This window comes from Streptomyces sp. NPDC048462, from assembly GCF_043200175.1.
Taxonomy (GTDB): Bacteria; Actinomycetota; Actinomycetes; order Streptomycetales; family Streptomycetaceae; genus Streptomyces.
Map to the genome: position 1 here is coordinate 56536 of NZ_JBICXG010000014.1, position 55294 is coordinate 111829.

The window sequence follows — 55294 nt, forward strand, 5'->3', positions numbered from 1 at the left end:
ACGGCGGGCCTTCCGGTCCGCGGGCTGGACACGGACGCCGAGCGGGTCGACCGGGTGGCGCAGGGCAGTTCTTATCTGCCGGATGTGAGCGACGCCGAACTCGCTTCGGTCAGCCGCAAGTTGAGCGCCACCACCGAGCCGGGCGAGCTGGCCGGCTCGGACGTACTGATCGTCTGCGTCCCGACCCCGGTCACCGGCGACCAGCAGGCCAACCTGGATTACGTCAACTCCGCGATGGACTCGGTGGCGCCGCTGCTGCGCCGGGGGACGCTGCTGATCCTCCAGTCCACCGTCCCGCCGGGCACCACCGCCGCCGCCGCGGCCGCCCTCGCGGACGCCACCGGCCTGGAGCCGGGCACCGACTTCCACATGGCGATGGCCCCGGAGCGGGTCGACCCCGCCAACACCGGCGGCTGGAACCTGGCCAACACCCCGAAGGTGGTGGGCGGTCTCACCGAGGAGTGCACCCGCCGCGCCGCCGCCCTGTTCGGGCTGGTCTGCGAGACGGTGGTGCCGGTCTCGCGCACCGAGGTCGCGGAGCTGTCGAAGGTCTTCGAGAACACCTTCCGGCTGGTCAACATCAGCCTCACGCTGGAACTCTCCGACCTGTGCCGCCAACTCGACATACCGGTCCGTGAGGTGATCGACGCCGCCTCCACCAAGCCCTACGGATTCCTCCCGCACTACCCGGGACCCGGAGTGGGCGGCGAGTGCATCCCCGTCGACCCGCTGTTCCTGCGCGAGGCCGCCGACCGGCTCGGCACCGACATGAAGCTGGTGGCCGCCGCGTTCGAGCGGGTGGAGCAGCGCCCCGGCCAGGTCGTGGACCGGCTGGCCGAGCTGATCGGGGCCCGCGGCTCCGCGCTCAGCGGCGCCAAGGTCCTGGTGGTCGGCGTCAGTTACAAGTCCGGCGTCGCGGACCTGCGCAACGCCCCCGCCCTGGAGGTCATCCGGGGGCTGCGCGCCGCCGGGGCCACCGTCTCCTACCACGACCCGCTCGTCCCGGACCTCGTCGTGGACGGGCAGCCGGTCGCGGCGGCCGAGTGGGCGGTGACGGAGCTCGCGCAGCTGGACGCCGCGGTCCTGGTCACCGCCGTCCCCGGGCTCGAACAGGACCTCCTGTGGGGCATCCCGCCGATCGTCCTGGACACCCACAACAAGCTTGAGGCGGCCAGCAATGTGGCGGTGCTGTGATGGCGGCCACCCTGCTCGGCGGCCGTGCGCTCCCCGCCGTCACCCGGGACGCGGTCGCGGGCCGGACGGTGTCCTCCGAGGCGGCCCGGGAGGCGGTCGCCGAGCTGCTGGACGAGACGACGGGCGAGGTGGAGGCCGCGGCCTTCCTGACCGCGGTCGCGGTCGGCGGGGCCACCCCGGTCCTGGTGGCGGCGGCGGTGCGGGCGGTGCTCGCGGTGGCCAGGCCGGTCGACTGGACGGGCCCGGCGGTCGATGTGGTCGGCACCGGTGGTGACGGCAGCGGCTCGGTCAACATCTCCACCCTGGCCGCGCTGGTCGCCGCCTCGGCCGGGGCGACGGTGGCCAAGGCCGGCAACCGGGCGGCGACCTCGCCCTGCGGCAGCGCCGACCTGCTGGAGGCCCTGGGCATCGACCTCGACCCCGGGGAGCGCATCGGGGAGCTGCTGGCCGGCCACCGGTTCGCGTTCCTCTTCGCCCCCGCGCTCCACCCGGCGCTGCGCAGGCTGGCCCCGGTCCGCCGCCGGCTCGGCTTCCGCACCCTGTTCAACCTGTCGGGGCCGCTCGCCAACCCCGTACCCCTGACCGGCCGGCTCATCGGCACCGCGACCAGGCAGGACCAGGAGGTCCTGGCACAGGCCGCCGCCCTGCTCGGCTACCGGCGCACCTGGGTCATCCAGGGCTACGACGGGATGGACGAACTGACCACCTCGGGCCCCGCACGGGTGCTCCAGGTGGACGGCGGCGAACTCACCGAGTCCACCGTCGACCCGGCCGGGCTGCCCCTGCGCCCGGCGGGCCGCGCCGAGCTGGCCGGCGGTGACCCGGCACGCAACGCGGTCCTCGCCCGCCAGGTCCTGGCCGGCACGGCGCCCCGCCCGCTGCTCGACACGGTGCTGCTGAACGCGGCGGCCGTGCTCCAGCTCGCCGGGCAGGCACCGGACCTGCCGTCCGCGCTCACCCTCGCCCGCGGCGCCGTACAGCGGGGAGCGCCGGCCGAACTGGCCGCCCGGCTCGCCGCGCAGCAGCCGACGCCACCTGCCCGCCCCGCCCGCACCACGATCACCCGGGAGAGCCTCTGATGGCCACGCACCTCGATGAGATAGTCGCCGCCAAACGCGCCGCCTGGAGCGGCCCGGCGGCAGCCGACGCGGCCGCCCGAGGCCGCCGCGAGGCCGCCGTACCCGGCCGGTTCGCCGCCGCACTGGGCGGCCCCGAGATCTCGGTCATCGCCGAGATCAAGCCGAAGTCCCCGTCCAAAGGGCAGCTCCTGGACCCCGAGCAGGCCGTCCCCACCGCCAGGAAGTACATCGACGGAGGCGCCTCGGCCATCTCCGTACTCGGTGACACGCCCTTCTTCGGCGGCTCGCCGGAGCTGGTCCGTACCGTCGCCGAGCACCCGGACGTCACCGTCCCCGTCCTGTTCAAGGACTTCATGGTCGACATCCGGCAGATGCGGCTGGCCCACGACAGCGGCGCCGACGGCGTCCTGATCATCGCCCGCGCCGTCGGCGACGCCCTGCTGACCGACCTGGTGCAGACCGCGCACGGTCTCGGCCTCGACGCACTGGTGGAGACCTTCACCCAGGACGAGGTGGACCGGGCGCTGAGTTCCGGGGCCCGCATCATCGGCATCAACAACCGGGATCTGCAGACCTTCTCGGTCGACCTGGACAACTCGGCCAGGCTCCGCCGCGACATCCCGCGCGGCGTACTGACCGTCAGCGAGAGCGGCCTTCGCGGCCGGCCCGACATCGAACGCATCGCGGCGCACGGCTTCGACGCCGCGCTCATCGGTGAATCCCTGCTCAGCAGCCCCGACCCCGCCGCCCAGCTGCGGTCCTTCACCGGGGTCCCCATTCTGGAGGTGGCCTCGTGAACGGCCGATTCGGCGAGTACGGCGGACAGTTCGTCGCGGAGACCCTGGTGGGCCCGCTGCAGGAGCTGGAGGAGGAGTACCAGAAGGCCCTGGTCGACCCGGAGTTCAACGCGGAGCTCGACAAGCTGCTCAAGATGTTCGTCGGGCGGCCCACCCCGATCACCGAGCTGCACCGGCTCGGCGTCACCGAGAACGGCGTCAAGCTGTGGCTCAAGCGGGAGGACCTCACCCACACCGGCGCCCACAAGATCAACAACTCGGTCGGGCAGGCGCTGCTCGCCCGCCGCCTCGGCAAGAAGCAGATCATCGCGGAGACCGGCGCCGGCCAGCACGGCGTGGCCGTGGCCGCCGCCTGCGCCTACCTCGGTCTCGAGGCCACCATCTACATGGGCCGCGTCGACGCCGAGCGGCAGGCGCCCAACGTGCAGCGGATGGAACTGCTGGGCGCCCGCGTCGTGCTGGTCGACCTCGGCACGGCGACCCTGAAGGACGCCATCAACGCCGCGATCCGCGAGTGGATCGCCCGCCCCGACACCACGCACTACCTGCTCGGCTCGGTCGTCGGCCCGCACCCCTTCCCCACCATCGTGCGCAACTTCCAGTCCGTCATCGGCCGCGAGGCCCGCGCCCAGTTCCTGGAGGAGAACGACCGGCTCCCCGACGCGGTCGTGGCCTGCGTCGGCGGTGGCTCCAACGCGGCCGGGATGTTCAGCGCCTTCCTCGACGACCCGGTCCGCCTCGTCGGCGTACAGGCCGCGGGCGAGGGCAAGGGCGGCCAGGGCGGCCACGCGGCCCCGCTGCTCTACGGCGACCCGGGCGTCCTCCAGGGCACCCGCACCTACCTGCTCCAGGACGACGACGGGCAGATCCAGCTCACCCACTCCATCGCACCCGGCCTCGACTACGCGGGCGTCGGCCCCGAGCACTCGCACTACAAGGACACCGGGAAGGTCGAGTACATCTCCGCCTCCGACGACGAGGCCCTGGACGCGTTCGCCGCGCTCAGCTCGCAGGAGGGCATCCTCCCGGCCCTGGAGTCCGCCCACGCGGTGGCCGGCGCCCTGAAGGTGGCCCGCCAGTCCGCCCCCGGCAGCACCGTCCTCGTCAACCTCTCCGGCCGAGGTGACAAGGACCTCACGTCCGCCATGGCCGCCCTGAAGCAGCGTGAGGAGACCGCCCGATGAAACGCCTCGAACAGACCTTCACCGACAACCGGACCAAGGACGAGACCACCCTCGTCGCCTACCTCACCTCCGGCTACCCGCACCTCGGCGAGACCGTCGGCCTGATCTCCGCCGCGGTGGACGCCGGCGCCGACGTGATCGAGCTCGGGGTCCCCTTCTCCGACCCGCTCGGCGACGGCCCGGTCATCCAGGCCGCCGGACAGGCCGCCCTGGACACCGGCACCACCACGGCCGCCACCCTCGACGTGGTCGCCGAGGCGCGCGCCGCCGGAGTCGAGGCGCCGATCGTGCTGATGGGCTACTGCAACCCGTTCCTGCGCTACGGCCTGACCCAGCTTTACGACGACGCCAGGTCGGCCGGCGCCGACGGATTCGTCGTCCCCGACCTGCCGGTCGGCGAGGGCGCCGAATGGCTGGCCCAGGCCGAGGCCACCGAGCTCGGCCAGACCTTCTTCACCGCACCCGGCAGCTCGCCGGAGCGGATGGCCGCCTCCGCCGCCGCCTCCCGGGGCTTCCTCTACGTCCTCGCGGCGAACGGCGTCACCGGAGTCCGCTCCGAGCTCGACCCCGGCATCGACGCCTACCTGGAGCGGGTGCGCGCGGCCGGCGACACCCCGATGGCCGTCGGGTTCGGCATCTCCCGCCCGGACCACGTGGCCGCGCTGCACGGCAAGACGGACGGAGTGATCGTGGGCAGCGCGCTGCTCCAGGCGATCGGCGCCGCCCGGGACGCGGCCGGCCGCCGCCGGGCCGTCACGGGGCTGATCTCCTCCCTGAAGGCGGCCACCCGATGAGCGACGCCACCGCCATCCCCTTCTTCAGCGGCGCCGCCTCCGTCCGCCGCGACTGGCCCCGCCTGGAGGCCCGCATCCGCGAGGTCGCCGCCTCCGGCCGGTTCACCTCGGGCCCGGTCACCGCCGAACTGGAGACGGCGATCGCCGCCCGCACCGGCGCCCGGCACGCGGTGGCCGTCGCCAACGGGACCGACGCCCTGGTGATCCTGCTCCGGGCGGCGGGCATCGGCCCCGGCGACGAGGTGATCGTCCCCGCGTACACCTTCTTCGCGACCGCCTCGGCCGTCCTGCACGTGGGCGCCGAACCGGTGCTGGTTGACGTCCTGCCCGGCAGCTACGCGATGGACCCCCGGCGCGCCGAGGACGCGATCACCGAGCGGACCCGGGCGATCATGCCGGTGCACCTGTTCTCGCAGATGGCCGACATGGAGGTGCTGAAGGACCTGGCCGACCGGCACGGACTGATCCTGCTGGAGGACAGCGCCGAGGGCATCGACATGTGGGCCGGCGGGGTGCACGCGGGCCTGTGGGGCAGCGGTGGCGTCCTCTCCTTCTTCCCCACCAAGACGCTGGGCTCGCTCGGCGACGCGGGGATGCTGCTCACGGACGACGACGGCATCGCCGCCGCCGCCCGGCGGCTGCGCCTGCACGGCCAGGGCACGGACGGCGCGTACGACACGGACGGCGCCTACGTCTACCAGGAGCTCGGCTACAACAGCCGCTGCGACGAACTGCACGCCGCGTTCCTGCTGCACCGCCTGGAGCGGCTCAGCGAGGAGACGGAGCGGCGTGCCGGGCTGGCCGCCCGCTACGACCGGCTGCTGGCCCCGCTGGCCGGCACCGTCGACACCCCCTGGATGGCGCCCGCCAAGACCCCGAGCAACCAGGTCTACTACGTCTACCTCATCGAGTGCGACCGCCGGGACGAGCTTGCCGCGTACCTGGAGGCGAACGGTGTCGGCACCGAGGCGTACTACCCGCGCCCGCTCACCGACCAGCCGCTGCTGGCCCCGCTGCCGGGCTCCCGCCACCCCGTCCCGGTCGCCTCGGCCGCCGCGGGCCGGGCCCTGGGACTGCCGATGTACCCCGACCTCGCCGACGAGCAGGCCGACCGCGTCGCCACCCTGATCCACGCCTTCTACGGAGCCGCCTCGTGACCACCGCCATCCCCTACTTCGACTGGCCCGCCCGCTCGGCCGACTGGGCCGACGACATCGTGGAGGTCTTCCGAGAGGTCGCCGGGAGCGACGAGTTCATCCTCAAGTCCCGCGTCGAGCGCCTGGAGTCGGAGATCGCCGAACGCACCGGAGCGGCCCACGCCATCGCCGTGGCCAGCGGCACCGGAGCGCTGAGCGTGATCCTGGCCGCGCTCGGCCTCGGGGACGGCGACGAGGTGGTCACCCCCGCGTTCTCCTTCGTCTCCACCGCCTCCACCGTCGCACTGCGCGGCGCCCGCCCGGTCTTCGCGGACGTCGACTACGAGACCGGCCTGCTCGGCCCGGCCACCGCCGAGGCCGCCGTCACCGAACGCACCAGGGCGCTGCTGCCGGCCTACCTGTTCTCCGGCTCCCCGGAGATGGGCGCCTTCGCCGAACTCGCCGCCCGGCGCGGACTCCACCTGGTCGAGGACAGCGCGATCGCGCTCGGCGCCACCGTCGACGGCAGGCCCGCGGGCCGCCACGGACACGCCGGGGTGTACTCCTTCTTCCCGGCGAAGCCCGCCGGCGGCATCGGGGACGCCGGGATGATCGTCACCGACGACCCCGAACTCGCCCGCACCGCCCGCATGCTGCGCAACCACGGCCAGCCGGCCGGCAAGCGCTTCTACCACGAGCTGCTCGGCTTCAACTGCCGGATGGACGAGCTCACCGCAGGCTTCCTGCTGCGCAAACTGCCCCACCTGGACCGGCTGCTGGAGCGGCGCCGCGAGATCGCCGCGATCTACGAGGAGGGGCTGCGCCCGCTGGGCCCGGCGCTGCTCCCGCCGCCGGCCGGCTTCGAGGACCGCTCCGTCTACACCTACGTCGTACGCGCCCAGCAGCGCGACGAGCTGCGCGACCGGCTGGCGAAGGAGGGCATCGAGACCGCCGTCTACTACCCGCGCCCGCTGCACATGCAGCCCGCGTTCGCGTATCTCGGCCACGGACCCGGTGACTTCCCCGTCGCCGAGCAGCTGTCCCGCGAGTCGCTCGCGCTGCCGCTGCACCCGGACATGGCGCCGGGAGCGGCCGAGCGGGTCGTGGCAGCCATCAGCCGCTTCTGCGCCGCGGGGAGGTGAACGGGATGTCGGTAGCGAAGACCCCGGGCATCGCCGCGGACCGGCTGTGCGGCATCGGGGACGAGGCCGCCCCCGACCTGGCGGGCCAGCTGGCCATCCACCACGAACTGGGCATGGCAGCCGTCGAGTTGCGTACGGTCGACGGCCTCGGCCTGCACGAGCTGCCGGCGGGCGACGCGGCCGACCTGGCCCGGCGCACCATCGTCGCCGGTCTGCGGGTGCCCGTCGTCGACACCCCGGTGGGATCCTGGTCCACCACCGTCGCCACCCCCATGGACGACGAGCTGGCGGCCCTCGAACGCTCCGCCAAGGTGGCAGCCCTGCTCGGCTGCGACCGGCTGCGGGTCATGTCCTACCCCAACGACGGCCGCCCCGAGCGCGAATGGCGCTCCGAGGCGCTGCGCCGGATGAAGAAGCTGGCCCGCGAGGCCGAGCGGCTCGGGGTGACCCTGCTGCACGAGAACTGCCAGGGCTGGGCCGGCCGGAGCGCGGCGCACACCGTGCGGATGCTGGAGGAGGTCGCGAGCCCCCGGCTGCGGCTGCTGTTCGACACCGGCAACGGCCTCGCCTACGGCTACGACTCGCTCGACTTCCTGCGCGGGGTGCTGCCGTGGGTGGAGCACGTGCACATCAAGGACGGCGTCGGCTCCGGCGCCACGGCCGAGTTCACCATGCCCGGCGAGGGCACCGCCCACGTCGTGGACTGCGTGAACCTGCTGGAGCAGCACGGCTACCGGGGCTACTACAGCCTGGAACCCCACCTGGCCCGCATCCCGCACCTGGGCCTGGCGGGCGACCCCGCCGCACTGGCGGACGGCTACCGGGAGTACGCCCGGCGCTGCGCCGCACTGCTCGGCACCGCACAGAGCCGCGCCTTCATCGATTCCACGGACAGCCCCATGTACTGGGAGGGGAGCCACCATGGCTGAGACGGCCCGCACCACCCGCACCCGCGGCGGCCTCGACGCCGGCGACCTGGAGTGGCTGACCGACCTGATGGCCATCGACTCGGTCTCGCCGCTGGAGGGCGGCCCGCTGGACGGGGCCGCCCGCGCGCAGCGGGTCTTCCTGGCCGGCGCCGCCGAGCGCGGCTTCCGCACCGTGCTGCACCGGGCCCCCGCCCCCGAACTCCTCGACCGCCCCGAGGTGCCCGCCCCGGTCCGTGAGGAGGCCGCCCGCGACCTGCCCGCGTTCCTGGCCGGGCAGCCCTCGGTGGTCGTCGCCCACGGGGCACCGCAGCCGCAGGAGCGCCGCCTGGTCATCAACTTCCACGTGGACACGGTCGGCCCGCACGTGCCGCCGAGGCTGGACGGGCGGATCCTGCACGGCCGGGGCGCCGTCGACGACAAGGGCCCGGGGATCGCCGCCGCGGCCGGGGTCGCCGCGGCCTTCGCGCAGGACCCGGGCCTCGACGGCCGTATCGAGGTGCAGATCGCCTCCGTGCCCGGCGAGGAGGGCGGCGCGATGGGCACCTACGGCACCCGCGCGCTGGTCGACGCGGGGTTCACCGGGCGCCTGATGGTGTTCGCGGAGCCCACCGGCAACACCTTCATGGACGGCTGCACCGCCGCGATGACCCCCCGGATCACGGTCGACGGCCAGGACTCCACCGACGACCACCCCGCGGACGGCCACAACGCCACCGTGCTCCTGGGCTTCCTCGCGGACTTCCTCGCCCGCCGGCTCGGCCCGCTCGCCCACGGCATGGGAGCCAAGCTCTGCGTCTCGGGCCTGCACACCGGCAACGCGCACAACCGGGTCTACGGCGGAGGGCAGTTGCTGCTCAACATCGCCTACCCGGCGACCGAACAGGCCGAACTGCTCGCCGCCTCCCTCGAGGTGCTGATCGAGGAGGCCCGGACCGAGTTCGCCCATCTGCACGCCCACGACCCGTTCAGCCGCCGCACGGTGAAGGACTGGCGCCGGATCGTCCGCCTGGACTGGCTGAAGCAGGGCCTGCCCACCCTGAACAACCGCGACGCCGACGCCGAACTCGTTCTGAACGACGCCGGTTTCCTCCGGCACGACGGACTGGCCGACGGTTCCGCCTTCACCTGCGACGCGATCTGGGCACCCGGCCCCGGCCGCTACGTGGTGGCCTGCGGACCGGGACAGCTCGACGCCAACGGGGCCCACACCGCAGATGAGTTCGTGCACCTGGACGACCTGGACACCTACGCCCGGCGCATCAGGGAACTGGTCCACGCCTTCGCCGCCCGCACCGCCTGACGCGCTCCCCCTCCCGCTCCCTCCCGCACGACCTCACCCGGAAAAGGATTCGCCATGACCGTCCGTGTCCCCCTCACCGAGCTCACCACCTTCGTCCAGGACGTCCTCACGAACTGCGGCCTGGACACCGAATCGGCGCGCACCGCCGCCGACGTCATCACCTACGCCGACGCGAACGGCTTCACCACGCACGGCACCAACGGGCTCGTGAACATCTACGCCCCCCGGCTGCTCGACGGCCGGATAGACGCCGGCGCCACCCCGCGCGTCGTCCAGGAGACCGCCGGGGCCGCCCTGCTCGACGGGGAGCGCGGGCTCGGCCTCGTCACCATGGACCTGGCCATGGACATCGCCATGGCCAAGGCGCGGCAGACCGGGATCGGCATGGTCGCCGTGCGCAACAGCACCCACTTCGGCAGCGCCGGCTTCTACACGCAGAAGGCGGCGGCCGCCGGGCTGATCGGCCTGGCGATGACGAACTGCGGGGCCCAGGGCGTCGCCCCGCCGCTGGGCGGCACCGTGCGGATGCTCGGCACCAACCCGCTGAGCGCGGCCGTGCCGGTGACCGAGGGCGCGCCGTTCGTCCTCGACATGAGCACCACGGTGGTCGCGACCGGGAAGATCAAGGCCGCCCACCGGGAGGGCCAGCAGGTCCCCCAGGAATGGCTGGTGCGCCACGACGGCACCCCGACCTCGGATCCGGCCGACTTCATGGCGGAGGAGGCGGACGTCGCCTGGCTCGGCGGGCCCGCCTCGACCGGCGGCGCCAAGGGCTTCGGCCTCGCCCTGCTGGTGGACCTGCTGTGCGGCCCGCTCTCCGGCGCCGCCTACGGCCCCCGGCCCGGCGTGCTGAAGGGCGAGCCGGCCGGCGACGACAACGTGGGCCACACCGCGATCGTGATCGACCCCTCGGCGTTCGGCTCGGCACACGCGATCGCCGCCGAGAACCGCCGTCTGCTCGACACGGTCGTGAACTCCCCGGCCGCCGCGTACGCGACCCGGGGCGTCACCTACCCGGGAGCCCCCGAGGCCGAGCGGTACGCGCAGTCGCGGCGCGAGGGCGTCCTGCTGCCCGGACCGGTGGCCGACGGCCTGGTGGCCCTCGCCGGGCAGCTGGCCGTGCGGGCGCCGGACGCGCTGGCCGTCCGGACCCTCGCGCCCGCCGCCTGAGGCAGCCGGACACCGGCACCACCCCCCAAACGACCGAGGAAACGGAAAGGACCGAACCGTCATGCGTATCGGAGTGATCGGACTGGGCGTCATCGCCCCCTTCTTCCTGCGGGCCATCGAGGACGACCCGGAGCTCCGGCTGACCGCCGTCTGCGATCTGGACCGCCGGAAACTGGCCGGATTCGCGCCGGAGACCGCCGTGTTCACCGACCACCGCGAACTGCTCGCCTCGGGTCTCGTGGACGGTGTGGTGGTCACCCTGCCCAACCACGCGCACGCCCCGGTCGTGGCCGACGCCCTGCGGGCCGGTGCGCACGTCTGCTGCGAGAAGCCGCTGACCGTCCACGCCGAGGACGCGCACCACCTGATACGGCTGGCCGACGAGTACGGCACGACCCTGTTCACCGCCTTCCACCGCCGCTACAACACCCATGTCCAGCAGCTGGCGGACCAGTTGGCCGACCGGCAGGAGATCTCGCACGTCACCAGCCGCTACCAGGAGCGGATCGAGGAACACAGCGGCAGCGAGGCCTGGTACCAGGACCTCGACCGCTGCGGCGGCGGCTGCGTCATCGACAACGGCCCCAACGCGCTGGACGCCCTGGAGACCGTGCTCGGCCCGCTCACGCTGACGGACGCCACGATCGGCGACGTCCGGTCCGGCGTCGAGTTCTGCGCCGAACTGCACCTGGCCACCCCCGACGGCATCCCGGTCCTGGTGGACCTGGACTGGGCCCTGGAGACCGGTGAGCGCAAGGACATCACCGTCCACCTCAAGGACGGCCGGCAGCTGTACGCCGACATGCTCGACGGATTCCAGGAGTTCAAGTCCTCCCTCGACCACGAGTACGCCGGGATCATGGCGGACTTCCACCGCACGGTCCGCGACGGCCGCAGCGGACCGGACCGGGGCCCGCACATCGTCGACCTGGTCGAGGAGGCGTACGCCATCGGCCGGACCAGGGAGGAGCGGCTGCGGATGACCGGCAAGGAGCCCGTCCCGGCCCAGCTGGTGAAGCTGCTGTTCCACCGGCGCACCGACCGGGGCATGACCCTGTCGCCCTGGCAGTCGCGCTGCGTGCGCGCCGGCGACGTGCACGAACTGGTCACCACCACCGACCGGCCCACCGCCACCGGCGACCGGGTCGACCACGTCGGGTTCCTGGGCTTCGCGGAGTTCACGGCGGCCACGGTGATCGACCGGGGCGACGTGGTGACGGGCCCGGGCGGGCCGATCGGACGGGTGGCCGGTTTTGACGAGTGCCACGCGCCGAACCACTACAACATTCTCATCGACACCGAACGTGTCCTCACCGCTGAGGACTTGAACCTGAATACGCTGGACACCCTCACCTTCTCCGGAGGAACCCGATGACCACCACCACACAGGGCACCCCCACCTTCCGCAGGGTCACCGTGACGCCCGAGGCCCGTGAGCGGGTGCCCGGAGTGCACGTACTGACCCTGGAGGCGGACATCGGCGCCACCGGCCCCTCGGCGGCCGAGGCGGTCTGGACCGAGGCGCACGCCCAGTGGAACGGCAGGAGCCGCGCCGAGGTGCGCGCCGCCCCCAACGTCGCCGCCTACCGGGAGCTGAGCCGGCTGCTCGGCACCCACCCCGACAAGCGGCCGCCCTCCGTACAGGCCCTGATCGACCGGGGCCTGCGGACCAAGCCGCTCGGCGCCTGGCCGCAGATCAACCCGGCCGTCGACGCCGTCAACGCGGTCGCCGTACGCAGCCTGGTCGCGCTCGGCCTGTTCGACCGGGACACGCTCGTGGGCGAGGTGGGGCTGCGGCTGACCGACGGCACCGAGGAGTTCACCGCGCTCGGTGCGGACGGCCCGGTGACCCTGGAGGCCGGCGGGCTGGTGCTCGCCGACGAGGAGCGCGTGCTGTCGCAGTTCGCGCACCGCGACGGCGTGCACCAGGCGGTGACCGGCACCACCCGCCGGGTGCTGCTGCTGGCCTGCGCCGTCCCCGGCGTCAGCGAGGACACCTGCCGGGACGCGCTGCTGGAGGCGGCCGCACTGCTGCGCGGGACGGCGAACTAGCACCACCGGGCCCCCGGGCAGGCGGCGAGTGGTCCGCCGCCACCCCGGGTCAGTGGACTGCTCCGCAGGTACGCGCAGTTGATTGGCTGGTGCCAAGCCGCCGCCGCCCCCGCGTACCGAAAAGAGACCGCCCACGATGACCATCACCGCAGTCGAGCCCGCCGCAGCACCGCACCGGGCGCACCCCGCACCCGTGCGGGTGAGCGTGGCGCGGACCCCGCTGCCGCCGCACGCCCCGCTCGCCCTGGCCACCGAACTGCGCCGGCTGCTCGGTGCGGACCAGGTGTTCCTCTTCGAGAGCCTGGCGGGCCCCGACGAGGACTGCCGCTTCGCGGCCGTCGGCGCCGAGGCCCTCGCCCGGATCACGGTGCGGGACGGACAGGCCGCGCTGGACGGGGCTCCCGGCCTGGTGGACCGGCTGCGCCCCCTCGTGGACGGCGCCGCCGGTGACGTACAGCGGCTGCTGGAGACGCTGCGCGGGGCCTTCGCCGTGGACACCGACGTACCGCTCGACAGTTACGCCTTCGGGTTCCTCGCCGTGCTCGGCTACGAGGCCGCCTGGCACCTGGAGCAGCTGCCGCCGCTCGGACCGGGCCAGGACCCGGAGATCACCCTCACCCTCTTCCGGCACGTCGTCAGCTACCACCTCGGCAGCGGCGAGAGTCACGAACTCCGCGCCCATGCAGCCGAGTTCGGTGGCCCCGGGTTGCTGGGCGACCGGCTCGCCGGGCTGGTGCGGGCCCTGCCGGACACCGCCGAAACCCCGCCGCCGGCCGCGCCCCGGCCGCAGGAGGTACGCCGCACCGTGCAGCGCGAGGAGTTCACCGAGCGGGTGGAACGCTGCCTGGAACACATCAGGGCCGGCGACGTCTACCAGATCCAGATCGGCCACCGCATCGAGGTGACGACGCCCCTGGAGCCCCTGGACGCCTACCGCCGGCTGCGCCGGAGCAACCCCTCGCCGTACATGTACCTGGTGCCGTGGGCGGGCCGCACCCTGGTCGGGGCCAGCCCCGAACTGCTGCTGCGGATCGAGGGCCGCACCCTGGCCATGCGGCCCATCGCCGGCACCACCGCACGGGCCGCCGACCCCGCCGAGGACGCCCGCCGGGTGGCCGCGCTGCACGCCGACGAGAAGGAACGCGCCGAGCACATCATGCTCGTCGACCTGTGCCGCAACGACGTGGCGAGGGTCTCCGTACCGGGCACCCTCGCCGTCGAACAGATGATGGAGGTCGAGCACTTCGCCCAGGTGCACCACCTCGTCTCCACGGTGAGTGGCCAACTGGTCGCCGCGGCCGACGTGTTCTCCGCCCTGCGCGCCACCTTCCCGGCCGGCACCATGACCGGCGCCCCCAAGGTCCGCGCCATGGAGCTGATCCAGGAGATCGAGGGCCGGCCGCGCGGCGCCTACGCGGGCGCGCTGGGCCTGATCGACCTGCGCGGTCAGGCGGCGACGCTCGCCCTGTGCATCCGTACCGCCGTCCACGACCCCGCCACCGGCACCTACACGCTCCAGGCCTCCGCCGGGGTGGTCGCCGACTCCTCGGCCGACGGCGAATGGGGCGAGACACTGATCAAGATGAGCGCCGTGTACTCCGCGCTGACCGGCGAGGTGCTCACCGCATGAGAATCCTGCTCGTCGACGCACGCGACAGCTTCGTCCACATCATCGACCACTACCTGCGTCAGCAGGGCGCCCGCACCGACCTCGTCACCGCCCACGCGCACACCCCGGCCGAGCTGGCCGCCCGCCGCCCGGACGCCGTGGTCCTCGGCCCCGGACCGGGGCACCCCGCCGACTCCGGCCACCCGGAGCTGGTGCGCCACTTCGCCGGCCGGGTCCCGCTGCTCGGGATCTGCCTGGGCCACCAGGCCATCGGGCTCGCCTTCGGCGGCCGGATCGAGCGGGCCGCGCGCACCGTGCACGGCAAGACCAGCCGCCTCGACCACGACGGCACCGGCGTCTTCGCCGGACTCGCGGACGGCACCGAGGTCACCCGCTACCACTCACTGGCCGTCGCCGACCCGCCGCCCGACACGCTCACCGTGACCGCACGGGCCCGGGAGGACGGCTGCGTGATGGGACTGCGCCACCACCGGCTGCCCGTCCAGGGCGTGCAGTTCCACCCCGAGAGCATCACCACCCGCACCGGACAGGCCTTCATCACGAACTTCCTCGAAGGGATACAGCCATGGCCGACCACGGTCCCTGGGCGTCGATAGCCGCCCTGAACGGTTCCGAGCGCCCCGACGGGCTCACCGGGCGAGTACTGCGCATGATGGCCGCGCAGGCCGCCGAGCACGGCGTGCACCTCGACGTGATCCCGCTCGCCGAGTACGACATCACCCCGTGCGGCCCGTGCGGCGACTGCAACATACGGCCGCTGCCCTGCGCCCAGGACGACGACGTCCCGGCTCTGGTGGACCGGATGATCCGGGCCGACGGCGTGCTGTACGCGGCGCCCGTCCACGGCTTCGGCCTGGCCGGCGTGATGCAGAACTTCATCGAACGGGCCGGGGTCGGACACCTGCGCTTCGACCGCCCGCTCGCCAACAAGGTCGCCGGAGTCGTGGTCACCGGGCGCCGCTACAGCCACGACCGGGTCTACGGGCAGCTCATCGACAACGTCCTGCTCAACCGGATGATCGTGCCCGGCAGCGGCTTTCCCGCCTTCGTCCAGGACCAGTTCGCGCCGGGCGAGGACGAGGAGGGCCTGGCCGCCGCACGCGGACTGATGGACCGCATGATCGACCTGCTGCGCATCCTGCTGCTCCCGCACGCCGGCCGCGGCGACACCGCCCGGCTGTTGTCGCTGCCCCGCAACGAGAGGGCCGGGCTGCTCAGCCCCACGGGGTGAACAGCCCGGCCCTCTCCAGCGGCCCGGTTCAGCGCACCGGCGGCGCCGCCGGTCCCGCCACATGGGCTCCGCCGATCAGCACCGAGCGCAGCGCGCCCCTGTCCTGGAGCACCGTCAGGTCGGCCGCCGGGTCGCGGTCCCAGACCACCAGGTCCGCGAGGCGTCCCGGCGCCACCACCCCGGCGTCCGCGCCGCGCCCCGCCAGCTCGGCGCCGTTGGCGCAGGCCCACTTGATGACCGTCTCGGGCGCGATGCCGGCCCGCTCGACGTACATCACCAGCTCGTCCGCGTAGGTGCCGTGCGGGGTCCAGGCGAAGCCGAAGTCGTCACCCGGCACGATCTTCAGGCCGAGGCCCTCGGCCCGGGGCAGGAAGCGCAGGGTGTTCTCGATCTCGTCCTTGAAGTCGAGCGACTCCAGATAGTCCGGGGCCTTGCCGAACCGCTCGCCCAGGGCGAGCAGCCGGTCGGGCTGGAAGAGGCTGGGCACCACGAACACGCCCCGCTCGGCGATCTCGTCGAGCGCCCGGTCGTCCGCGTAGGTGGCGTGGTCGATGACGTCGACCCCGGCGGCCAGCGCGTTGCGGATGCCGCCCAGTCCCCGCGAGTGGGCCCGCACCCGGGCGCCGCGGCGGTGCGCGGTCTCCACGACCGTGGTCAGCTCCTCGCGGGTGAACAGGAGTTCGTCCGAGCGGGCGTTGGGGAAGGTGTCGTCGCCGGAGGAGAAGACCTTGATGATCTCGGCGCCCTCGTCGATCTCCTCCTCGGTGTACTTCACCAGGTCCCCGAGGACGTCCACCACCGGCATCAGGTCCCGGGGCATCCGCTCCTTCAGCTCGGGGGAGCGCCGTCCGGGCGGGCCCGACACCATCAGGTCGCGGCTGCACGGGGTGATGCGCGGGCCGCTGATGGCCCCGGCCGCGATGGCGTTCTTCAGCGCCATGTCGATCCCGGCGACCGAACCGGCTCCGACGAACGCGGTGTACCCGCAGGTCAGCAGGTCCGCCGCATGCCGGGCGGCGTGCATCGCGACCTCGGGCACCCGGTACTTGAACAGGGTCTCGCGGCCGGTGGTGACGTTCACGTACGCGATGTGGGTGTGCCCCAGCGTCATACCGGGCAGCACGGTGGCCCCGGCCAGGTCCCAGCGGACGAAGTCGCCCTCGGCGGGCGCGCCGGCGGCCGGCAGGACGGCCTCGATGCGCTCACCGTCCAGCAGCACCGACCGGGCGGGCAGCGAGGCGCGGCCCAGCCCCTCCTGGACGGTGACGTCGTGCAGCAGCAGCCGGCGGTCAGTGGTCACGATCAACTCCTGGGATAGCGGTGTTCACGGCGGCGTTCGGGGCGGGCGGGCGTCTCACGGGGTGGTGGCACCGGGCCGGGCGAGCACCGCGGGCCCGAACACCATCCAGACCATCGGGACGCCCGGCCGCGAGACCTGGAACTCCAGCCGGTGCGCGGCGCGTCCGGGTTCGTTGGTGACGGCGGCGTCCGCGCGTCCCTCGGTGACCAGCTGCGCGGCGTGCATGGTCGACTCGGCGGGCACCCAGGCGATCTCGTAGCCGCCCCGCCCGCCCTCGGCCCCGTCCAGGAGCTCCACCAGGCGGCGGGTCTCGTGCAGGGTCGCCAGGCGCAGGATGCCCTCGCGCAGTCCGGTGCGGTACGTGGCGATGCCGTACTCGGGGGTCGGGCTGGAGAAGCTGGCGTCGAGCCGCAGCCGGGGCGACCAGAAGAACCGGGTCGCGCACTCGGCGGCCCCCGGCACCAGGGCGTAGGAGGGGCCGCCCCGGCTGCCGACGGCGGCGAGCAGCTCCTCGAAGGAGTCGTACGGCGCGGCCTCGATCTCGGGTCCGCCCAGGTGGGCGAGCCGGTAGCCGAGGCGGCCCAGGGCGACCATCGAGGTGGTGCCGTCCGGGCCGAGGGTGCCGATCCGCAGGGTGCCGGGCCGCAGGAGCGGCGAGTGCGGTATTCGGGCGGGCTCCCACAGGATGGGGAACGGGGTGGGGTCGGACCGGTCGCCGGCGCCGCGGCGGCTGTGGCCGTGGGGGTGCAGCAGTGGCTCGGTCATGCGCGGTGCCCCCGTGCCCCGGCGAGCCGGCGGGCGGCTGCCGTCTCGTGGTCGACGGCGGTCCGCCGGTCGTGGATGCGTGCGGCCTTCCAGCTGACGAAGGCGCCGGTCGTGGTGACCGGGTCCAGCTCGTCGGGCAGTTCCACCCGGCAGCGCACCCCGAGGGAGTCCGCGACCCGCGCCGCGTGCGCGGCCGCCAGTCCGGGTTCGGGCCCGTCGGGCAGGTCGAGCCGGACGGTGATCAGGTCCTCGCCCTCCGCGTCCCGGTCGATGACGACCTGGTAGCCGTAGCTGTGGTCGATGCGCTGGAGCACGGCCCGCTCGATCTGCCAGGCCTGGAAGCTGCGGCCGCCGAGCACGATGCGGTCGCGGGTGCGGCCGACGACCCGCATCACCGGGCCCCGGATGCCGCAGCCGCAGTCGTTGCCGGAGAGTTCGACGAGGTCGCCGGTGCGGTAGCGGATCAGCGGCTTGATGCCGTCGATCAGCATGGTGACGACGAGTTCGCCGGTGCCCCGGTCGCCGAGCGCGGCGCCGGTGTCCGGATCGACCAGCTCCGCCACGTAGTTGGGCCGGGCCAGGTGCAGCCGGCCGTGTGCGCAGGCCGAGGCGACGACCAGGGTCTCCTGGGAGCCGTAGAGCGCGTTGTAGGTCCGGGCGCCCCAGGCCTGGTCGATCTGCCTGGCCAGGTCGGGCGTGCACATCTCACCGGTGACCAGGAAGACCTTGACGCCGAAGTCGCGGCGCGGGTCGAGGCCCTGGGCGCGGGCTGCCTTGGCCAGCGAGAGCGCCACGTTCGGGGTGCAGAACACCACGTCCAGGGCCAGGTCCCGGATCAGCTGGAGCGCCTTGGGGAAGCCGATGACGGGGGAGTACGGCCAGATCTTGGCGACGGCCGAGCCCACGTTGCGGGCCACGTCCCCGAGGGTGTCACCGAGCGAGTGCACCTCGGTGGGGCCCATCACGCCGACGCGCGGGGCCCGGTCGCCGAAGACGTCCGCGAAGATGTTCCGCCAGCTCTCCGTCACATGGGCGTTGGAGGCGATCACCTCGCGCGCGTCGCGCGGGCAGGGGGTGGCCGGCCCGGTGGTCCCGGTGGTCTCGTAGTAGAAGCACGCCTCGTCGAGATCACGGCTGAGGATGTCGGACATGGCCGTGCGCAGATGGTCCTTCGTGGTGAAGGGCAGCGCGCTCAGCCCGTCGAGGGTGAGCGCGTCGGCGCGCACGCCGGCCAGGTGCCGGGCGTAGAAGGGCGAACCGCCCTGGGCGAGCGCGACGACCTCGCGCAACTGCCGCTGGGCCCACGCACGCCACTCGTCCTCACCGAGTTCGCCCGCGGTGTACCGGTCGTGCAGGGCGAGATAGCGCTCGGTGAAGTCGTGGTGCTTCCCGGAAGCGGGCAGCCACATGGATCCCCCTGGTGGTTCGGCGGTTGAGGTGGACGAGGTGCCGTGCACCGGGAGCGTGCCCGGGTGCTCCCTACGCGTCCGGGAAGCGGCCATCCGATAGTGCGGGCCGCGTCCGCCCGTCCTCAATCCGCCTTAGGAGGCAGTCCGTCCGCACTTGGAGGCAGTGCGGTGGCGGGGTGTGGTGCGATGCCTATCCGAGCGCCTTGGCCCCGGCCACGAACCGCTCGATGAGCGCCGGGTCCTTCACCCCCCGGGAGCTCTCCACGCCGCTGGAGACGTCCACTCCCCAGGGCCGCAGGCCCGCCACCGCACCGGCGACGTTGTCCGGGGTCAGCCCGCCGGCCAGCAGCCACGGGCCGTCGGGGGCGCCGCCGAGCGCGGCCGGGTCCCAGCGCTCGCCCGAACCGGGGCTGGGCGAGTCGATGATCAGCAGGTCCTCGCCGTACGCACCGCTCTCCAGCGGGGCCCCGCTCCCGGGCGACGCGGCCCGGATCAGCCGGAACCCGTCCGAGCGCAGCGCGGCGAACGCCTCGGGCGGCTCCGAGCCGTGCAGCTGCACGGTGTCGACGCCCGCGTCGGCGGCGGCCCGGCGCACCTCGTCGAGCGGCTCACCGCGGAACACGGCGACCGTGGCGGTGCCCGCCGGCACCGCACCGGCCAGCGCGCGGACGGCGGCCGGGGTGACCTGGCGCGGGCTGGGCGTGAGGACGAAGCCGATCGCGTCGGCCCCGGCCCCGACGGCGGCCGCCACGTCCTGCGGGCGGCTCAGGCCACATACCTTGACGTACACATCTGCCTCCTGGAAACGGAACGGGGAACGGGAACGGGAGTGGGCACGGGAACGGTTCACCGTACGGCGGCTCATGACCGTACGGCGGTGCGGGAGCACAGGAACACCAGGGCGGCGGCGGTCAGCCCGCCCGCCGTCACGGCGAGCGCGGCACGCGGGCCGACCGCCGACGCGAGCAGCCCGCCCAGCAGCCCGCCCAGCGGGATCACCGCCCAGGTCAGGAACCGGAAGGTGGCGCTGACCCGGCCGATGAGCTCGGCGGGCACGGTCGCCTGGCGCAGCGTGATCGAGTGGATGTTGAAGACCGCGATGCCGAAGCCGTTGAGCACGTACCCGGCGCCGAGCAGCAGGTGGCCGCCGCCGGAGGCGGGCGCCAGCGGCAGCAGCAGGGTCGAGGCGGAGGCCACCACCATGCCGAGGACCATCGTGCGGCCCACCCCGAGCCGGGCCCCGAGCCGGCCCGCGGACAGTGCCCCGCCGAACGCGCCGAGGCTGCCGACCGCGATGATCACGCCGAGACCGGCCGGTCCGAGGTGCAGCTCCCGGATGCCGTAGAGCGGGAAGACGACCAGGACGACGTCCCAGAGCAGGTTGTACAGGGACGCGTGCAGCATGATCACCCGCAGCAGCCTGCTGTGCAGCGTCATGCGCAGCCCGGCGGCGATCTCCTTGCGTACGGAGGCGCGGGCACCGTCCGGGCGGACCGGCCGGGTCTCCGGGGTACGGATGCGCAGCAGCATGACGGCCCCGAAGAGGTAGCCCAGGCAGTCCACCAGGATCGCCACGGGCGCGGTGAGCACCTGGATCAGGGTGCCGCCGAGCCCCTGCCCGGCGGTCTCCGCGACCGAACGGCTGGCCTGGAGCTTGCTGTTGCCCTCGACCAGCTGCTCCTTCGCCACCAGCGACGGCACGTACGCCTGGTACGCCACGTCGAACAGGGCGGTGAGCACCCCGGTGGCGAACGCCACGGCGCACAGGGCCCAGACGCCGAGCCCGCCCAGCCAGGCGAGCAGCGGCACCGCGGTGAGGATCGAGGCCCGTCCGAGGTTGGCGGCGATCAGCAGCGGGCGGCGGCGCACCCGGTCGGCGAGCACCCCGGCGAACAGGGTGACGCACAGCACCGGCAGGTACTGGGCGCTGTTCAGCAGCCCCAGCTGGGCCGGGCCCGCGTCGAGCAGCACGATCGCGGTGACCGGCAGGGCCAGTTCGGTGACCCGGGAGCCGAGCAGCGAGACCGTCTGCCCGGCCCAGAGCCTGCGGAAGTCCCGGTGGTGCCACAGCCCGCGCGGCGGCTCCGGGGCCTGCCGCCCGGCCCGGTCCAGGAGCTCAGAGGACGACATGGGCCGCCTCCCGGACTGCCGGACCCCGGGTGTCGGCGGAGTGCGCGTCGAGCGGGTGCCAGTCGAGGCGGTAGGAGGCCAGCGTGTGCCGGATCGCCTCCTCGACCCGGGCGGAGGTGGCCGCCCGGAACCGGAACGTGCCGGCGGTGTGCACGGCGCCGCCGTTGCCGCTGAGCACGGTGCCGGGGGGCGGCAGCGTCTCGGCGTACAGCTCGGGCACCCGGTCCACCAGCGAGGTCACCGACTCCACGACGGCCGGGCGGACGGGCGGTTCGGGCATCATCAGATACCCGGCGACCGGTCCGGACAGGTCCATCGGCTCGATCCGCAGCTCCTCGCCGAGCTGCACCAGCGCGGAGGCGGCCACCAGGTCGATCCCGTAGACCTCCTGCCAGACGTAGCGGACCTGGCCGCCGCCGGCCCGTGCCCCGATCTCCAGGAACACCAGGTCGTCACCGTCAGCGTGTGCGGTGCGGAACACCTCCAGGTGGAACACGTCGTCGGTGAGCCCGAGTGCGGCGCAGACCCGCTCCGCGAAGACGGTCACCCGCTCCTCGAACTCCGGGTCGTCGTTGGCGACCGAGCTGAAGGCCGTACCGGTGGCGAAGTCCAGGCAGCTGGCGCCGCAGCGCCAGGCCCGTGAGGTGAGCAGTTCGCCGCCCGACACCACGCCGTCGATCTGGTAGAGCACCCCGTCGACGAACTCCTCGCACTGGGCGTCGGAAAGCTCGGCCTCACCCAGCAGCGCCTCCAGCCGGTCCCGGGAGCGCACCACGTGCACCCCCTGGCTGTCGGCGCCCGCGCGCGGCTTCAGGACGAACGGGTAGCCGTGGAGGGCGGCGAACTCCCGTACCAGGGCCGCCGTCGGCGTCTCCCGGAACTCCGGGACCCGCAGCCCGGCCGCCGCGACCAGGCCCTTCATCACGACCTTGTCCCGCACGGCGGCGACCTCCGCGGGGCCGCGCCCCGGGATGCCGAAGTGCCGGCGGATCTCGCCCGCCGCCTCCAGGTCGAACTCTGAGAGCGCCAGCACGTGCGTGAACGGGCCGTACAGGCCGATCAGCCTGGCCGTCTGCGCCAGGACCTCGGCGGTGTCGGTGAGATCGGACAGCACCCGCACGGATTCGGCCAGTTCCTCGTCGAGCGGCCGGCGGCCGGCGGCGGTGGTGAGGTAGGCGAAGCGGTCGGTGGTGTGGTCGAGGTAACGGTGGTACTCCGCGAAGGAGTTGGCCCAGCGGTTGAGGATCAGGACATGGCGGTTCATCGGTTCTCCGGATGGTCGGGACAGACGTGCGGGTGGCTCAGCTGAAGGTCACGGCGCGCTCGGCGCGCCGCAGCACCCCCGCGGTCTCCCGGTACGAGGCGCCCGCGGCGAGCACGTAGCCGAGCCGGCCGGCCGAGCTGCCGGGGTCGGGCAGCGCACTGCCCGGCGGCAGGAGGACGCCTATCTCCCGCACCCGGGGATCGGACTCGATCACCGGGTCGACGCGGAACTCGCGGTAGGTGTCCAGACCGGGCCGCAGGAAGTAGCGGATACCGGCACGGGCGCCGGTCCGGCGCCTGGCCGGTGCGGGGTTGGGCAGGCCCAGGTAGCAGCGCAGCATGATCTCGTACAGGTCGTGGCCGCAGGCGAGGCGCAGCAGGTCGGGGATGCGGTCGCCGGGCAGCCTGGCCGCGACCTCCATCAGCAGCGGGCCGCGCGCCGACATCCGCAGCTCGGCGTGGAACGGGCCGATGCCCAGGGCGACCGCCTCAAGCACCCGGACGATGTAGGAGCTGATCCGCCGGGCGGTCCGCGCCTCCAGCCGGGCCGGCACGATGTGCCCGACCTCGACGAAGTGCGGTTCGGCCCCGAGGATCTTCTCGGTGATGGCGAGCACGTGCACCCGGCCGTCCTCGACGTACCCCTCGACGCTGTACTCCGGCCCCTGGACGTACTCCTCGACCAGCACCAGGCCCAGCCCCCGCGAGCCGTTGCCCCGGCCGGAGCGCAGCGCCTTGCGGAACGCGCCGACGGCCTCCTCCCCGGAGCCCACCCGGCGCACGTCGAGGCTCCCCGACTGGTCGACCGGCTTGACCACGCACACCGGCCCGAGCTCCGCGTACGCGGCGGCGGCGGACCGGGCGCCGGACACGATCCGGTACCGGGGCTGGTCGAGCCCCGCCGCGTCCAGGGCCCGGCGCATCCGGTGCTTGTGGCGCAGCGGCTCCACACCGTCCGGGGCGATTCCGGGCAGGCCGAGCGCGGCCGAGGCGTGGGCGGCGAGCGAGACGTAGTGCTCGAAGCCGGGCAGGACGGCGTCGAGCGGGGACTCGGCGTGCAGGGCGCGGATCAGGTCGAGCACGGCCGCCCGGTCGAGGGTGTCCGCGGTGATCACCCGGTCGGCCTTCCCCTGGTCCTGGCCGGGCCCGGTGGCGGAGCTCAGGACGATGACGGTGTGCCCGAGTTCGTGCGCCCGGGTCACCAGCTCCCGTCCGGAGGAGCGGGGCTCGATGATCAGAACGGTGCTCATGCCGCTTCCTGCGGGGCGGTGGTGCCGGAGCCCGCGAACGCCGCGGCACGCGCGGTGTCGAGGAGCTCCATGGACTCCAGGTGCAGCGCGAGATCGCTGCGGGGTGCCGGGCGCTCGCCGCGGAAGTGCTCGTAGGCCTGCTCGATGAACCGGGTCAGCGGGGCGTCCTGGACGACCTTGCGGACCGGGCGGCCGGCGATGCGGACCTGGCCGAAGTCGTCGTCGCCGGAGACGGGGTAGTCCGCGACGAGGGTGCCCTCGGAGCCGTGGATGTGCAGCCGGCGGCGGCGTACGGGGGAGGCGAGGTCGGTGTACAGCGTGGTCCGGACGCCGGAGGTGTGCAGCAGCTTGACCTCGGCGCCGCCCATCCTGGCGAGCCGGCCGAAGGGCAGCGGCAGGTCCCAGCCGCGCGAGCCGGTGACCTCGGCGACGGAGCCCGCGAGGTGCAGGGCCAGCAGCAGCTGGTGCGGCAGCTCCACCTCGAAGGCGCTGCCGTGGCCCTGGGTCTGCAGCGAACGGCGGAAGCGCGGCTTGCTCTGCTCCATGTGGTACGAGACCGGCTCACCGATCGCCCCGGAGGCCACCAGCTCCTCGGCGGCCTCGGTGACCCTGCTGGCCGGCCAGACGCTCATCGGCAGCACCACGGACCCGGTGGCCTCCGCCAGGTCCACCAAATGGGCGGCGTCCTCGATGGTGTTGGCGATCGGCTTCTCCAGGATGAAGCGCTGGGCGCCGACGCGCAGGAGCTGCTCCATGCAGTCCCGGTGCGCGTTCGGCGGCACGGCCACGTGGAAGACGGCGTCGGCCACCCGGTGCCCCTCCGCCCACAGCTGCGCCACCGCGCCGCGGATGTCCGGTACCCATTCCCCTCCGATCACCTCGGCGGGACGCGGGTCGACGGCGATCACCAGCGACCGGCCGCCGGTGAGGTCCCGCAGCGCCCGATGGTGCAGATCGCGGCCCGCGTGCCCGTAGCCGACGATGACGGAAGGTGAATTGCCTTTCTTCCTCATCTGTTTACCGCCCTTCGCTGTCGTAGTGAAAAGAGACTCGCAGCGGTCCGGTGGATGTATCCAGGCCAATTCCCGTGACCCTTGCCGGACCACTTGGGAACGGCACGTCCGGGCGCGGTGATGTCCCCAAAGGAACACGGTGGGACGCCGAGGTGGCATCGGAACTCCGGCCGTGTGGCCGGTGTTGCTGGATACGCTTGCCCGGCTATTCGGTATTTGCCGTTCCGTGCCAGGAATTCACTGTGCGTCATTCGTCGCCCACGGAATTGCCGCGTCCGTTAATTCATCTGGAGAAGGAGACAAACGATGACCCTCGAAGGCCGGGCAGCTCTGGTCACCGGTGGTTCCCGCGGCATCGGGCGGGCCATCGCGCTCCGTCTCGCGGCCGACGGTGCCGCCGTCGCCGTGAACTACCGCTCCCGCAAGGACGAGGCCGAACGCGTGGTCGAGGAGATCACCGCGCTGGGCGGTCGGGCCATAGCCATTCAGGCCGACGTGGCGGACCCCGACGCCGCCCAGCGGCTGGTGGACGAGACCGTGGCCGGCCTCGGCGCGCTGCACATCCTGGTGAACAACGCCGGAGTGGCCCGCGACGGCCTCGTCTTCGACCAGTCGCCCGGGGACTGGTGGGAGGTGCTTAGGGTCAACATCGGCGGCGTCTACCACTGCACCCGGGCCGCCGCCGGGCACTTCATGTCGCAGCGCGAGGGCAACATCGTCAACATCTCCTCGGTCATGGGCGAGGGCGGCTGGGTCGGCCAGTCCAACTACTCGGCCTCCAAGGGCGCCGTCAACGCCTTCACCCGGGCGGTCGCCGTCGAACTGGCCCGCTTCCAGGTCCGGGTCAACGCGGTCCTGGCCGGGTTCACCGCCACCGACCTGATCGGCGGACTGCTGGAGAAGGACGGCGGCCGGAGCATCAAACGCCAGCTGCCGCTGCGCGAGTTCGCGACGCCCGAGCAGGTGGCCGGCGCGGTGTCCTTCCTGGCCGGCGAGGACTCCTCGTACATCACCGGCGAACTGCTGCGCGTGGACGGCGGCTGGGCCGGCCAACTGGGCCTCGGCCGAGCCAAGTAGCACCACCGGCCGCCCCCGTGCGGCCGCGTACCGGAACCGAACGGCAGGCGGGCCCCGTAACCACCCAACTGGTTACGGGGCCCGCCTGCCGCTGTCCGCAGGTTCAGCCGATCCGGGCCAGACCGCGGGCGCCCTGGCGCCGCGCGCCGCGCGAGACGGCCAGCGGGTCCCAGCCCTCGGCGCGTTCGGGGAGCAGGTCCGGATCGCCGAGCAGCGCGCCGCCGTGGACCTCGGCCATCAGGGCGCGGCCCAGGATCTGCCCGGCCAGCACCATGCCGCCGACCGCCGAGCCGGTGATGCCGGTGCCGTGGCGGGTGTTGGTGCCCACCACGTGCAGCCCCTCGATCGTGGTGCGGGTGTCGGGGCGGCTGCCCGTACCGCCCCACTGGGCCAGCCCGTACGGCGTCCCGCCGGTGGCCAGCGTGTAGCGCTCGTGCGTGATCGGGGTCGCCGTCTCCAGGTGCACGATGTGGTCCCGGAACGGACCGAGCACCTCCTCCGCCGCGCTCAGCATCGACGCGGTCAGCTCGGCCTTGCGCTCCTGGTAGCCCCCGTTGCGCCGGTAGCGCTCACCGGCCGCGGGCCCCTGGTTCACCCCCCAGTACTCGTAGCCGGGCGGACACAGCGTCATCACCTGGAAGTTGCTGTGCCCCGGCGGGCAGACGGCCGCCGTGCCCGGGTCCTTCAGCGAGGCGAACGAGGCGAACAGGAAGGGCACCGGGCTGATGCTCTCCCTCTCCAACTGCTCGTAGTAGCCCTCGATGTCGTCGTCCCGGTACCACCACAGATTGGCGTTCGGACGGGCCGGCAGCTCCTTGTCGAGCGCGACGTAGAGCGTGGCCAGGGGCAGCGCCATCTTCGCCTGCCGGGTCCGCGACACCACCCTGCGGCCGAAGTGCTCCTCGCCCACCAGATCCAGCACGGTCCGCGAGTAGTCCGCGTTCGACACCACCAGCGGAGCCCGGTGGACCTCGCCGTCCGTCATCCCCACCCCGGTGACCCTGCCGTCCTCGACGAGGATGCGCTCCACCCGGCTCTTGGTCCGCAGCTCCCCGCCGTGCGCCTCCAGCCCCTCGACCAGCGCGGCCGCCAGCACCTGGCCGCCGCCCTCGGGGTAGTAGGCGCCCCGCAGGTAGTGGTCGGTGACAGCCGCGTGGGTCGAGACGGTGGACTGGCGCGGCCCCATCCCGTAGTTGGGCGACTGGGCCGCCAGTACGGTACGGGCCCGGGGCGACAGCCCGCAGTGGTCGAAGAGCTCGCTGAGCGTCCGGCGCCCCCACTCGGCGGTCACCGGCGTGCGGGCCAGCAGGTCCGCCAGCGAGGACTCGCCCTCCGACAGCATCATCGAACGGGTCTCGGTGGCGACCGACCGGCAGATCCCGGTGAACCGCACGATGCCCGCGCTCTGGTCCGGCAACGCCGCCGTCAGCCGCTTCGTGTACGCCTCCCAGCCGACCGGCACGTCCACCGTGAGGCCCGGGATCTCGATCCGGTCGAAGCCGTCCCGGTCCATCTCCCGGTAGGCCACCCGCCCGTCGAGCCCCAGACCGGAGAAGATGGCCGGCAGCACTCCGTCCGGCCCGCAGTCGCCCAGGTAGTGGACGCCCACGTCGAACTCGTAGGCCCGGCGGCGGCGGAAGACATGACTGTTTCCCCCCGCCACGTCGTGCTGCTCCAGCACGAGGACGCGACGGCCGCTCACGGCCAGGTACGAGGCGCACACCAGGCCGCCCATGCCACTCCCGACGACTATCGCGTCCCACTCATCCCGCTTCACCATGGGGCTCAACCGTCCTGTTCTTGTAGGCGGGACTCAGGTCCGCTCGCGTACGACCAGCGCACCGGCGTTGCCGTCGTGGCCGACCGAGGTGATCAGGCCGATACGGGGGCCGTTGCCGCCCGGCGAGCTCTTCCAGCGGGCGAGCAGCGCCGCGAGCTGCATGGCGCCGCCCGCGCTGTACGTCTCGCCCAGCACCTCGGTCACCCGCACCGGCTCCGGCAGCCGGCCCAGCGCGAGCCGCACCGCCCGCTCCTCCACCCGGTCCAGCCCGATGTGGCCGGCGGCACCGAGCGATACGGCGGCCACCTCATCGGCGGACACCCGGCTGCGCTCCAGGGCCCGGGTGACCGCGTCGGCCAGCCCGTTCGTCAGGCCGCGGTGGATGCCGGCCCGGCGGCTGACCCCGGTCCAGCCGTGGAAGCCCACCTCGCAGGCCAGCAGCTCCGCGAGGACCGGTTCGCCGGGGGTCTCCTCGGACCGGACGACGAATACGGCGCTGCCCTCGCCGACCGGTGCCTCCTCCCGCAGCGTTCCGGCGTGGTGCCAGGCCCAGGCCGTCGGGGCGCTGAGCTCCTCGGCACCGCCGACGAGCAGCTTCTCGGCGCGCCCCGCGGCCATGGCCAGCCGGGCGTGCCGGAAGGCGTAGAGGCTGGCGCTGCGGCCGCCGGCCACGGTGGCGTTCAGGCCCTTGAGCCCGTGCCTGATGGCCATCTGCCCGGCGCTGCAGTTCATGACGCTGCCCGCGAACTTGCCCGGGTTGATCAGGTAGGGCTTCTCCAGGGTCAGGGTCTCGTACAGCAGGTCGGAGTAGCCCGCGATGCTGCCGGTGTTGGTGGCCAGCACCACCCCGGTCCTGGCGGGGTCGGTACCCGCCGGGGCCGGGCCCGCCTCCTCCAGGGCCTGCTTGCAGGCGACCAGGCTGAGACCGGCGAGCCGGTCCAGGTTCTTGGTGCCCTTGCGCCCCAGGTGGTCGGCGGCCCGGAAGCCGGGGACGCTGCGGACCGGACGCGGCGGGTAGGCGGTGTCCCGCCCGGCGGGGTCCGGTTCGCCGGCCTCCGCGGGCGCGGAGCCCCGGTTCAGCGCTCCGGCCAGGGACGCCAGTCCGTAGCCCGCGCTGGAGACCACTCCGGCGCCGACGACCGGCAGGGGCTGCACGGGCGCGGCCGTGGTCACAGATACCTCCCGAGAATGGTGATGACGTTGTTCCCGCCGAAGGCGAAACCGTGGTTCTGTACGATCTCCACCCGGGCGTCCCTGCCCACGCCCGGGACACAGTCCACACCGGGCCCCAGCTCCGGGTCGGTCTCGACCAGGTTGGCGGTGGGCGGCAGGAACCCCTGCTCCAGGGCCGCGCAGCAGGCGATCGCACCGAAGCCGCTGGCCGCGCCCATAGTGTGGCCGAGCATCGACTTGATCGAGCTGATCGGCGGCAGCCGGTCCCCGAAGACCTGGCGGACCGCCCGGACCTCGGTCGCGTCGTTGGTCGGCGTACCGGTGCCGTGGGCGCAGATGTAGTCGATCTGCTCCGGTAGGACGCCGGCGTTGAGGTGCGCGGCCCTGATGCAGTCCGCGATGCTGTTCGCTTCCGGGTGCACCATGTGGGACGCGTCGCAGTTGGCGGCGTACCCGAGCACCTCGGCGTAGATGCGGGCACCGCGGGCCAGCGCGTGGTCGAGCGGTTCGAGCAGCAGCGCAGCCCCGCCCTCACCGGTGATGATGCCCGAACGGTTCGCGTCGAAGGGCTGCGGCAGCTCCTCGGCCATGGCGCCCAGCGCGTAGAACCCGGCGTGGGTCAGCCGGTTCACCGAGTCGGCGCCGCCGGCCAGCATGAAGTCGGCCTCGCCCAGGCGCACCATGTCGAAGGCGTACCCCAGCGCGTAGTTGCTGGCCGAGCAGGCGGTCGGAATGGTCTGGGCGTCACCGCTCAGGCCCAGTTCGGCGTTGACGGCGCCCGCGATCTGACCGGCTGGCAACTGCTCCACCAGACGCGGCTCCAGGCCCTTGAGGCCCTGCGAGACCCACTGGCCGCCCAGGCTCTGCGCGACCGCGGACTCGCCGCTGGTGGTGCCCATGATCGAGCCGGACCGGCCGGCGGAGAGCTGTGCGGGGTCGATACCGGAGTCCTCGACCGCCAGCCGGGAGGCGGCGGCCGCGAGGAGGGCGCTGCGCCCCCACCGCTCGGGGTCGAGGTGCCGCAGGAGGGCGGCCGGGTCGAAGTCGTCGACCTCGGCGGCCTTTCGGCTGGGGAACGGGGTGGCGTCGAAGCTGCGGGCCGGCCCGATGCCGACCCGGCCCGCCCGGAGGGAATCGGCGAAGAGCTCCACGCCGATCCCCACCGGGCTGACCGCTCCGAGTCCCGTGATGACGACTCGGCGCAAGGTCGACTCAGGCATTCCGCGCGCATCCCTCGACGGCGGTCAGCAGCGTCCTGAGCGTGGTGAGGGACTCCAGCTCCTCCTTGGGCAGGACGTAGCCGAGCTCCTTCTCTATTCGGGAGACGACGGTTATCAGGGTCAGCGAGTCGCTGTCGTAGTCCTCGATGAACAGGCCGTCCTCGGTGAGCTCGTCGTCGTCCAGCTCCAGTTCCTCGTTGACGATGTCGATGACACGGATCCGCAGCTCGGCATCCAGTTCCACGGTCTGCACGGTCATGATGGGTCCTTTCGTGAAGAGAAAACGTGAGTGGTCCGCGTCCGCCGGTGATGGTGGGGGGTGCGGGTGGGAGGGGGCGGTTGGCGTGGGGGTGTGGGGGTGCGGTGCGTGGGGGTGTGCGGTGCGAGGGATCAGACGGTGGCCGGGACCGGCGGCTTGAGGGTGATGGCGCCTATCTGGGTCAGCAGCAGCAGGTCCTGGCGGAAGCCCCAGTGCTCGACGACCTTGCCGTCCTCGATCCGGTAGATGTGCGTCTGCTCGACGTCCACGTCGGCCCCGCTCGGCGCGAAGCCCAGGAAGTCACCCGTGTGCTTGCCGGTGAAGCGCAGCCGCAGGACGGCCTTGTCACCCTCGGTGAAGCTGTCCAGCTCCTCCCACGTCGCACCGGCGAAGGCGCTGTGGACCCAGCGGGCGGTACCGAGGTAGCCGAGCGGGCCACCCGGGACGCCGGGCTGCGCCTCGTGGTCGACGAAGGAGTCCGCGATGTACTTGAGCGCGGCCTCCTCGTTCAGGTCGTTGAAGACGAGGCCCATGTTGATGGAGAGTTCGAGTGCTTCGCTGCTCATCTGCTTGCTCCTCAATAGTGGGGAAAGGTCCGGGGATTCACCCCCGGAGGTCTGTGGGTCGGCCGGGCCCGCGGGCCCGTGCCTCAGTGGCCGGCGCCCAGGCCGCCGGTGACCGGGATGACTCCCGCGGTCACGTACGAGGCGTCCTCACCGGCCAGGAAACGCGCGGCCGCGGCGACTTCCTCGGGGGTGCCGGTACGGGCCAGCGCCGTCCTGGCGAGCGCGGCCTGCCGGCGCGCGTCGGTGACGTTCTCGACCATGTCGGTCTCGATCATTCCGGGGGCCACCACGTTGACCGTGATGTTGCGCCGGCCCAGCTCGATCGCGAGGGACCTGGCGAACCCGATCAACGCCGCCTTGGAGGATGCGTAGTTGGTCTGCCCCGGGGCGCCGGACATGCTGTTGATGGACGACATGTAGATCAGCCGGCCCCAACGGGCCTTGATCATCGCGGGGATGACCGCACGGGTGACGCTCACGGCCCCCTGGAAGTTGGTCTCCATCACGGCCCGGAAGTCGTCCTCCGGCATACCGATCAGCAACTGGTCACGGGTGATGCCCGCGTTGGAGACCAGGATCTCGACGGCACCCTGCTGGATCGACACCTCCTGGACCGCGGCCTCGATCTGGGCGCTGTCGGTCACGTCGCACCGTACGGCGAAGAAACCGGGCGGGGGTTCGCCGTTGCGGTAGGTGATGGCGACCTTGTGACCCTCGGCCGCCAGGGCGCGCGCGGTGGCGAGCCCGATGCCCCGGTTGCCACCGGTGACGAGTACGGAGCGGCTCATGCGGACTTCCTCCTGGTGTCGTCCCACAGGGACGCGAGCCGGTCGCCCGCGCTCTCGGCGTCGGTGAACAGCACCGTCTGCCAGCCGAGCGCCTCGGCACCGGCACAGTTCTGCGGCAGGTCGTCCACGAGCACACAGCGCTCCGGGGGGACGCCCGCCCGCCGCGCGGCGAGCTCGAACATGCCGGGGGACGGTTTGCGGTGGCCCACCTCGAACGAGAGGAGCACGTCGTCCCAGAGCCCGTCGGGCTCGATCATGCGGCGCCAGTACGGGTCCCAGGCGGGCACCATGTTGGAGAGCATCCCGACGAACGCGCCCCGCTCACGGATCTTGCGCAGCTGGGCCAGCCAGGCGTGGTTGGTCTCCCGCCCGTCGAACCAGGCGTCCGCCATCGTGGTGAGCCGGAGCCGCACCCCGTGCTCGGCCTCCAGCACGTCACCGACCTCGTGGAGCCACTCCTCCTCGGTCACCAGCGGGGTGTCGATCGGCAGCATGATGTCGGTCGTGCCGTACCGGGCGGTGACGGTGGCCAGCGCACGGCCCAGGACCACCTGGTCCAGGCCCATCGAGGCGCAGAACGTCTTCATCGTGTGGCCGAGCGGCGGGGTGAGCACCCCGCCGAAGTCCGACCAGACGGCCAGTGGGGGCGATGTGGTGTCAGACATGCCAGGTCCTCAGGATCCGTGGAGGTGGGAGACGTCGACGACGGTGACGCTGAGTTCCGCGATGTCCTGGTCGTCCTGGCGGAAGCGGACCCGCACCGTGTGCCGGCCGTCGCTCGCGGGCGTCCGCGCGGCGGTCGCGGTCAGGGGCACGTCCAGCTCGGCGAACCGCTGGAATGCGCCCTCGTAGCCGGCGGCGAAGAGGTTCGCGGAGCCGGACGCCGACGCCGGGCCCGACGCGGCACCCGCCGTCACCAGCGCCAGCTGACGCGCCGCCTCGACCAGGGCCATGGCCGGCAGGTGGTCGTAGGAGTGGTCGAACAGCGCCGGGTTGTCGAACCGGGGCACCACCTGGGCCGTCACGGACTCCGCGGTGAACTCCGGCTCCGTGAGCACGACGTTCAGCGGGTTGTCGCGCCCCACCAGCTCCGGGGCCACCCGCCCGACGACACCGGGCCACTCGGTGAACTCCGAACTGAGCGGGGCCGGGGTACCGCGCTGGGCGTGGCGCAGGATCTCGTTCTCGTCCCCCTTGAGGAAGAGCACGTCCATCGCGTGGTCGCCGACGTGCACGTCCCCCATGAAGATCCGCTGTTCGAGCCGGCCCTTGCGGAAACGGCCGCTGTGCCGGGCGGTCTTGCCGAAGAAGTCGGTGTCGATCCGGGGCTGCCCCGTCTCGCCGCCGATCCGCAGCGCGGACAGGTTCCGCAGTGAGAACCGGAAGGCGTGCACGATGGCGACGGTTCCGGCCGGCACACCGGCGTTGGTGTGGCCACCCGCGATCGAGGCCTGCCGCCCGGCCTCCAGCAGCAGCAGGGAGTCGTGCAGCTTCGGCCTCGGCCGGTGGTCGCTGTAGTAGAGGTGGGTGAGCGGCAGATGGATGCCCGAGGTCACCGCCATCGGACGTACGGTCCTGACGTCCGTGACGAAGACCTCGGATATCGCGGAGCGGTGCGCCAGCGAGCGCTCGATGGTGCGCCCGTAGTCGAGAGCGGGCCGCACGTCCGGCGCGGCGTCTTCCAGTACCTGGGTGGTCATCGGATTCCTCCAAACCAGTTCTCGGGGTGATCAGCCGGGCGGTGGGGCGGGCTGGGGCGGGGCCGGTCGGCCGGCCCCGCCCCAGCCGGGTGGCGGACCGGTCAGGCGACCGGAACCGCCACCGTGCTGTCCTCGGCCGCCTTGTCGCCGGCCTGCTCCGAGCTCCGCCGGATGCACAGGCCGCTCACCGCGCCGAGCATCACCACGATCACGCCGATCCACAGCGCGGCCTCCAGGCCGTCGGTGAACGCCGAGGCCTGGTCGCCCGAGGTGTTGGCGGCGAACTGGCGGCTGAACACGGTGGTGAGCGCGGCCACACCGAGCGCACCGCCGAACTCGCGGCTGGTGTTGTTGGCACCGGACGCCTTGTTCTGCTCGTTCTCCGGCACCGCCGAGATCACCGTCGCGGGGTTGCCCGCGAAGACCAGCCCCATACCGATACCGGCCAGGGCCAGCGCCGGCACCATGGCGCCGTAACCGACGTCCGGCGTGATGACCAGGGCGATCCAGCCGAGGCCGATGCCCTGCAGCGCGCAGCCCGCGGCCTGCAGCACGCCGCCGCCGATCCGGTCCACGAACTGGCTGGCGACGGGCACCACGAACATCGGCGCCAGGGTCCACGGGATGGTGCGCAGACCCGCCTCGAAGGGGGTGTAGCCCATGGGGCCCTGGAGGAACTGGGTGAGGTAGAAGATCGACCCGAAGACACCGAAGTACATCGTGATCGACACCACGTTGCTCAGCACGAACGCCCGCGCCCGGTACAGGTGCGAAGGGATCAGCGGCTGGCCGCTGGACCGCTCGGACACGATGAACGCCACGGCCAGGACCGCCGTGAGGGACAGCCCGACCAGGGTGCTGGTGCTGGTCCAGCCGTGATCGGCGGCCGAGACGATGCCCCAGACGGCCGAGACGACGGAGCCGGTCACCAGGACCATGCTCGGGATGTTCAGGCTGCGCTCCTTGCCCCGGCTCTCCTTGACCGCCCACAGGGCCAGCGGCAGGGCGATGAGACCGACGGGCACGTTGATCCAGAAGATCCAGCTCCACGAGATCTTCTCGGTGACCAGACCGCCCGCGAGCGGACCGGCCGCGATCCCGAGACCGTTGACCCCGCCCCAGACCCCGACGGCCAGATTCCGCTGCGCACGGGAGACGGCGCCCACGGCCAGCGTGAGCGAGACCGGAAGGATGGCGGCCGCGCCCGCGCCCTGGAACACCCGGGCGATGACCAGCGTGACGACCGAACCGGCCATCGCACAGGCCACCGAGGACACGGTGAACAGGGCGATGCCGCCGAGGAACACCCGACGGCGGCCGAAGCGGTCACCGAGCGCCGCACCGGCCAGCAGCAGACCGGCGAAGGCCAGCACGTAGCCGTTCATCACCCACTGCAGCTCGGACTGCTTGACGTCGAAGTCCTTGCCGATCTCCGCCAGCGCGTTGGTGACGACGAGGTTGTCCAGCGAGACCATGAACATGGGCAGAGACGTGGCGATCAGCGCCCAGAGAACGCCGTTGCTCTTGGATGCGCTCATCGGTTGTTCCCCCTGCTGCTCTCGGAGTTACGGCTCACGGAGTCGTGGCCGGTGGTGTGGTGCGCGGTGCCGACGCGGCGCAGGGTGATCCGGTCCGAGACCTCCCCGGCCAGGACCACGCCGACCTCACCGCTGAGCACGTAGTCGCCGTACGGTGTGACGGCCACGGTCGTCGGGCCGCTGACGGGCCACGGCTCCTCGCGCGAGCGGACGGTGGCGCTGCGCCAGCCGTTCTTCGAGTCCACGACCGTGACGGCGTCGACTCCGCCCGGCGCGCCGACGGCCTCACCGATGGAGTTGGTCACCACGACCAGGGAGCCGTCGGGCCGCAGTGCGAGCCCGTCGGTGCCCACCAGCGGCTGGGAGAGCTTCACCTCGGCCACCTTGCGGCGGGCCGGGGCGTCCGGGGTGATCCGGAACATGGCGCCGTTGTCGTAGCGAAGGGCCAGCAGATAGCCGTCCGGGTGCCAGGTGATGCCGTTCAGGCCGACGATGTCCGCGGCGAAGCGGGGGTCGGTCACCACCGGGTGCACGTGGCCGGCGAGGTCGATCCGCTGGAGCGTGGCCGACACGGAGTCCGTGACGTAGATGTTGCCGCGCGGGTCGAAGGTCAGGTCGTTGGCGAAGGTGCGCGAGAGCCCCCGGGCGACGTCGATCCGGCGCTGCAGCTTGCCGGTGTCCAGGGCGAAGATGGCGACACCTGAAGTCGGCGGCTGGTCGCCGACGTCCAGCCGCTGGCGGATCCAGAAGTCGCTGTAGGCGACGAGGATGCGGTTGCGCGCGGTGTCCACCCGGACCCCGAGTGTGGACACCATGCCGATGCTGGGTGCGAGCTCGGTGACGGTGCCGTCCAGCCGGACCACCGAGAGGGTGCCCTTCAGGGCGGAGCCGACCAGGAAGGCGCGGCGGGTGGGGTCCCAGGCGACGCCCTCCGGGTAGACGTCGGCCGCCCGGGTGTTGATCACGTCCGGCCCGGTGTGACGGCCGGCGGCGGCCGAGGCGTGGGTGGACGAATTCGCCATGGCGGGGGCCGGAAGGGCAATCGGCGCGATCGCCGTGAGGACGGCCGCGGAGGCGAGCACGGCTCTTAGCGGAAATGCGCGGGACACGGTGTTCCTCTCGTGGTGGGTCGGGGGAATCGGGAGTACGCGAACGCGGAGGTACGGGAACGCGGAAACACGGGAATGCGGGAATGCGGGAATGCGGTATTACGGGCACGGAGAACTACGGACTCCGGCTTCGCGACGGGGCGTGCGAATGGGCCGTTCGGCGAATGGTTCAACGGGCGGCTGTCATGGACGGCTGTCGGGAAACCGGGAATGGTGGTGCCGTAACTCGCCATGGCGCGTATTCACTTGCGGTACACCAATGAATCTAGGCCGGTGGCCGCGCGATATGTAGACGACCTAGGGCGTACCCGGACTGTCTCCTTCGAGACATTCCGCAGGCGCGGACGCGGGCACGGATACGGACGCGCACGGCCGAGGGCCGCCACCCGGTGGTGCGGGTGACGGCCCTCGGCCGTGCGCGGCGGTCCTGCCGGGAATGCCGGAGGTTCAGCGGTTCAGCGGCTCAGCGTCCATGGGCTCAGCGGCTCAGCGGCTCACGCGATGTGGTCGGCTTCCAGCTCCGCGTGGTAGCGGTTCTTGAAGCCCTGGATCAGCTGACGGAGCAGCGCGGCGCTGCGTGGGTGCCGCACGTTGTGGCCGTCCGACAGGTGGATGTCGAGGACCTCGATGCTGGGGTACGTGCTGTGCTGCGTCACGAACGCGGCGAAGACCTCGTAGGCGATCTCGCTGAACTCCGCGTCCTCCTGCGCCCACTCCTCGGCCCATTCCTCGGCCGCCTCGGCGACGTGCTGCGGCTCCTGCGCGACCTTGGCGGTCTCCGGGACCCCGGGTACCTCGTGGACCGGCTGCGGCTGCTGGGGCTGCTGCTCGGTGCGCGGGCCGGGCACGGCGCCGATCGTGCCGACGTTGCCGAGCGGGCGGGTGCGGCCGGGGCCGGTCGGGATCATGACCGGACCGGGCTCCTGCTCGTCGATGTACGTCGGGTTGTACGAGCCCTCGTACGCGCCGTCCGGCGACTGCGCCGCGAACCAGGGGCTCTCGTGCGAGTCGGGGGCAGGGGCGAGGACCGGGGAGTGCGGCTGGAACGCGCTCTGCCGCTGGGGCTGCTGCTGGTTCTGCCGGCTGTCCTGGTGCTGCTGCTGCGGCTGCCCGGGGTACTGCTCCTGGTCCGGGGAGCCCGCGAGCTCGGGCTGCTGGGGCCGGGCCGTGTCGACGGCGGCGACCGCAGCGACGGGGGCCGGGGGCAGCAGCACCGGTTCGATGCCGGCCGCGGCGAGCCCGGCCGGCCCGGTGTCGGCCAGCGGGACGCCGTACTTCGCGAGACGCAGCGGCATCAGGGACTCGACGGGGGCCTTGCGTCGCCAGTTGCGGCCGAAGCGGGCCTGGAGGCGGGCCTGGTAGATCAGCCGGTCCTGTTCGAGCTTGATGACCTGCTCGTACGACCGCAGCTCCCACAGCTTCATCCGCCGCCACAGCCGGAACGTCGGCACGGGCGAGAGCAGCCAGCGGGTGAGGCGGACGCCCTCCATGTGCTTGTCGGCCGTGATGTCGGCGATCCGGCCCACGGCGTGCCGGGCGGCCTCGACGGACACCACGAACAGCACCGGGATCACGGCGTGCATGCCGACGCCGAGCGGGTCCGGCCACGCGGCCGCGCCGTTGAACGCGATCGTCGCGGCGGTCAGCATCCAGGCCGTCTGACGCAGCAGCGGGAACGGGATGCGCAGCCAGGTCAGCAGCAGGTCCAGCGAGAGCAGGACGCAGATGCCCGCGTCGATGCCGATCGGGAAGACCAGCGAGAAGTTCCCGAAGCCCTTCTCCAGGGCGAGTTCGCGTACCGCGGCGTACGAGCCCGCGAAGCCGATCGCTGCGATGAGCACCGCACCGGCCACCACGAGCCCGATGAGTATTCGGTGCGTGCGTGTGAGCTGCATCGCGGCCACCCGCGATCCCCTTCCCGCTTCTTCGTCTCCGACGCCCGGTCGGGAGGGACGATTTCGAGTTCTGGCGGGCACAGCCTGGCACATGCGTGCGAGCCGTGTTGCGCGGGGAGGGGCGAAGCCCGGCTCTCCGAGGAGGACCGGGCTTCGTGAATCCGCTTCCGGGCTGGGGAGTTGGGGCTCCCGGGGGCCAGGGGAAGGTGCTACTCGGCAGCCTTGTCGGACGCCTTGGCCGAGGACTTGTCCGTGGCCTTGGCCGTGCTCTTGCCCGACTCCTTGGCCGAGGGCTTGCCGGACGACTTGGGGGCGTCGGGCGATGCGCTCGTCTTCGGCGCCTCGTTGGCGGTGGCGACCGAGGCGACCGCGTCCCGGGCACCCGTCTTGGCGCCCGTGGTGATCTTCTCGGCCGAGGGGGTCTTCGACCCGGCGTAGCCCGCGCCGTTGTAGGTGAGGGTCACGACGACGTTCCCGGTACGGGCGAGGACCGTCGCGTAGCGGAAGTCCTCACCGGTCTTCTCGAGGTCGTACGTGACCAGGGTCGCCGTCTCGCCGATCCCGCTGACGGGAGCGGTGACGACCTTCTTGGCGCCCTCGGTCGCCTTGACCTTGGCGATCTGCTTCGTCAGGTCGTCCCCGGCCCGGTCGGCACCGCTGCCCAGGGCCTGGTCCGAGGCGAAGCGGGTGAAGCCGGTGTCGAGCCAGCGGTACTGGGAGCCCTTGACGCCGTTGTCGTCCAGGCCGTTCCAGGAGCAGCTGCCCCGGACGGCGGTGTCGCTGGACTTGCCCTCGGTGCCCGCCTTGGTCTTGGCCGAGGGGACCAGGGACTTGACCGTCTTCGCGCTGATCGACTTGCACGGGTCGGGCAGCTCGGCGAACTTCGCGGCCGCGACCTTGGGCTCCGACTTCGTCGCTTCCGACGAGGGGGACGAGGCCGACGCCTTGTCCTTGTCGCTGTCGGAGTCCGACGAGCAGCCGGCGACGACGAGCATCACCGGAACGGCGGCGCAGGCGAGTATGCGGGTGAGTCGCGGGGCTGATCGGTGCATGGTTCCTTCACTCGGGTGGCGCGGCGTTCGGGCGGCCGGACGGTCGGTGGACAGGGGACGCGGGCGGTGGTCCCGGAGGGCCACGGTACGACGGACTGCGGCCGGACGCCGCCTCGGCCGGACGGCTCGCGGACCGGCCGGCCGGTCGGACGGACCGGCTTGGGCGGGGTCACTCGCTGAAGCCGTCGACCAGCGTCCGGCCCAGTGCCTGGGCCTTCTCCTGCAGTTCCTTGCTGTCGGGGATCTCGGTGGAGAGGGCCGGCTGCGCGGTGTACTGGAGGGTCACGATGACGTTCGATGTGCGGAATACCACGCTCACGGTGCGGTGCTGTGCGGTGGAACCTGCCCGAGTGAGCAGATCGTCCAGAAACGCACTGTCACCGAGCGAATCGAGGACGCGCGGCTGAAGGCTCTCGGCGGTGCTGCCGTCCCCGGTGTCCCCGGTGTCCGTGCCGCCGGCGTTTGAGCCGGTCTTCCCGTCCGCGCCGGCGTCGGAGCCCTTGCCCGCGTCCTTGCCCCCGGCCTTGCCCGGCTTCCCGCTCGCGGTCGCGGACGGGGAGTCCGAGGTGTCCGGAGTGCCGCTGTCCGTGCTGCCGGGCAGCGCGGCGGGCAGATCGGCGGCGGCCTCCTTCTTCGCGTACACCTCGCGGGCGCGGTCGTCGTCGCTCACGGACGGGTCGTACGAGACCACCCGCTCGAAGTCGACGGACAGACTGCGGGCGCCCTCCGGCGCCTCGGCCTTCCAACGGCAGCCGACCCGGCGGTCGGTGTCGTAGGTGACGGCGGGCGAACCGTCGAACACCTTCTCCTGCTGCGCCTCGGGCAGCTCGGCGGAGCCGGGCAGCAGGTCCTTCAGGGTGGCGGGCGAGACCGAGCGGCAGGCCTCGGGGAGCGTGCGGTACTTGCCCGGAGGCGCGGCGGAGGTGGTCGGGGCGCCGGGTTTGCTGTCGGTGGCGGAATCGCCGGTTCCGGTGCCGCTGCTGCAGCCGACCGCGAGCGCTGCGATGAGCACGGCGCCGGGCGCGTACGCCATTCGTCGCACGTTCCTGGGCTCCCTTCGTGCGAAAAACGGTTGCCGCTCGTCGGCGGCCGATGGACACAATGTGTATCGCACGCGCCGCCGTGGTTGCCGGTCGGACGATACTTTTGCCGACCTTGGTACCGGTTTTGCGCTTTCAGACTTTTCGGGGGAATCGAGGAACTATGTCGTACGTAGAGGTACCGGGTGCCAAGGTCCCCATCCGCATGTGGACGGACCCGGCCGGCGTCGAGGACGTCGCGATGCAGCAGCTGCGCAACGTCGCCACCCTGCCATGGATCAAGGGCCTGGCCGTCATGCCGGACGTCCACTTCGGCAAGGGCGCCACGGTCGGCTCGGTCATCGCGATGCACGGTGCGGTCTGCCCGGCGGCGGTGGGCGTGGACATCGGCTGCGGCATGTCCGCGGTCAAGACCTCGCTGACGGCCAACGACCTGCCCGGCGACCTGACCGGGCTCCGGTCGAAGATCGAGCAGGCCATCCCGGTGGGCCGGGGCATGCACGACGACCCGGTGGACCCGGGCCGGCTGCGGGGGCTCCCGTCGACCGACTGGGACGACTTCTGGGGGCGGTTCGACGGAGTCGCTGAAGCGGTCAAATTCCGTCAGGAACGTGCCACAAAGCAGATGGGAACGCTCGGCGGGGGAAATCATCACATCGAGGTCTCCCTGGACGAATCCGGCACGGTGTGGCTGACCTTGCACTCCGGCTCGCGGGCCATCGGGAAGGAGCTCGCCGACTTCCACATCGGCCAGGCGCAGCAGTTGTCGCACAACCAGGGTCTGGTCGACCGGGACCTGGCGGTCTTTCTCGCGGACACTCCCCAGATGGCGGCCTACCGCAGCGACCTCTTCTGGGCGCAGGAGTATGCGAAGCGCAACCGCGCGACGATGATGGCGCTCCTGAAAGGCGTGGTTCGCAAGGAGTTCAAGAAGGCGAACGTGACCTTCGGCCAGGAGGTCAGCTGCCACCACAACTATGTGGCGGAGGAGCGGTACGAGGGAATGGACTTGCTGATCACCCGCAAGGGCGCGATCAGGGCGGGCAGCGGTGAGCTGGGGATCATTCCGGGCTCGATGGGCACGGCCACCTACATCGTGAAGGGCCTCGGCAACGAGAAGGCATTCAACTCGGCCTCGCACGGCGCGGGCCGCCGAATGAGCCGTAACGCGGCCAAGAAGCGGTTCACGACGCGTGACCTGGCGGAGCAGACCCAAGGGGTGGAGTGCCGCAAGGACTCCGGTGTCGTGGACGAGATCCCGGGTGCTTACAAGCCGATCGAGCAGGTCATGCAGCAGCAGCGCGACCTGGTCGAGGTCGTCGCGAAGGTGAAGCAGATCGTCTGCGTGAAGGGCTGAAGCGCGGGCGGAGGTCTCCGCCCGCGCTCTCCTCACTGGCCGGGTGCAGTGCCGCCGGTTGGCGCGATCTGCCCTGACTTCAGCCGCCACAGGCGGACCGAGCAGCTGGCCACGCTTCGGTCGAGCTCGGGTGCCGCGCTGTCCGCATCGTCGAGCCGGAGGAGGATCTCGTCCTCCCAGGGCTTCCACCGCCGGTTTTTCGCACGGGGCTTCAGCCCCGGAGGACGCTCCCAGGCGAGGACGGTTGCTGCGGCATCCCGCTTGCGGCTCAGCGCAAGGCAGCCGGGGTAGTAGAGGTGTTCGGCCAGCCGCACGGCCGCCTCCATGGTGTACATGATGTTGTAGATGCCGTCGCGGGTGTTGCGGCTGATGTAACGCTGGGCCCCGGTCACCTTTTTCGCGTAGAAACAGAGGTAAGCCCCCACGGCTGTGCTGGCCGTGGCCAGGGAGACGAACGGGAATCCCAGGCTGGTGATGCCCACCGAGCCGTCGGCGTCGATGACTCCGCGAAGGTAGTCGCGGGCTGAGAAGTCGACCCGGGGTGGCGTGATGCGCCGTGACTTGCGTCCGTAGGGGACTCCCAAGTCGTTGATCAAGGACCTGGCTTCGAGGGCGCAGACGGTCCAGGTCGCCGAATGATGGCGCTCGGCGAAATTGGTGGAGCGGATGCGTTCCGTGATGCTGCTGTTGTACGGAGTCAGCTGCTGGAACTCGTGAAGGATCGCGATGTCCCGCACGTTGATCTCGACGCTCAGACGGCCCTTTCGGCCTGTCCCGGCGGCGAGGTGCCCGTCCGCCTGGACGAAGCCGAACATGTAGGCGTAGCGGGGATCGGAGAGGTCCATGAACCCGGATGAACGGGCCACGAGATCCTCGACCTCGAAAAGCGCGGGCGCGTTATGGTCGTGCTCAGCCACGGGAAGCTCCACTTCCTTGGTGGTGAGGCTCTCGGCGGGACTGCAATCCGGCCGAGAGCCGTTCTGTGTGAAGTTGTGATCAAACGTAAGTCGAAGACGCGTACGGCGACTCGATGACCGGCCGGGTTCCCTCGGACGGGTGACGGCCGGCGCCACGGGCATCGGCCCCGGGCCCAGGAGCCCGCCGGGCAAGGTCCGTCAGCTGGTGCGGTGGACCTTGGAGTTGGAGGCCTGGGCGCGGGGGCGGACCACCAGCAGGTCGATGTTGACGTGGCTGGGGCGGGTGACGGCCCAGGTGATGGTGTCGGCCACGTCGTCGGCGCTGAGGGGGGCGTCGACGCCCGCGTAGACCTTGGCGGCCTTCTCGGTGTCGCCGCGGAAGCGCGTGGTGGCGAACTCCTCCGTCTTGACCATGCCGGGCGCGACCTCGATGACGCGGACCGGGGTGCCGACGATCTCCAGGCGCAGGGTCTCCGCCAGGACGTGCTCGCCGTGCTTGGCGGCCACGTAGCCGCCGCCGCCCTCGTAGGCGGAGAGGCCCGCGGTCGAGGAGAGGATGACCACCGTTCCGTCGCCGCTCGCGGTGAGGGCGGGGAGCAGGGCCTGGGTGACGTTGAGGGTGCCGATGACGTTGGTCTCGTACATCTGGCGCCAGTCGGCCGGGTCGCCGGTGGCGACGGGGTCGGCCCCGAGCGCGCCGCCGGCGTTGTTCACCAGGACGGCGAGGGAGCGGAAGGCGGTGGCGAACTCGTCGACCGAGGCGCGGTCGGTGACGTCCAGGGCGTAGGCCGTGGCCTCGTGGCCCGCCGCGGTGATCTCGGCGGCGAGCGCCTCGATGCGGTCCTTGCGGCGGGCGGTGACCACGACGCGGTAGCCGGCGGCCGCCAGCTGCCGGGCGGTCGCGGCACCGATGCCGCTGCTCGCTCCGGTGATGACGGCGATGGGGGATGCGGCCATGACGGGCTCCTCGGACAGCTGATCGATACGGGGCCAGGATAGGCAGGGTGTGGTCAGTGGTCGCGCGGGGCGTACATGATCACGGCCATCCCGGCCAGGCAGACCAGCGCGCCGGTGATGTCCCAGCGGTCGGGCCGGTAGCCGTCCGCGGCCATGCCCCAGACGATCGATCCCGCGACGAAGACCCCGCCGTACGCCGCCAGCACGCGCCCGAACTCGCCGTCCGGCTGGAGTGTGGCGACGAAGCCGTACGTGGCCAGCGCGACGACCCCCGCACCTATCCAGGCCCAGCCCCGGTGTTCCCGGACACCTTGCCAGACCAGCCAGGCGCCACCGATCTCGAAGAGCGCGGCGACGACGAACAGGGCGATGGAGCGGACCACGGACATGTGATCAGCCTGTCATGCGCGGTGAGGCGTCAGTGCGGGGAGGAGGCGTGCGGCGGGGATGCGGCAGGGGGCAGGGGGTGCCCGGGGACGCGCCGGAGTGATCGTAATATGTGAATAATTCGTGCATATCTGTATCTTCAGGGCATGGTAGTGACGCGTAAGGCCCTGCTGAGGGTGTCCGCTGTGGCGGCTATGGCATCGACTCTGGCGCTGGGCGGCGCGGGCGGGGCGGCGTCGGCCGTCGGCGCACCCGCCGCTTCCCGGATGCCTTCTCCGGAGGTGCGGACCGTCGCACCCGAGGCGGATGTGTCGCACCACGGGCACGTGTCGCTGTGGGGCACCGGGCTCGGCGTCTGGCTGGTCAGCCGCAACAGCGGACCCTCGGACCTCGCGAGCACGACCGTCCGGCTACGGGTGTCCGTGCCGCTCTCCGGCCGTCAGGTGCTGCCCGCGCAGTGTCTTCAGGCCGACCAGCAGACGGTGCTGTGCCGGACGGGCCCGCTGAACGCGGACGGTTCGCAGGAGCGGCAGCTCGCGCTCGAACTCCAGCTGCGGGGGCGGCCCGCGGAGGTGGTCGTCCGGATCGACACCGTGTGGAACGGCGGGGCGACGGACCGGAACGCGAAGAACAGCGACCACGAGGTACTGGCACCGGCCACCGGTGACGAGTACGTCTTCTGAGACCTGGGGGACCTGGGTCCTGAGGCACCGAGCCCCCGAGCCCCCGAGCCCCCGAGCCCCCGAGCCCCCGAGCCCGGGAGCCCGGGAGCCCGGGAGGCCTGAGCGTCCCGGGTCAGGGGGCGTGTGGTCTCTGCTTCGTACACTTTCTGTATGCCGCAGAAGTCTCCCGCCCCCCGTCGCGCCGCGATGCTCGCCGAGCTGTCCGAGGTGGCGCGCCGCTACATGGCCGCGTACGCCCTGTTCAACCAGGCCGTCGCGGACCGGCTGAACCTGCACCCCACCGACCTCCAGTGCCTCAACCTGCTCAGCCTGGAGGCGACTCCCGTCACCACGGGGCGGATCGCGGAACTGACCGGGCTCACCACGGGGTCGGCGACCCGGCTGGTCGACCGGCTGGAGCGGGCCGGCTACGTCACCCGCGCCCGGGACACGGTGGACCGGCGGCGGGTCCTCGTCGCGACGGTGCCGGAGCGGATGGCGGAGTTCGGGGCGGTCTGGGAGCAGCTGAACGGCGGCTGGGCGGGCATGTTCGAGACCTACGACGACGACGAGGTCGCGCTGCTCATCGCCCATATGCGGCGGACGGTCGAGCTGAGCGCGGTGCAGGTCGCGGGGTTGCGGGAGGGCGGCGGCGGGCAGCGGTGAGCCCCGGGCCGTGAGCGCCGGTCAGCGCTCAGCCGCCGGACGGGTCCGGCGGCGCGGCGGGGGAGTGGCCGAAGTCGCGGACCGCCTCGGTGACGATCGCCTCCAGCCGGGCGTGGTGGGCGCCGCGCCAGTACACCCGCTCGCACTGCGTGCACTGCGCGAACACGTCGTACGAGCGCTGCGTGCCGTCCTCCAGCCGGGTGCCCACGGTGTCCTTGTCGGCCGCCGCCAGCCGCCCGTTGCAGGCGGTGCACCGGCTCCACGGGTCGAGCTCTGGGGCGAACCGCTCCAGCACGTCGCGCAGCTGCTCCTCGGGCCGGTCGCTGTAGACGTACGCGCCCGCCCAGATCTCCCGCCGGTGGAGCAGCCCCCGGTCCCGGGAGAGCAGGACGCGCCGCTCCCGCGCCGACCGGGTGGCCAGCGCGGGGTCGCCGATGTCCTCGTACTCGTAGGCGGCGTCGACGCCGAGCAGCCGCAGCCGCCGCGCGAGGGTGCCGAGGTGGACGTCGAGGAGGAAGCGCAGGGGTGCGCCCGGTACCTGTTGCGGGCGTCGCACGGCGTGGACGTCGACCACCTCGCCGGCGGCGGGGATGTGTGAGAACGGGACGGGGTGGCCGTCGACGAGGAGTTCTCCGGCTTCGGTGAGTGGGACCCCGAGTGACTCGACGACGTGGCCGAGGGTGGACGAGCCGTCGGTGGTCACGGCCGTCCGTCCCCCGCGGCGGTGGTGTGCGATGAAGAGCCTGAGTTCGGGGGCGACTTCGAGGTGGATCTCCGGTCCGTTCACCTGGTCAGGATGCCATCGGGCCGGGTGCGCCTGCCAGGGAATTCGGGCGAGGGTGAGGGCGGGGGCGGGGGCGGCGCGGGCTCAGGCGCGGAAGGCGGCGGCGTGTTCGGCGGCCCAGGAGGCGAAGGTGCGCGCCGGGCGGCCGGTGAGCTTCTCCGTGTCGCGGGTGACGTCGGCGGTTGAGCCGTCGGTGGCGGCCCAGTGGTTGAGCAGCGCCTCCGCGAGGTCCGCCGGCAGGAAGGGGGCGACGGACTCCTTCCAGGCCTCCCGGCTCACGGCGTTGACGGTCGTGGCGCTGCCGGAGGCCGCGGCCAGCAGCTCGACCTGTTCGGTCGCGGTGAGGGATTCGGGCCCGGTCAGGTGGTATGCGGCGCCCTGCGACCGTGCGTCGACGAGCACGGCCAGGGCCGCCTCCGCGATGGAGGTCTCGTCGATCGGGCTGGTCTGGCCGAGGGGATAGGGCAGGTCGACGGGGCGCCCGCTGCGGAAGGCGCCCGCCCACTGGTGGGCGTTGCTCGCGAAGTCGCCGGGGCGCAGGAACGTCGAGCCGACGGTCGAGGCGGTCAGGGCCTCCTCGACCGCGTGGTGGGAGGCGGCGATGGGGTTGGAGGCGGCGTCCGGGGCGAGCACGGAGCTGGAGGAGAGCAGCACGATGTGCCCGACCCCGGCGGCCTGTGCTGCGGCGAGGAAGCCGTCGATGTGGGAGGGCTCGGCGTACAGGAACACCGAGTCGACGCCCTCCAGCGCGGCCGGGAAGGTCTCCGGGTCGCCGAGGTCGCAGGCCACGGCCGGGATACCGGCCGGCAGCGCGAGCTCGGCGGGGTTGCGGGAGGCGGCGCGGACGGGGTGGCCGCGGTCGAGCAGGAGCGCGGCGAGCGTGGAGCCGATGCGGCCGCGGCAGCCGGTGACGAGAGTGAGCATGGCGGGTGGGTCTCCTGGGGTGTCCGGGGCCGCCGCCGGCGGGCGGCCGGCGGCGAACAGGCGAATGCGTCACGCATAAGCTGCGTAGCGCAGATAAATATCCAGGAGGCGGCTCCGATCGTCAAACGGTTTCGAACGGTCCCGGCCGCGGGCCCGTACGGTGGCGCCCGGCCTCCGCCCGGTCAGCGGTCCGGGCGCAGGTCCAGCCGCCAGTCGTTCGTGAGCAGCGGATGGCCGGGCGGGTACTCGACCTCGCACTCGCCGAGCAGGGTGAACCCCGCCTTGCGGCACACCCCGTTCGACGCGCCGTTGGCCACGGACGGGTAGGCGTGCAGATAGCGGTGCCTGCGCTCGGCGCGTGCCTGCCCGGCCACGGCCGCCGTCGCGGCCGACGCGATGCCGCGCCCCTGGAACCCCGGGAGAACGGCCCACCCCGTCTCGTACACCTCCTGGCCCTGCCAGGTGCGCTCCCAGAAGCCGATGGTGCCCACGGCCTCGTCCTCGCCGGTCAGCGCGATGCGGAACATCCTGCCCCGGCCCGTGCGGTCCGCGCTCAGTGCCACGTAGCGGCCGTGGCGCCCGATGAGCTGTTCCTCCGGCTCCGGGCCGCCCAGATGGTCCATCAGCTCCGGTGCGTTGGCACGGCGGAGCAGGTCGAGGTCGCCGTCCGACCAGGGTTCGATCCGTACGGATGGTGCTTCGGTGCGCTCCATGCCAGAACTGTAGGACGGGGCACGAGCAGTCAGTGGGCGCCCAGCGCCGTCGGCGGTACGCCCACCGTCGCCGTGAAGTCCCTGACGAGGTGGGCCTGGTCGCTGTAGCCGAGGTCCGCGGCGAGCGCGGCCCAGTCCACCTCCGGCTCCGATTCGGCGCGCTCCAGCGCCTCGTGGATGCGGTAGCGCAGGATGACCCACTTCGGGCCGACGCCGACGTACGTGGCGAACAGCCGCTGGAGGGAGCGCACCGAGACGCCCTCGGTGCGGGCGAGCCCGTCGACCCGGCGCACCGTGCGGTCGGTGCGCACCAGCTCGGCCAGGGCCATCGCCCGGTCGGCCTGCGGATCCGGCTCGGGGCCGAGCGCCAGCAGGTACGTGTCGAGCGCCGCGATCCGCTCGTCCTCCCCGGCGGGGTCCAGGACGGCGGCCGGCGCGGCGGGCGGCGTGAACACCTCGGGCGCCGCGACCCGTCGCCCCGTCCACTCGGACACCGGCCGGTCCGGCGCGAACGGGTGGAAGCCGCCGGGCCGGAACTGCACCCCGCAGACCCGTCCCCGCCCCTCCAGCTTCTGCGTGAACAGCTCGAGGCCGATGCCCGAGACCTCCGCGAAGCCGGCCTCGTCGTCGCCGCAGCCCGGGTACCGCTCGAAGACCAGGTTGACGCTGGGGTGCGGGACCAGGTGGGAGAGGTACGGCTCCGGCAGGTCCCAGTCGATCAGCCAGTAGTGCTCCAGGTACGGACGCAGCGCGGGGGCGGGTTCGCGACGCCGGAACCGTACGTGCGTGAACAGTTCGGGTGCGTCGACGATGCCGCGGGTGTCGCGCCGGGGACCTTGCTGGCCAGCCATGACGGCAGATCCTATGCCGGGCCAGGGCCGGTGTCCCGGCTGTCGCGTCCCGGCTGTCGTGTTTCTTCAAGACCCGCGCCGCCGGGGCGTGCATGGTCGAAGCATGAAGAAGATCAGCGAATTGTTGGATGCGGCGGCCGGCGGCGCGCTGCCCGTGGTCCGTGGGATCGACGACAGCCGGCTGGGCGATCCCACCCCCTGCGCGGAGTACGACGTCCACGCCCTGGTCAGCCACCTCAGCCAGGTGGTCGTCAACTTCACGGCCCTGGCGGCCCGGCAGGAGGCGGAGTTCGGCGAGACCCCGGACGCGGTCACCGGCGAGTGGCGCGACCGCTTCGGGGAGCGGACGGCAGCCCTGGTCGACGCGTGGGCGCGGCCGGGCGCGGAGGACGGGACCGCGGGTTCCATGGGGTTCCCGGCCCGGACCGTCGGCCACATGGTGCTCGGCGACCTGACCGTCCACGCCTGGGACCTGGCCCGTGCGACCGGTCAGGAATTCGTGCCGGACGCGGACGTGGTGGCCGAGCTCGCCCCGGCCATGGCCGCGATGGCGCCGAAGGCCCGCGAGGCGAAGATGTTCGGTGAGCCGATCCCCGTACCGGAGGGGGCTAGCCCCTTCGCGCGGGTGCTGGCACTGACCGGTCGGGACCCGCACTGGCGGCCGGACCGGGGATGACACCCGTGGCCGGAATTCGCGCGCCCGGCGCACTCGGCCCGTCGTAGAGCGCCCCTACGCTCTCGTACGCGCTGTCCACGATCCTCTCGGCATCCACCAGCATCGCGCGCTCGGCCAGCCGGGCGGCCTGGTGGGTGTACGGGGACGGGGGCGCCGGATGCCGTCGCCGCCACCAGCTCTCACCTGCGGCGTAGATACCGGCGGCGAAGACCAGCACGGGGATGGACAGGGCCAGCAGAGTGTCGCCCATGGGCAGGCCTCCCTCAGTTTCGTTGCCTCCTGCATCGGCAGGTCCGACAGGTCCACTGAAGATCATTCTTTGGCCAATGAATGGCCGGATAGGGCTGGCCGGCGGACGCCCGCCGTGCAGGTGGGCACCCGGGGGTGAACGGGCTGGGCCGTGTGTTCGGCGGCGGCCGGCGGGCGGGGTGTGCGTTCGGCGGGCAGGTGTTCAGCGAGGCGGTCCGCCCGCTCCTCGGCCATGGTCTCCGCAGCTCCCATGCACCAGTGACCCTGTGCGACCGGGATCTGCGCGCCCGGTAGATCCGGCGTCGTGAAGAGCGGGGGAAGGTCGCGACCGAGCAGTTGCCGGGTCGGTGTCATGGTGCTCACCTGCTGTGCGGGGAGTGCCCGCCGGGAGTGTCTGTCGTGGTGATCCGCCGTCTGCGGACTCGCGTCGTCCGCGTCGTCCGCATCGTCCGCGTCGTCCGTGGCTTCCGCGTCGTCGCCCGAGTACGGCGGCCTATGTGAATGGTTCGGCACGGACGGCCCGCCGGATTGGTCCGGCGGGCCGTCCGTGCCGAAGGGGGGACGACCGGCTCACGCCGCCTGGAGGACTTCACAGGGGCAGTGAGCGAATTCCAGACCGAGTTCGTGGTCCACGGCCGCGCTCGAACGCGTGGCGGCTTCGACGACCTTCTCCCAGGAGCCGTACTTCAGGTACAGCTGGTCCGCCGTCGGGCCGAGCGGGTTGCCGTACTTCTTCTGGTTGCGTGCCTCCAGTTCCGCGACCTGTTCCGGCGTCATGCCGGCGCGCACGATGTCCTTGGCGTCGTTGCGCATCTGGACCAGCGTGCGGGCGATGTCCTCCTCCGAGCGCCCTTCGGCGCGCATGGCGCACTCCGTGCGCTCCATGTCCTCAAGAAGGGTGAGGTAGTCGATCCGCTGATCACGGGAGACCTCGCGCTGCTGCGGCGTCTCCCTCCGGATCAGGCAGACGACCGGCTCCGGGCTGGTGCAGTCGCCCTCATCCGGCGCGGCCTGGGAGACGGGGGCGACGACGACCGGACCGCAGCCGGCGACCGACCGGCACGGGTGCGTCACGTGTGCGGCGGCCGAGGCGGGCTGGAGGGGAAGGAGGACGGCTTGGGCGACCAGCAGCGCGGGAACCACGCGGCCGGCCAGCGAACGCAGACGGGTCAGTGACATGCGCTCATCGTTGGGCGGTCCGCGACGGGAGCGAGGCATGGCGAGGCCGAAGTCCCCCTCGCGGGTGGCCGGCTCCACTCCGCCGAGTGACAGCGAACGCACCGCCGGTGCCGCCGGCCGGCCCTGCGCGAACCCCCGGCTCAGCCGCTGAAGCCCAGCTCAGGCACTGCCCCCGGCTCAGCCGCCGGCCGCCGGCTCAGGCGCGAACCCGCCTCAGGGCCACACCAGGCAGTACGCCTGATGCCCCGCGTCGTGCAGCCGGTGGGAGAAGTCCTGCCATTCATGGAGCAGTTGGTACACGTTGTACGCATCGCGCGGGCCCCCTCGGTCCGGGACCGTGGACCAGATGAAGGCGGCGGCGCCCACCGACTCCTCGCCGACCCCGCGCAGCGGGTCCACGACCGTCATCGGGAGCCGGACCACCGCGTAGTCGGGGTGCAGCACGACCAGCTCCAGCGGCGGGACCTTGTGCAGCGGTATGCCCTGTATGCCGGTCAGGACCATCGCGGCCACCGTCTCCGGCTTGATCTTGCTGAACATGCCGCCCATGCCCAGCTCGTCGCCGCCGAGCTCCTCGGGGCGCATGGAAATGGGCACGCGTGCGGCAGTGGCCCCGTCGGGGGCCCCGAAGTACTTGTAGGTCACCCCCACCCGGCCACCACTCCTGCTTCCGGCTTCGCCGCCCACCTGCGCACCACCGGCCTGTATGCCCTGTCTGCGCTCAGCCTCGCGCCGGTGCCGACCCCGCCGGGCAGGCTCGGGCCCCAGGTCGTCGGTCCCTTCGCCCACTCCGCCACCGCGATGCATATCTCATCCACCCGACTACTAACTAGGAGACACAGCCCCCGCCGCGCAACCCGATCATCGTGTCAGTGACCTCCCCCACGGGCGTGCGGTGAAACACCTGTCCGCAATACCGTCCGTGGCTCTGACACCATGGCATGTGTGAGCTTTCCCTATGACGCCCCAGTTTCGCAGACGCTTTTCGACCGCGCGTCCCTCGTGACGCCCGGCGGCGTGAACTCTCCGGTACGTGCTTTCCGGGCCGTGGGCGGTACACCCCGCTTCATGGTGTCCGGCACCGGTCCGTACCTCACCGATGCCGACGGCCGTGAGTACGTCGACCTCGTGTGCTCGTGGGGGCCGATGATTCTCGGCCACTCCCACCCGGAGGTCATCGCCGCAGTTCAGGAGGCTGTCGCTCGCGGCACCTCGTTCGGTACGCCCGGTGAGGGCGAGGTCGCGCTCGCGGAGGAGATCGTCGCCCGGGTCGAACCGGTGGAGCAGGTGCGGCTCGTGTCGTCCGGCACCGAGGCGACCATGTCCGCGATCCGCCTCGCCCGCGGTTTCACCGGCCGGGCCAAGATCGTGAAGTTCGCCGGCTGCTACCACGGCCACGTCGACGCCCTGCTCGCCGCAGCCGGGTCCGGGGTCGCGACCTTCGGGCTGCCGGACACGCCTGGTGTCACCGGTGCCCAGGCCGGCGACACGATCGTGGTGCCGTACAACGACCTGGAGGCCGTGCGGGCGGCGTTCGCCGCACAGCCCGGCGAGATCGCCTGTGTGATCACCGAGGCGTCGCCGGGCAACATGGGCGTCGTACCGCCGCTGGACGGCTTCAACGCCGGGCTCAAGGAGATCTGTGCCGCCAACGGCGCGCTGTACATCTCCGACGAGGTCATGACCGGGTTCCGTACGTCGAAGGCCGGCTGGTTCGGTATCGACGGGGTGCGGCCCGACCTGATGACCTTCGGCAAGGTGATGGGCGGCGGCTTCCCGGCCGCGGCCTTCGGCGGGCGCGCCGACGTGATGGCGCACCTGGCCCCGGCCGGCCCGGTCTACCAGGCGGGAACCCTTTCCGGGAACCCGGTCGCGACCGCCGCCGGGCTCGCCCAGCTGCGGCTGCTGGACGACGCCGCCTACGCGAAGGTCGACGCGGTCTCCGCGGAGATCCGGGGGCTGGTGAGCGAGGCCCTGGCCAAGGAGGGCGTCGCGCACACCGTGCAGGTGGCGGGCAACATGTTCTCCGTCTTCTTCACGGACCGGCCGGTCCGCACCTATGAGGACGCCAAGCAGCAGGAAGCCTTCCGCTTCACCCCGTTCTTCCACTCGATGCTGGCTCAGGGCGTCTACCTGCCGCCGTCGGCGTTCGAGTCGTGGTTCGTCTCCACCGCCCACGACACCCGGGCCGTCGAGCGGATCGCCGCCGCGCTGCCCGCCGCAGCCCGCGCCGCATCGGAGGCCACCGCATGAGCGAGACCAGCAGCAGCGGCACGGGCCGCCAGGACATCACCGTCGTCCACCTGATGCGCCACGGAGAGGTGCACAACCCGGACGGCGTGCTGTACGGGCGCCGCCCCGGCTACCACCTCTCCGAGCTCGGCCGGCAGATGGCCGACCGGGTCGCCGAGCACCTGGAGAAGCGCGACATCACGCACGTCGTCGCCTCCCCGCTGGAGCGCGCGCAGGAGACGGCGACGCCGATCGCCAAGAGCCACGGAGCGGACCTCGCCACCGACGAGCGGCTCATCGAGGCCGCCAACGTCTTCGAGGGCAAGACCTTCGGCGTCGGTGACGGGGCGCTGCGCAAGCCGGACAACTGGAAGCACCTGACGAACCCGTTCCGGCCGTCGTGGGGTGAGCCGTACATCGAGCAGGTCGTACGGATGATGGGCGCCCTGGACGCCGCGCGTGACGCGGCCCGCGGTCACGAGGCGGTGTGCGTCAGCCACCAGCTGCCGATCTGGATCGTCCGGAGCTTCGTGGAGCGGCGGCGGCTGTGGCACGACCCGCGCAAGCGGCAGTGCACGCTCGCCTCGCTGACGAGCTTCACCTACCAGGGCGACAAGATCGTGTCGGTCGGGTACTCGGAGCCGGCGCGGGACCTCGTACCCGCGCACCTGCTCGCGGGCGCGAAGCCGGTGAAGGGGGCCTCCAAGGGGGTCGGCGCGTAGCCGGCCACCGGTCCGGGGTTCTTCGGTCCGGGTCCGCTCCGGTTACGGCCGGTGGCGGGCCCGGATTTTGTCGTGGTGGGGGTTCTGCCCTCGATCGCCCGACGGGCCCGAGCCCGGCCGAGTGGAATCGATCTTGTGTTCGGTCAAGGCTGGGGTCTGGTTCCGTAAAGAATTGTGTGCTATTTCGGGGAACCCTCGTGTTGCTTCGCCCATCTAAGCCTTTGGCAGTTTGTATGGACTTGAGGCAAAACGACCGCAGATGGGAACCGCATGCGTGACATCAGCCGAAGGGGTTTGCTCGGAGCCGGACTTGGGGCCGCGGCCGCCATCGGGGTGGCGGGCTGCAGTTCGTCCGACTCCCCCGACACCGGCCGGGCGGGTCCGGGCAAGGGCGAGAAGGGTGCCGACGGGACGGCCAAGGGGACCGGTCCCGCGAAAAAGGACGTCAGGTCCATCGGTGACGGTTCCACCGCCGACACCGGAAAGCAGCCGCACCAGCCCGCCGCACCGGTCCCGCTCGAACCGGGCCAGAAGCCGCCGCAGTTCGTGATCTTTTCCTGGGACGGCGCCGGCGAGGTCGGCAACGGGCTCTTCCCGCGCTTTCTGAAACTCGCCAAGGAACACGACGCGGGGATGACCTTCTTCCTCTCCGGGCTCTACCTGCTGCCCGAATCGAAGAAATCGCTCTACCGCCCGCCGGGCAATCCCGTCGGTGCCTCGGACATCGGATATCTCACCGACGAGCACCTCAAGGCGACGCTGACGAACGTACGCCAGGCCTGGTACGACGGCCACGAGATCGGCACCCACTTCAACGGGCATTTCTGCAGCGGTTCCGGATCCGTCGAGAACTGGTCCGCCTCCCAGTGGCAGAGCGAAATCGACCAGGCGATCTCCTTCGTCACCGAATGGCGCACCAACACCGGCTGGACCGACGAGGACCCGCTGCCCTTCGACTACCGCAAGGAACTCATCGGCGGCCGCGCCCCCTGCCTGCTCGGGCAGGACAACCTGCTCCCCACGGCGAAGAAGCTCGGCTGGCGCTACGACGCCAGCTCGCCCGGCGGCACCCAGGTCTGGCCCTCCAAGCGCATGGACGTCTGGGACCTGCCGCTCCAGGGCATGCCGTTCCCCGGCCACACCTTCGAGGTCCTCTCGATGGACTACAACATCCTGGCCAACCAGTCGAAGAATTCGACCAAGGGAATGCCGTCCCGCTATCCGGGCTGGCGCGAACAGGCCACCCAGTCCTACCTCAGCGGATTCAAACGCGCCTACGAGACGAACCGCGCCCCGTTCTACATCGGCAACCACTTCGAGGAGTGGAACGGCGGCATCTACATGGACGCAGTCGAGGACGCGCTCAAGCACATCGCGGGGAAGCCGGATGTGCGCCTCGTCTCATTCCGGCAGTTCGTCGACTGGCTCGACGTGCAGGACCCCGCTGTGCTCGCGAAGCTCCGCACCCTTGAGGTCGGAGAGGAACCCCAGGGCGGCTGGAACACCTTCTTTAAACAAGCCTGACAACGGGCTTTACGGGCACCGAGGGGGGTGCCCAAGATCCCCGAAACCGCCATGCGAAACTTTTCACATGAGCCATGGCCGCGCACCCCGACGCCGCTTCACCCTGCTCGCCGCCCCCGCGGTGGCAGCCGCGCTCGCACTGGCCCTGAGCGCGTGCGACTCCGGCAACAAGACCGGCGGCGGCGGCGACACGAACTTCGTCACGGGCAACAGCGGAATCTCCACCGCGGCCAAGGGCGAGCGGGCCGAAGCCCCGAAGCTCGACGGCAAGAGCCTGGACGGCAAGGCACTCGACCTCGCCGACTACAAGGGCAAGATCGTCGTCCTCAACGCCTGGGGCTCGTGGTGCGCGCCCTGCAGACTCGAAGCGAAGTACTTCACCAAGGTCGCCAAGGCCACCGAGGGCCAGGGCGTCCAGTTCGTCGGCGTCAACACCCGCGACGCGGAACGCGCCCAGGCGATCAGCTTCGAGAAGGACTTCGGGGTCACCTACCCGAGCTTCTACGACCCGACCGGGAAGCTCCTCCTG

The 55294-nt window shown here is 72.1% G+C and carries 55 protein-coding genes (2 of these 55 running past the window's edge); 24 read left to right on the forward strand and 31 right to left on the reverse strand.

Annotated elements, in window-relative coordinates; genetic code table 11:
• The 15 genes from ACGFU6_RS23185 to ACGFU6_RS23255 all read left to right on the forward strand — a co-directional run.
• Positions 1 to 1194, forward strand: partial view of a nucleotide sugar dehydrogenase gene (locus ACGFU6_RS23185; protein ID WP_393613458.1) — the 3' portion only. It extends 147 nt beyond the left edge of the window; 1194 of the gene's 1341 nt are visible here — the last part of the coding sequence; its start codon lies off the left edge, out of view; the stop codon is at positions 1192 to 1194.
• Entirely contained in the window at positions 1194 to 2273 is a 1080-nt protein-coding gene (gene trpD, locus ACGFU6_RS23190; protein WP_393613460.1) for an anthranilate phosphoribosyltransferase, read from the forward strand. The genes ACGFU6_RS23185 and trpD overlap by 1 nt, the downstream gene beginning before the upstream one ends.
• Positions 2273 to 3070, forward strand: a complete 798-nt coding sequence (locus ACGFU6_RS23195; protein WP_393613462.1) for an indole-3-glycerol-phosphate synthase — start codon at positions 2273 to 2275, stop codon at positions 3068 to 3070. Before trpD ends, ACGFU6_RS23195 begins: the two co-directional genes overlap by 1 nt.
• The gene (trpB, locus tag ACGFU6_RS23200; protein WP_123525332.1) at positions 3067 to 4254 is read left to right on the forward strand and encodes a tryptophan synthase subunit beta; all 1188 of its coding nucleotides are present in this window, start codon (positions 3067 to 3069) and stop codon (positions 4252 to 4254) included. Before ACGFU6_RS23195 ends, trpB begins: the two co-directional genes overlap by 4 nt.
• On the forward strand, positions 4251 to 5048 hold the full coding sequence (trpA, locus tag ACGFU6_RS23205; protein ID WP_393613464.1) for a tryptophan synthase subunit alpha: 798 nt from the start codon (positions 4251 to 4253) through the stop codon (positions 5046 to 5048). Before trpB ends, trpA begins: the two co-directional genes overlap by 4 nt.
• Entirely contained in the window at positions 5045 to 6205 is a 1161-nt protein-coding gene (locus ACGFU6_RS23210) for a DegT/DnrJ/EryC1/StrS family aminotransferase (protein ID WP_393613466.1), read from the forward strand. Before trpA ends, ACGFU6_RS23210 begins: the two co-directional genes overlap by 4 nt.
• A complete protein-coding gene (locus ACGFU6_RS23215; protein ID WP_393613467.1) occupies positions 6202 to 7326 on the forward strand; it encodes a DegT/DnrJ/EryC1/StrS family aminotransferase in 1125 nt (374 codons plus the stop codon). Before ACGFU6_RS23210 ends, ACGFU6_RS23215 begins: the two co-directional genes overlap by 4 nt.
• Positions 7327 to 7331: 5 nt before the next feature.
• Entirely contained in the window at positions 7332 to 8255 is a 924-nt protein-coding gene (locus ACGFU6_RS23220) for a sugar phosphate isomerase/epimerase family protein (RefSeq protein ID WP_393613469.1), read from the forward strand.
• Positions 8248 to 9555 carry a M20/M25/M40 family metallo-hydrolase gene (locus ACGFU6_RS23225; protein ID WP_393613471.1) on the forward strand — a complete coding sequence of 436 codons (1308 nt, stop codon included), beginning with the start codon at positions 8248 to 8250 and terminating at the stop codon, positions 9553 to 9555. Before ACGFU6_RS23220 ends, ACGFU6_RS23225 begins: the two co-directional genes overlap by 8 nt.
• A gap of 54 nt (positions 9556 to 9609) precedes the next feature.
• Complete coding sequence (locus tag ACGFU6_RS23230) at positions 9610 to 10725, forward strand: Ldh family oxidoreductase (protein ID WP_393613472.1); 1116 nt, start codon at positions 9610 to 9612, stop codon at positions 10723 to 10725.
• Positions 10726 to 10786: 61 nt separating this feature from the next.
• Complete coding sequence (locus ACGFU6_RS23235) at positions 10787 to 12100, forward strand: Gfo/Idh/MocA family protein (protein WP_393613474.1); 1314 nt, start codon at positions 10787 to 10789, stop codon at positions 12098 to 12100.
• Entirely contained in the window at positions 12097 to 12777 is a 681-nt protein-coding gene (locus ACGFU6_RS23240) for a phenylalanine--tRNA ligase beta subunit-related protein (RefSeq protein WP_393613476.1), read from the forward strand. Before ACGFU6_RS23235 ends, ACGFU6_RS23240 begins: the two co-directional genes overlap by 4 nt.
• Positions 12778 to 12913: 136 nt before the next feature.
• Entirely contained in the window at positions 12914 to 14407 is a 1494-nt protein-coding gene (locus ACGFU6_RS23245) for an anthranilate synthase component I family protein (protein WP_393613478.1), read from the forward strand.
• A complete protein-coding gene (locus tag ACGFU6_RS23250) occupies positions 14404 to 15003 on the forward strand; it encodes an anthranilate synthase component II (RefSeq protein WP_393613479.1) in 600 nt (199 codons plus the stop codon). The genes ACGFU6_RS23245 and ACGFU6_RS23250 overlap by 4 nt, the downstream gene beginning before the upstream one ends.
• Positions 14973 to 15638, forward strand: a complete 666-nt coding sequence (locus tag ACGFU6_RS23255) for a flavodoxin family protein (RefSeq protein WP_393613480.1) — start codon at positions 14973 to 14975, stop codon at positions 15636 to 15638. Before ACGFU6_RS23250 ends, ACGFU6_RS23255 begins: the two co-directional genes overlap by 31 nt.
• Before the next feature lie 28 nt (positions 15639 to 15666).
• Here ACGFU6_RS23255 and ACGFU6_RS23260 read toward each other — a convergent pair whose 3' ends face one another.
• The 8 genes from ACGFU6_RS23260 to ACGFU6_RS23295 form a co-directional block, all read right to left on the reverse strand.
• On the reverse strand, positions 15667 to 16938 hold the full coding sequence (locus ACGFU6_RS23260) for an amidohydrolase family protein (protein ID WP_393613481.1): 1272 nt from the start codon (positions 16936 to 16938) through the stop codon (positions 15667 to 15669).
• A gap of 54 nt (positions 16939 to 16992) precedes the next feature.
• A complete protein-coding gene (locus ACGFU6_RS23265; RefSeq protein WP_393613482.1) occupies positions 16993 to 17703 on the reverse strand; it encodes a hypothetical protein in 711 nt (236 codons plus the stop codon).
• Positions 17700 to 19112, reverse strand: a complete 1413-nt coding sequence (locus tag ACGFU6_RS23270; RefSeq protein WP_393613483.1) for a phenylacetate--CoA ligase family protein — start codon at positions 19110 to 19112, stop codon at positions 17700 to 17702. The genes ACGFU6_RS23265 and ACGFU6_RS23270 overlap by 4 nt, the downstream gene beginning before the upstream one ends.
• A gap of 190 nt (positions 19113 to 19302) precedes the next feature.
• Positions 19303 to 19902: a phosphoribosylanthranilate isomerase gene (locus ACGFU6_RS23275; RefSeq protein WP_393613485.1), complete on the reverse strand. Its 600-nt coding sequence runs from the start codon at positions 19900 to 19902 to the stop codon at positions 19303 to 19305.
• Positions 19903 to 19973: 71 nt separating this feature from the next.
• Positions 19974 to 21242: an MFS transporter gene (locus tag ACGFU6_RS23280; protein ID WP_393613486.1), complete on the reverse strand. Its 1269-nt coding sequence runs from the start codon at positions 21240 to 21242 to the stop codon at positions 19974 to 19976.
• Positions 21229 to 22506 carry an acetyl-CoA carboxylase biotin carboxylase subunit family protein gene (locus tag ACGFU6_RS23285; RefSeq protein ID WP_393613488.1) on the reverse strand — a complete coding sequence of 426 codons (1278 nt, stop codon included), beginning with the start codon at positions 22504 to 22506 and terminating at the stop codon, positions 21229 to 21231. The genes ACGFU6_RS23280 and ACGFU6_RS23285 overlap by 14 nt, the downstream gene beginning before the upstream one ends.
• 37 nt (positions 22507 to 22543) lie before the next feature.
• A complete protein-coding gene (locus tag ACGFU6_RS23290; protein WP_393613490.1) occupies positions 22544 to 23755 on the reverse strand; it encodes an ATP-grasp domain-containing protein in 1212 nt (403 codons plus the stop codon).
• Entirely contained in the window at positions 23752 to 24768 is a 1017-nt protein-coding gene (locus tag ACGFU6_RS23295) for a Gfo/Idh/MocA family protein (protein WP_393613492.1), read from the reverse strand. Before ACGFU6_RS23295 ends, ACGFU6_RS23290 begins: the two co-directional genes overlap by 4 nt.
• A gap of 306 nt (positions 24769 to 25074) precedes the next feature.
• On the opposite strand from ACGFU6_RS23295, the gene ACGFU6_RS23300 reads away from it, so the two are divergent.
• Complete coding sequence (locus ACGFU6_RS23300; RefSeq protein ID WP_393613493.1) at positions 25075 to 25845, forward strand: 3-oxoacyl-ACP reductase family protein; 771 nt, start codon at positions 25075 to 25077, stop codon at positions 25843 to 25845.
• A 103-nt stretch (positions 25846 to 25948) separates the two neighbouring features.
• Here ACGFU6_RS23300 and ACGFU6_RS23305 read toward each other — a convergent pair whose 3' ends face one another.
• The 13 genes from ACGFU6_RS23305 to ACGFU6_RS23365 all read right to left on the reverse strand — a co-directional run bounded on the left by ACGFU6_RS23305 (position 25949) and on the right by ACGFU6_RS23365 (position 39958).
• Positions 25949 to 27625 (reverse strand): phytoene desaturase family protein, encoded by a 1677-nt coding sequence (locus ACGFU6_RS23305; protein WP_393613495.1) that lies wholly within the window; start codon positions 27623 to 27625, stop codon positions 25949 to 25951.
• A gap of 33 nt (positions 27626 to 27658) precedes the next feature.
• Positions 27659 to 28798 carry a beta-ketoacyl synthase N-terminal-like domain-containing protein gene (locus tag ACGFU6_RS23310; RefSeq protein WP_393613496.1) on the reverse strand — a complete coding sequence of 380 codons (1140 nt, stop codon included), beginning with the start codon at positions 28796 to 28798 and terminating at the stop codon, positions 27659 to 27661.
• Positions 28795 to 30018, reverse strand: coding sequence for a beta-ketoacyl-[acyl-carrier-protein] synthase family protein (locus tag ACGFU6_RS23315; RefSeq protein WP_393613498.1), 1224 nt, complete (start codon positions 30016 to 30018; stop codon positions 28795 to 28797). The genes ACGFU6_RS23310 and ACGFU6_RS23315 overlap by 4 nt, the downstream gene beginning before the upstream one ends.
• Positions 30011 to 30277 carry a phosphopantetheine-binding protein gene (locus ACGFU6_RS23320; protein ID WP_123525352.1) on the reverse strand — a complete coding sequence of 89 codons (267 nt, stop codon included), beginning with the start codon at positions 30275 to 30277 and terminating at the stop codon, positions 30011 to 30013. The genes ACGFU6_RS23315 and ACGFU6_RS23320 overlap by 8 nt, the downstream gene beginning before the upstream one ends.
• Positions 30278 to 30408: 131 nt before the next feature.
• Entirely contained in the window at positions 30409 to 30843 is a 435-nt protein-coding gene (locus ACGFU6_RS23325; protein WP_393613500.1) for an ester cyclase, read from the reverse strand.
• A gap of 83 nt (positions 30844 to 30926) precedes the next feature.
• Entirely contained in the window at positions 30927 to 31631 is a 705-nt protein-coding gene (gene fabG / locus ACGFU6_RS23330; protein ID WP_393613501.1) for a 3-oxoacyl-ACP reductase FabG, read from the reverse strand.
• Positions 31628 to 32296: an HAD family hydrolase gene (locus ACGFU6_RS23335; RefSeq protein ID WP_393613502.1), complete on the reverse strand. Its 669-nt coding sequence runs from the start codon at positions 32294 to 32296 to the stop codon at positions 31628 to 31630. The genes fabG and ACGFU6_RS23335 overlap by 4 nt, the downstream gene beginning before the upstream one ends.
• 9 nt (positions 32297 to 32305) lie before the next feature.
• Positions 32306 to 33331, reverse strand: a complete 1026-nt coding sequence (locus tag ACGFU6_RS23340; protein ID WP_393613504.1) for an AfsA-related hotdog domain-containing protein — start codon at positions 33329 to 33331, stop codon at positions 32306 to 32308.
• Positions 33332 to 33432: 101 nt separating this feature from the next.
• Entirely contained in the window at positions 33433 to 34869 is a 1437-nt protein-coding gene (locus ACGFU6_RS23345) for an MFS transporter (RefSeq protein WP_393613505.1), read from the reverse strand.
• On the reverse strand, positions 34866 to 35951 hold the full coding sequence (locus ACGFU6_RS23350; protein WP_393613507.1) for an SMP-30/gluconolactonase/LRE family protein: 1086 nt from the start codon (positions 35949 to 35951) through the stop codon (positions 34866 to 34868). Before ACGFU6_RS23350 ends, ACGFU6_RS23345 begins: the two co-directional genes overlap by 4 nt.
• Positions 35952 to 36472: 521 nt before the next feature.
• A complete protein-coding gene (locus tag ACGFU6_RS23355; RefSeq protein WP_393613509.1) occupies positions 36473 to 37873 on the reverse strand; it encodes a DUF2637 domain-containing protein in 1401 nt (466 codons plus the stop codon).
• Positions 37874 to 38082: 209 nt separating this feature from the next.
• Positions 38083 to 38925, reverse strand: coding sequence for a DUF3558 family protein (locus tag ACGFU6_RS23360; RefSeq protein WP_393613511.1), 843 nt, complete (start codon positions 38923 to 38925; stop codon positions 38083 to 38085).
• A 169-nt stretch (positions 38926 to 39094) separates the two neighbouring features.
• Positions 39095 to 39958: a DUF3558 domain-containing protein gene (locus ACGFU6_RS23365; protein WP_393613512.1), complete on the reverse strand. Its 864-nt coding sequence runs from the start codon at positions 39956 to 39958 to the stop codon at positions 39095 to 39097.
• Positions 39959 to 40128: 170 nt separating this feature from the next.
• On the opposite strand from ACGFU6_RS23365, the gene ACGFU6_RS23370 reads away from it, so the two are divergent.
• Positions 40129 to 41322 carry an RtcB family protein gene (locus ACGFU6_RS23370; RefSeq protein WP_393613513.1) on the forward strand — a complete coding sequence of 398 codons (1194 nt, stop codon included), beginning with the start codon at positions 40129 to 40131 and terminating at the stop codon, positions 41320 to 41322.
• Between the two features lie 32 nt (positions 41323 to 41354).
• Here the strand turns inward: ACGFU6_RS23370 and ACGFU6_RS23375 are convergent, their stop codons facing one another.
• From ACGFU6_RS23375 to ACGFU6_RS23385, 3 genes are all read right to left on the reverse strand, one after another.
• Positions 41355 to 42239: a hypothetical protein gene (locus tag ACGFU6_RS23375; protein ID WP_393613514.1), complete on the reverse strand. Its 885-nt coding sequence runs from the start codon at positions 42237 to 42239 to the stop codon at positions 41355 to 41357.
• Positions 42240 to 42437: 198 nt separating this feature from the next.
• Positions 42438 to 43196: an SDR family NAD(P)-dependent oxidoreductase gene (locus ACGFU6_RS23380; protein ID WP_393613515.1), complete on the reverse strand. Its 759-nt coding sequence runs from the start codon at positions 43194 to 43196 to the stop codon at positions 42438 to 42440.
• Between the two features lie 53 nt (positions 43197 to 43249).
• Entirely contained in the window at positions 43250 to 43585 is a 336-nt protein-coding gene (locus ACGFU6_RS23385; protein WP_393613516.1) for a YnfA family protein, read from the reverse strand.
• 192 nt (positions 43586 to 43777) lie between these two features.
• Here ACGFU6_RS23385 and ACGFU6_RS23390 point away from each other — a divergent pair, with 192 nt between their 5' ends.
• Both ACGFU6_RS23390 and ACGFU6_RS23395 read left to right on the forward strand, forming a co-directional pair.
• Positions 43778 to 44266, forward strand: a complete 489-nt coding sequence (locus tag ACGFU6_RS23390; protein WP_393613518.1) for a hypothetical protein — start codon at positions 43778 to 43780, stop codon at positions 44264 to 44266.
• Between the two features lie 150 nt (positions 44267 to 44416).
• Positions 44417 to 44911, forward strand: a complete 495-nt coding sequence (locus ACGFU6_RS23395; protein WP_123525364.1) for a MarR family winged helix-turn-helix transcriptional regulator — start codon at positions 44417 to 44419, stop codon at positions 44909 to 44911.
• A 28-nt stretch (positions 44912 to 44939) separates the two neighbouring features.
• Here the strand turns inward: ACGFU6_RS23395 and ACGFU6_RS23400 are convergent, their stop codons facing one another.
• From ACGFU6_RS23400 to ACGFU6_RS23415, 4 genes are all read right to left on the reverse strand, one after another.
• The gene (locus tag ACGFU6_RS23400) at positions 44940 to 45698 is read right to left on the reverse strand and encodes a Mut7-C RNAse domain-containing protein (protein ID WP_393613519.1); all 759 of its coding nucleotides are present in this window, start codon (positions 45696 to 45698) and stop codon (positions 44940 to 44942) included.
• Between the two features lie 81 nt (positions 45699 to 45779).
• Positions 45780 to 46619 carry an NAD(P)H-binding protein gene (locus ACGFU6_RS23405; protein ID WP_393613521.1) on the reverse strand — a complete coding sequence of 280 codons (840 nt, stop codon included), beginning with the start codon at positions 46617 to 46619 and terminating at the stop codon, positions 45780 to 45782.
• Positions 46620 to 46801: 182 nt separating this feature from the next.
• Complete coding sequence (locus ACGFU6_RS23410; protein ID WP_393613523.1) at positions 46802 to 47332, reverse strand: GNAT family N-acetyltransferase; 531 nt, start codon at positions 47330 to 47332, stop codon at positions 46802 to 46804.
• A gap of 29 nt (positions 47333 to 47361) precedes the next feature.
• On the reverse strand, positions 47362 to 48183 hold the full coding sequence (locus ACGFU6_RS23415) for a DUF6597 domain-containing transcriptional factor (RefSeq protein WP_393613524.1): 822 nt from the start codon (positions 48181 to 48183) through the stop codon (positions 47362 to 47364).
• 103 nt (positions 48184 to 48286) lie between these two features.
• On the opposite strand from ACGFU6_RS23415, the gene ACGFU6_RS23420 reads away from it, so the two are divergent.
• The gene (locus ACGFU6_RS23420) at positions 48287 to 48859 is read left to right on the forward strand and encodes a TIGR03086 family metal-binding protein (protein ID WP_393613526.1); all 573 of its coding nucleotides are present in this window, start codon (positions 48287 to 48289) and stop codon (positions 48857 to 48859) included.
• Here the strand turns inward: ACGFU6_RS23420 and ACGFU6_RS23425 are convergent.
• From ACGFU6_RS23425 to ACGFU6_RS23435, 3 genes are all read right to left on the reverse strand, one after another.
• The gene (locus tag ACGFU6_RS23425; RefSeq protein ID WP_393613527.1) at positions 48792 to 49109 is read right to left on the reverse strand and encodes a hypothetical protein; all 318 of its coding nucleotides are present in this window, start codon (positions 49107 to 49109) and stop codon (positions 48792 to 48794) included. The genes ACGFU6_RS23420 and ACGFU6_RS23425 overlap by 68 nt on opposite strands.
• 569 nt (positions 49110 to 49678) lie before the next feature.
• Positions 49679 to 50287 (reverse strand): hypothetical protein, encoded by a 609-nt coding sequence (locus ACGFU6_RS23430; RefSeq protein ID WP_393613529.1) that lies wholly within the window; start codon positions 50285 to 50287, stop codon positions 49679 to 49681.
• Between the two features lie 213 nt (positions 50288 to 50500).
• On the reverse strand, positions 50501 to 51094 hold the full coding sequence (locus tag ACGFU6_RS23435) for a hypothetical protein (protein ID WP_123525372.1): 594 nt from the start codon (positions 51092 to 51094) through the stop codon (positions 50501 to 50503).
• Positions 51095 to 51223: 129 nt separating this feature from the next.
• Between ACGFU6_RS23435 and hemL the strand changes: the two genes are divergently transcribed.
• The 4 genes from hemL to ACGFU6_RS23455 all read left to right on the forward strand — a co-directional run.
• A complete protein-coding gene (gene hemL, locus ACGFU6_RS23440; RefSeq protein ID WP_393613531.1) occupies positions 51224 to 52540 on the forward strand; it encodes a glutamate-1-semialdehyde 2,1-aminomutase in 1317 nt (438 codons plus the stop codon).
• Complete coding sequence (locus ACGFU6_RS23445; RefSeq protein WP_393613533.1) at positions 52537 to 53241, forward strand: histidine phosphatase family protein; 705 nt, start codon at positions 52537 to 52539, stop codon at positions 53239 to 53241. The genes hemL and ACGFU6_RS23445 overlap by 4 nt, the downstream gene beginning before the upstream one ends.
• 270 nt (positions 53242 to 53511) lie before the next feature.
• Positions 53512 to 54765: a hypothetical protein gene (locus ACGFU6_RS23450; RefSeq protein ID WP_393613535.1), complete on the forward strand. Its 1254-nt coding sequence runs from the start codon at positions 53512 to 53514 to the stop codon at positions 54763 to 54765.
• A 67-nt stretch (positions 54766 to 54832) separates the two neighbouring features.
• Positions 54833 to 55294: the 5' portion of a TlpA family protein disulfide reductase gene (locus ACGFU6_RS23455; protein ID WP_393613537.1), read on the forward strand. It continues 147 nt past the right edge of the window; the window shows 462 of its 609 coding nt (coding positions 1–462); it begins with the start codon at positions 54833 to 54835; the stop codon falls past the right edge of the window.

What these genes read in the sequence shown, in the direction of transcription:
- ACGFU6_RS23235 (WP_393613474.1), top strand. Translation starts at nt 10,787, where the DNA reads ATGCGTATCGGAGTGATCGGACTGGGCGTCATCGCCCCCTTCTTCCTG.
- ACGFU6_RS23295 (WP_393613492.1), bottom strand. Translation starts at nt 24,768, where the DNA reads ATGAGGAAGAAAGGCAATTCACCTTCCGTCATCGTCGGCTACGGGCAC.
- ACGFU6_RS23335 (WP_393613502.1), bottom strand. Translation starts at nt 32,296, where the DNA reads ATGTCTGACACCACATCGCCCCCACTGGCCGTCTGGTCGGACTTCGGC.
- ACGFU6_RS23305 (WP_393613495.1), bottom strand. Translation starts at nt 27,625, where the DNA reads ATGGTGAAGCGGGATGAGTGGGACGCGATAGTCGTCGGGAGTGGCATG.
- ACGFU6_RS23380 (WP_393613515.1), bottom strand. Translation starts at nt 43,196, where the DNA reads ATGGCCGCATCCCCCATCGCCGTCATCACCGGAGCGAGCAGCGGCATC.
- ACGFU6_RS23445 (WP_393613533.1), top strand. Translation starts at nt 52,537, where the DNA reads ATGAGCGAGACCAGCAGCAGCGGCACGGGCCGCCAGGACATCACCGTC.
- ACGFU6_RS23210 (WP_393613466.1), top strand. Translation starts at nt 5,045, where the DNA reads ATGAGCGACGCCACCGCCATCCCCTTCTTCAGCGGCGCCGCCTCCGTC.
- hemL (WP_393613531.1), top strand. Translation starts at nt 51,224, where the DNA reads ATGGCATGTGTGAGCTTTCCCTATGACGCCCCAGTTTCGCAGACGCTT.
- ACGFU6_RS23270 (WP_393613483.1), bottom strand. Translation starts at nt 19,112, where the DNA reads ATGTGGCTGCCCGCTTCCGGGAAGCACCACGACTTCACCGAGCGCTAT.
- ACGFU6_RS23255 (WP_393613480.1), top strand. Translation starts at nt 14,973, where the DNA reads ATGGCCGACCACGGTCCCTGGGCGTCGATAGCCGCCCTGAACGGTTCC.
- ACGFU6_RS23230 (WP_393613472.1), top strand. Translation starts at nt 9,610, where the DNA reads ATGACCGTCCGTGTCCCCCTCACCGAGCTCACCACCTTCGTCCAGGAC.
- trpA (WP_393613464.1), top strand. Translation starts at nt 4,251, where the DNA reads ATGAAACGCCTCGAACAGACCTTCACCGACAACCGGACCAAGGACGAG.
- ACGFU6_RS23315 (WP_393613498.1), bottom strand. Translation starts at nt 30,018, where the DNA reads ATGCCTGAGTCGACCTTGCGCCGAGTCGTCATCACGGGACTCGGAGCG.
- ACGFU6_RS23225 (WP_393613471.1), top strand. Translation starts at nt 8,248, where the DNA reads ATGGCTGAGACGGCCCGCACCACCCGCACCCGCGGCGGCCTCGACGCC.
- ACGFU6_RS23450 (WP_393613535.1), top strand. Translation starts at nt 53,512, where the DNA reads ATGCGTGACATCAGCCGAAGGGGTTTGCTCGGAGCCGGACTTGGGGCC.
- ACGFU6_RS23430 (WP_393613529.1), bottom strand. Translation starts at nt 50,287, where the DNA reads ATGTCACTGACCCGTCTGCGTTCGCTGGCCGGCCGCGTGGTTCCCGCG.
- ACGFU6_RS23325 (WP_393613500.1), bottom strand. Translation starts at nt 30,843, where the DNA reads ATGAGCAGCGAAGCACTCGAACTCTCCATCAACATGGGCCTCGTCTTC.
- ACGFU6_RS23240 (WP_393613476.1), top strand. Translation starts at nt 12,097, where the DNA reads ATGACCACCACCACACAGGGCACCCCCACCTTCCGCAGGGTCACCGTG.
- ACGFU6_RS23220 (WP_393613469.1), top strand. Translation starts at nt 7,332, where the DNA reads ATGTCGGTAGCGAAGACCCCGGGCATCGCCGCGGACCGGCTGTGCGGC.
- ACGFU6_RS23285 (WP_393613488.1), bottom strand. Translation starts at nt 22,506, where the DNA reads ATGAACCGCCATGTCCTGATCCTCAACCGCTGGGCCAACTCCTTCGCG.
- ACGFU6_RS23370 (WP_393613513.1), top strand. Translation starts at nt 40,129, where the DNA reads ATGTCGTACGTAGAGGTACCGGGTGCCAAGGTCCCCATCCGCATGTGG.
- ACGFU6_RS23195 (WP_393613462.1), top strand. Translation starts at nt 2,273, where the DNA reads ATGGCCACGCACCTCGATGAGATAGTCGCCGCCAAACGCGCCGCCTGG.
- ACGFU6_RS23395 (WP_123525364.1), top strand. Translation starts at nt 44,417, where the DNA reads ATGCCGCAGAAGTCTCCCGCCCCCCGTCGCGCCGCGATGCTCGCCGAG.
- ACGFU6_RS23385 (WP_393613516.1), bottom strand. Translation starts at nt 43,585, where the DNA reads ATGTCCGTGGTCCGCTCCATCGCCCTGTTCGTCGTCGCCGCGCTCTTC.
- trpD (WP_393613460.1), top strand. Translation starts at nt 1,194, where the DNA reads ATGGCGGCCACCCTGCTCGGCGGCCGTGCGCTCCCCGCCGTCACCCGG.
- ACGFU6_RS23245 (WP_393613478.1), top strand. Translation starts at nt 12,914, where the DNA reads ATGACCATCACCGCAGTCGAGCCCGCCGCAGCACCGCACCGGGCGCAC.
- ACGFU6_RS23365 (WP_393613512.1), bottom strand. Translation starts at nt 39,958, where the DNA reads ATGGCGTACGCGCCCGGCGCCGTGCTCATCGCAGCGCTCGCGGTCGGC.
- ACGFU6_RS23345 (WP_393613505.1), bottom strand. Translation starts at nt 34,869, where the DNA reads ATGAGCGCATCCAAGAGCAACGGCGTTCTCTGGGCGCTGATCGCCACG.
- ACGFU6_RS23290 (WP_393613490.1), bottom strand. Translation starts at nt 23,755, where the DNA reads ATGAGCACCGTTCTGATCATCGAGCCCCGCTCCTCCGGACGGGAGCTG.
- ACGFU6_RS23300 (WP_393613493.1), top strand. Translation starts at nt 25,075, where the DNA reads ATGACCCTCGAAGGCCGGGCAGCTCTGGTCACCGGTGGTTCCCGCGGC.
- ACGFU6_RS23265 (WP_393613482.1), bottom strand. Translation starts at nt 17,703, where the DNA reads ATGACCGAGCCACTGCTGCACCCCCACGGCCACAGCCGCCGCGGCGCC.
- ACGFU6_RS23355 (WP_393613509.1), bottom strand. Translation starts at nt 37,873, where the DNA reads ATGCAGCTCACACGCACGCACCGAATACTCATCGGGCTCGTGGTGGCC.
- ACGFU6_RS23410 (WP_393613523.1), bottom strand. Translation starts at nt 47,332, where the DNA reads ATGGAGCGCACCGAAGCACCATCCGTACGGATCGAACCCTGGTCGGAC.
- ACGFU6_RS23415 (WP_393613524.1), bottom strand. Translation starts at nt 48,183, where the DNA reads ATGGCTGGCCAGCAAGGTCCCCGGCGCGACACCCGCGGCATCGTCGAC.
- fabG (WP_393613501.1), bottom strand. Translation starts at nt 31,631, where the DNA reads ATGAGCCGCTCCGTACTCGTCACCGGTGGCAACCGGGGCATCGGGCTC.
- ACGFU6_RS23250 (WP_393613479.1), top strand. Translation starts at nt 14,404, where the DNA reads ATGAGAATCCTGCTCGTCGACGCACGCGACAGCTTCGTCCACATCATC.
- ACGFU6_RS23390 (WP_393613518.1), top strand. Translation starts at nt 43,778, where the DNA reads ATGGCATCGACTCTGGCGCTGGGCGGCGCGGGCGGGGCGGCGTCGGCC.
- ACGFU6_RS23320 (WP_123525352.1), bottom strand. Translation starts at nt 30,277, where the DNA reads ATGACCGTGCAGACCGTGGAACTGGATGCCGAGCTGCGGATCCGTGTC.
- ACGFU6_RS23360 (WP_393613511.1), bottom strand. Translation starts at nt 38,925, where the DNA reads ATGCACCGATCAGCCCCGCGACTCACCCGCATACTCGCCTGCGCCGCC.
- ACGFU6_RS23280 (WP_393613486.1), bottom strand. Translation starts at nt 21,242, where the DNA reads ATGTCGTCCTCTGAGCTCCTGGACCGGGCCGGGCGGCAGGCCCCGGAG.
- ACGFU6_RS23425 (WP_393613527.1), bottom strand. Translation starts at nt 49,109, where the DNA reads ATGGGCGACACTCTGCTGGCCCTGTCCATCCCCGTGCTGGTCTTCGCC.
- ACGFU6_RS23420 (WP_393613526.1), top strand. Translation starts at nt 48,287, where the DNA reads ATGAAGAAGATCAGCGAATTGTTGGATGCGGCGGCCGGCGGCGCGCTG.
- ACGFU6_RS23340 (WP_393613504.1), bottom strand. Translation starts at nt 33,331, where the DNA reads ATGACCACCCAGGTACTGGAAGACGCCGCGCCGGACGTGCGGCCCGCT.
- ACGFU6_RS23435 (WP_123525372.1), bottom strand. Translation starts at nt 51,094, where the DNA reads ATGCATCGCGGTGGCGGAGTGGGCGAAGGGACCGACGACCTGGGGCCC.
- ACGFU6_RS23405 (WP_393613521.1), bottom strand. Translation starts at nt 46,619, where the DNA reads ATGCTCACTCTCGTCACCGGCTGCCGCGGCCGCATCGGCTCCACGCTC.